Raw genomic sequence first — 57,671 nt, 5'->3', positions numbered from 1 at the left:
GCCATTAAGTTCTTCATCAAAGAAGACAGTGTAGTTAATGCCCGCACCTACGTAAGGGCGGAACTTGCTGTTTGCTTCGCCGAAGTAGTACTGAACCATCAACGTTGGTGGTAAGTGTTTTGTCTCGGCGATATCACCTAAACCACCATGGTTTGTAGAAATTGTATGGGAGAACGGTGTCGCTGCAAGAATCTCGAGACTGATGTTGTCTGTAAACATGTAACCAAATGTCAATCCAAGTTGGGTGTTTGAATCCACACCAAATTTTGACCCCGATGTCTCCAGAACATCTCCACTGCTATCGTTAGGAGATACCATTGCTGCACCTGCACGGATGATGAAATCACCTTCTTTATGAGCAAGAACGTTGGTTGACATAAGAGCCGCAATAACCGCAATACCACATACTGTTTTTTTCATTATAATTTCCTTTTGAGGGCTTAATTTTTATTGGTGAATGAGTAATCATTTCTTATTTTGCGTGCAAGGTAGCATATAATAACCCTACTTTATTGATGGAAATCAATTTGTGAAAAGTTGTGATTATTTATGTAAATTTATATCGACCTGATCACTTTATTCCTTCATTTTATTGACAGTTTTGTAATGCAGCTTTTCCGTGCGTCATTTTGTTAATCCAATCAATTCACTCTATTCGGATCTTTTTTGGATCAAAATAGAGCAAGCCAATATCTCACGTGCATCATTTTGGTGCAGAACAACAAGAATCAATCTCGCCTCGTATAATATTCAATGAGTTACATTTGGCTTAGTGCTTGCAAGTCTATGTTCATAATCATAAATACATTGAGGTTCTGATCATGCAAGACACTCTAACAATCGTTCTGGCCGGCGGTGTTGGCTCTCGGCTTTCCCCTCTCACCGATAACCGTGCAAAACCTGCGGTACCCTTTGGTGGCAAATATCGAATCATCGATTTCACACTCGCGAACTGCTTACACTCTGGGCTACGCCAAATTTTGGTGCTGACTCAGTACAAATCTCACTCTTTGCAAAAACATTTAAGAGATGGTTGGTCGGTGCTTAACCCTGAGCTCGGCGAATACATCACCAATGTTCCTCCACAAATGCGAACCGGTGATAGCTGGTACAGCGGTACTGCCGATGCGATTTATCAAAACTTGTATCTACTTTCACGCAGTGAAGCCAAGCATGTGGTGGTGTTATCCGGTGACCATATCTATCGCATGGATTACGCACCAATGCTCAAGCAGCACAAAAAGAACGAGGCCGACCTAACTGTGGCGTGCATGGAGGTTTCGATTGACGAAGCCAAAGAGTTTGGTGTGATGGAGATAGATGAATCTCTAGAGATCAATAACTTTACCGAAAAGCCACGTTACCCTGCATGTGTACCTGGTAGGCCAACTCGAAGCATGGCTTCAATGGGTATTTACGTCTTTGATAAAGAAGTACTAACACAAGCGCTACTGGCGGACGCCGAAGATCCGAACTCAAGCCACGATTTTGGTAAAGATATCATTCCTAAATTGGTGGGCAACAACAGTGTTTACGCATACAAGTTTGGGGATGAAGAAGGCCGAGTGACCCAAGATGCGTACTGGAGAGATGTTGGTACTATCGACTCTTATTACCAATCCAACATGGACCTGTTAAAGCCAGCTTCGCCTATCGATTTATATCAACCTGATTGGGCGATTCGTACTTACGAACCGCAGCTGCCACCCGCACGAACCATTGCTTCAGTTGAAGGTAATCAAGGAATATTCATCAACTCGATGATAGCGAATGGCGTTGTAATTGAAGGCGGCTCGGCGCAAAACTCAATCTTCTTCCCGAAAGTGAAAGTCAGCAATGCCGCGATTGTGATTGATAGTATTCTGTTTGAAGATGTTGAGATTGGAAAAAATTGCCACATACAAAACTGCATCATCGACAAGAACGTTAAGGTGCCTGACGGAACCCAGATCGGTCTTGATGGCCTTGCCGATGCGAAACGCTTCCACATATCAAAACAAGGCGTGATTGTGGTGCCCTCTTCTTACCAATTTGAAGAGTAACCTTTAACGTTGGAATAGCTTTTCTTTAAACGAAAAAAGGCAGCGAATTCGCTGCCTTCTTATTTACTCACACAGCTTCAGTTAAGCCTTAACTGTCCATGTATTCGATTAAACAGAAACCTTAGAAAGGCCCTAACTCAATCATTTGAGCAATCACAACAGAAACCAAAGCGCCTACCGACCAGAACAAGAACAGTGGTAAGAAGAAACGAACCCACTTGGTGTAAGGTACTTTTGCTATAGCCAATACCGCCAACAAGCCACCATTGGTTGGGTAAATATAGTTAGAAATACCATCACCCAATTGAGAAGCCAGTGCCGCCACTTGACGAGTCACTTCACCAATATCTGCCAACGGAATAATGATTGGCATGGTGATCACCGCTTGGCCACTGCCCGATGGAATGAACAGGTTGATCGCAGCCTGCGAGAAGTAGATCCCTGCTGCTGCCACAAGTTTAGAGCTACCAGAAATGATCTGTGCAAGATAGAAGATAATAGAATCAACAATCTTCGCGTCTTCCATAATGGTTAGCACTGAACGAGCAAAAAAGATGATCAGTACCGCGATCAATACGTCGCTAACACCTTTGGTCCAATACTCACAGATCTTGTTCGGAGATAAACCCGCCACCAAACCCGGAATAATAGCCATCGCCACGAATGCACCCGCACTCTCGGTGAAGCCGAACCCCATCGTCAACGTGCCGAAGATCATGTATGCGAACACGCCTAAGAATGCGATACCTGCAAGCTTTTCACGTGTGGTCAGTGTTTTCGCTTCAACATTTGATTCATAGTGGTAACCCGTGCCGTGTAACAAGCCTTTGGTCGGATCTTGCTTAACTTTGCGCGCGTAGTTAAGCACATACCATGCACCCGTTAACAACATGAACATACCAACAATAAAGCGGTACCACATGCCTGAATACATAGGCAGTTCAGCGATAGTGTGTGCAATACCCGTAAAGAATGGGTTAGCCAAAGCGGCCGCGAAACCGGCACAACTTGCCAGTAAAACAACGCCAAGTGCCGTAATCGCGTCATAGCCAAGCTTGATACAGATCGGGATCATCAAAGAGATGAAAATGACATCAAGTTCACGCATACCGGTGAAGGTAACGTTGAAGAAGATCGCCGTCATGATCACAGGCGCAATCACGTATAAGCCTTGCTTCTTTAGCTTAGTAGTTAGTGCAACAACGGATGCGTCTAACAGACCCATGTGTTTGATAATGCCAAAAGCACCACCCACAAATACCACAACGCCCATCACGCCAGAAGCGGATTTGAAGCCTTTAAAAAATGATTCGAAAAAAGAGGCTAATGTTGTTGGGTTGCTGGTCAATTGTGTGTAGCTGTCTGGGTCGATAACCGTGCGGCCATTCATGACCACTCGCTCGAATTCACCAGCAGGGATGAAGTAAGTTGCAATTGCAGCAACGATCACCATGATAACCAAAGAGAGAAACGGGTGGTTTACTTCTTTCTCTGTGGGCGCTGCGTTAGCAGCTTGAGATGTAGGTACGGATGTAGATACCGTAGTCGTCATATAGACTCCTTATTTGTCAGCAACTAAGGTTCACTTAGCCGCCGGAGGGATTTTTGGAAAAACGAAACCCTTCACGCAGAACATAGTTCACGCTAACTAGGCTGTTTCTAAAAGGCCTTTGATAGATGGTGCTCTCAAATGTACATAGTGAAGTAGTGAGAACTACTCTCTTTGCGTCCGAGCAAAATGCAGATGTTCGGCCAAGTCAGGCCAAACTGAATGAGGTCATTACAAGCAGATAAACAGAAAAAGACTGTTTGGGTAATGCGTTTTTTATCAATTACAAAGACAAGCGGCGCATACTAGCATAACGAGTCATTAATTGTCAGAAAAGTGTGATTTTCGTCATGTTTTGGTGAGCAACAAAAAAGCGCCCACTAATAAGTAAGGCGCTTTTCTGCAATCGAATCGAGTTACTTAGGTGCTAATTCGTAGTTTTCTTGCATCTCATGAGGGGCAATCCCGTACTCATAATCCGCTAAGTAGCCATCCTTATAGACCTTCATTCCCTTCTCATCCCAGCTCACTTTGATCATCGCCGTGTTGCCATCTTCACTGCCTAACAGCTCCAGCATTTCTGCATCAATCTTAATGGCTTTGATGGTTTTAATACGCTTAAACGGCTTAAATTCAGTGGCCGAGAATACGATGGCCGAGCGATAACGCTTAAGCTTGAGTCCAATCGCAAAGATTCTCGATTGTTGCTCAAACTGCAACATATTGATCTAGGCTCAATTGATGAGTCTCGCATTTCAGAACTTGTGCGATTCAAAGTCGAAACGCCGGTTCGCTATGAAGGTGACATTAATTATTGGCGTCAGGGCGTCGAATTTCCTGTCGATCAACTGGCATCCAATAAAGAAGTCGATATTCGAGCACGCATTACCATACCCGAGTCTCAACTCACAGCAGGAGAGTTTCACTTCAATATGGAGTGGGCAGTTGAGTGTCTATAAATTAGTAACTTAAGCTGAGTTTTTAATCAAAGAAGAAAAAGTGAGTGAGCTGGAAAGAAAATCAATGGAGTGACAAGTTCGGAATTATAAAACCGATAAAGAGAGATTCACTGGGAATTCGCTGTAGGTTAGCGCAAATTATCAAGGATGGAGTTTTTTTGAACATGTCTTTAAAACACGAAACATAATATGCGATCAGTTCATCGGACTTTCAAGGGAGTAACAAGAGAATATTTGATAACACTGAAGTCAATCACACATGTGCTAATTCTCAGTTGGTTAATCTATCCGATGTTTGCTACGTTTAAATGACACAGTCATTGGAAAGGTATGATTTATGAAAATAAATGTTCAAACACATCATGTATCAATTAACGACGAGTCACGCAAAGACATCGAAGGTAAATTCGAGAAGATATCTAACCATTTCCCATCACTGATCAGTTGCGACATCATCATTACTAAAGAACACGGTCAACATCAGGTTGAAGTATTCACCAACTACGAAGGTGTACGAGTAACAGCAAAATCGACAGACGATGTTATGTACCCAGCTATCGCTGCAGCACTCAAGAAACTTGAAGCTGGCCTAAGTAACCGTAAGGGACAATTGAAAGCCGACCTACACGAGAAACCAACAAGCACGAAGCCAGAGATTGCTTCGGACATCATCCAAGAGATGAAATTGGTATAAATCGATAAGTAGTTAAAGCGAAATAACGAATAGACACTTATTAAGAATTTCAAAGCCAGCACATGTTGCTGGCTTTTTCGATCTTAAAGCCAAGCAAACCTTCCCTTCTTTACCGTCTCTCGAATTCAGCTCAACCCCACATCATTATTAACGCCCTTAAGTTCTTAGCAGCTATAACAATCACTTGTGGTATTTGATACAGTTATAAGCAGAAATTTAGACCACAACGGAATGTTTATTATGAAGAAAATCGCGTTGATACTTTTCCTTGCTACTCAATTAATGGCTTGTACCGAGGTTGGCAGTGAAGCTTGGTGTGCGGATATGAAAGAAAAGCCTAAAGGTGACTGGACGGCTAATGAAGCGGGCGATTTTGCTAAACACTGTATTTTCTAATCACGTTAGCTTCTAATTCTACATTGGGCTGAATTAATACGCTCTGTGTAAAACAATCCATGGAATAAGTGAGTTTTAATGGAACACCAACTAGACAACAACTGGAAGCACATCGAATGGGTATTAACCGACGTCGATGACACGCTCACTTGGCAAGGTTCACTCCCTCCAGAAACCCTGATTGTGTTACAAAAGCTGAGAGACAATGGAATCAAAGTGGTCGCTGTAACGGGAGCCTGTGCTGGTTGGTGTGACCATATTGCGCAGCTCTGGCCTGTCGATGCCGTGCTTGGAGAAAACGGCGCCTTCTTACTAGAGAAGCAAGATGATGCATTACAACTCTCATCTGAAACACCGCTAGAACAAGTGCGTAAGAACCAAGCTAAGCTAAAACAAGAAGTTGAAGCGATCTTGTTGAGTTACCCCGACCTATCGCTAACTTTGGATCAATCTTACCGCTTGTGTGAGGTCGCGATTGATATCGGCCAAAACCGTAAGCCTGTTGATCCTGAAACTGTTCAAGCGGTACTCGAAAGAATACACACTTTAGGCGCACACGCGACGGCAAGTTCGATTCATATCAACGCTTGGTACGGCGAACACTCAAAGAAAAACGCCGTGCACCGTTTCCTGGCTAATAAAGGCTTATCGCTTGAGCAAATCCACAATCAAGCCTGCTATGTCGGCGATTCAATGAATGATCAGCAGATGTTCGAATCACTTCCACTTACCGTTGGCGTGGCAAACATTCAACATTATTGGGATAAGCTAGAGCATCATCCAAGCAGGGTCATGTCGCAGCCTGGTGGCTATGGGTTTGCAGAATTTGTGGATGCGCTGCTGAGGCTTAAAAGTGAAGTAATTTAGATAATCGCTCAGACTTTGAAGCAAAAATCGCACAAGTTTTCACTCATGCGATTTCATTTATGTCATGCCCATCGACTAACCCGAAGCTCAACGAACTTAGAGAATAATCATCCCATCGCGATAAGTCAGAGCAGGAGAAACATCTTGGCCAAGTAAGACTGGGCCATCAAGGTCGACAATTTCAGATTGAACGGCGATAGGCAAAGCTGCACGCATCGCCAAAGAAGTTCCGAGCATACAACCAGACATCAGCGTAAATCCTAGCCTTTGGGCTTCTTCTGCAAGAACCAATGCTTCAGTCAAACCGCCCGTTTTATCGAGTTTGATGTTGACCATTTCATACTTACCCAACAGCGATGAGAGCTGTGAAGTGGTATGACAGCTTTCATCAGCACACAGTGGGATCGGGTGATTGATGTGTGCCAGTGACGCATCGTGCTGCTGTGGAAGAGGTTGTTCGATCATCGCAATATCAAACTCTGTTAGTTGATTAAACAACTCTTCGAGATTCAGCCCCGTCCACGCTTCATTGGCATCCAGTACAATCTGAACATCTGCCGCAGCTTCTCGTACCGCGCGAACACGCTCTACCACTTGCTCTCCATCAAGCTTCACTTTTAAGAGTTTCGCTCCATTTGCGACATAGTCTCGAGCCTGAATCGCCATCGCTTCTGGCGTACCAATCGAGACGGTCATGGCTGTCACGATTTGATTCGGTAACTCAAACAGGCTATTTGGGAAGACCTGGTCATGTTGTTTGGCTTCAAGCTCCCAAAGCGCACAATCGACCGCATTTCGCGCTGCCCCTCCGGTCAATAAAGACTGAAGATGATCTCTTAGCTCTGCCGGATCGGTAACACCTCGCTCAAACATACCTTCAAGTGCGCTAGACGCTTGTTGGATTTGCGCTAACACAGACTCCGATGACTCGCCGTATCGTGGGTAAGGGGTGCACTCTCCCTGAGCTTGTTTGCCATCATGTTCAATGTAGACACGAACAACGTGACACTCGGTTCGGCTGCCACGAGAGATGCGAAAAGGCGTTTGCATCGCGATAGTAATGGGTTCTGCTGTAATCTTCATAATTTCACTCGGTTGATGTTCGCTTTAACAAATGGAAACGTAGAAATGATGAAGTCGTTAAAGTGAATGTCGCAAATGATCAGTAATGTGTTGTACACCAAAACGCACAGGGTCCGTCACGGGCACTTGATAGAGTGTGGTCCATTCTTGGCATAATGTCTCAGCGTCTTCAATGCTAATTGCCGAAGTGTTCAAGCAGATACCAACCAATTTCACATCTGGATTCGTCAGTCGTGCCGCTTGTAAGTTGGCTTCAATCGTCTGTTCTATGCTTGGCAATTGAGCATGAGGAAGGTTACGAATATGTGGTCGCCCGACTTCATGGCACAACACCAAAGCATCGGCTTGTGCGCCATGTAATAACCCCAAACTCACGCCTGCAAACGAAGGGTTGAACAAAGAACCCTGCCCTTCAATGATGTCCCACTCGTGGTCGGTAAAATCGGGGCTAATCGCTTCAACCGCGCCGGAAATAAAATCCGCAACCACCGCATCAATCGAAATTCCGCTGCCTTCAATCAAAATACCGGTCTGCCCTGTCGCTTTAAACTGAGCAGATGTTCCCGCTTGTTTAAGCGACTTTTCAATCGCTAATGCCGAGAACATTTTGCCTACTGAGCAATCAGTTCCGACAGTAAGCAGGCGCTTACCTTGACGAAGCTTACCGTTACCAACATTAAGAACACCGTCAAAATGGCGTACATCATGAAGCTTAGTCAATCCTTGTTGCTGCATGTCAGCAAGCGGTGAAAATTCACTCAATCGTTGGTGCATGCCAGATGCAATCTCATATCCCATTTCTGCAGCGGCCATAATGGTTGACTGCCAAGAATCAGGAATAACACCACCCGGATTTGCGGTACCAATCACTAGCGTCTTCGCGCCCTGCGCTTGCGCCTCTTGCAGGGTCATATCCGTTAAGCCCAGTGAAACGGTATCACCCGTTAAACGCAGTTGACCTAGGCAGATTTCTGGTCGCCATTGATGAATACCGCGAGCTGTTTTTGCAGCGAGTAGGTCAGTAACATCCCCAAGAAAAAGAAGGTAAGGTTGAGCGATCGACATGAGTATTCCTAATTAATAAGCCCTTGTATGGGTTTACTTTAATTAAGAACTTCGAAGCTGCCGAATGCCTATTTATGGCGAGCCTATAACCTTAAGTTATAGGGTGAGTATGGATTTTCAATGAAGCGATAAATTGCTTAACGGAAATCGACTGAGGGGTGTGCTCTGCGCAAAGCATCGATACCGAAAATTGGATGTCTGGTTGAAGCGGCAACACACAGACCGCATCGTCATTTTGATATTGCTCTGCCGTCCACGGATCAACAATCGCAAACCCCGCTTGGTGCTTGACCAGTTCCGCAGCGGCGCTATACCCACGTACAGATATCGGGTGGTGATAATGCTGCTCACGTGCAATAAGGCGTTGATGTAACAGGAGGCCTAATGGATCGCGGCTATCGAGCCCGATGATTGGCAGCGGATAATTGATCAGATCATCTAACGTTAATTCCGCGGGGAAATGATCAACCGTATTGGAAGGAACCAAAACCTTTAGTGATTCGGTTAATAGCGTTTCACTTAATATCGCAGGCGGTGCTTCATCGCCAAACGCGATAGCAATATCAAGCTCATGCTTTAATAACCCAGCACACAGCTCATCACGGTTTGCAGTCAGCAACTCAAAAGACAGCTCTTGTTCCCGAGACATTTGGGCTATTACCTGAGTTAGTAATTTAGTCGCCAGTATCGGCGGCGCACCAATGCGTAAATGCTGATGGCCTTGCTTCACTTTGTTGGTCAGAGATCGAAATTGCCCCAATTGCTGATACACCTTTTCCGCTTCTGGCAGTAAGGTTTTTGCCTCAACCGTTGGCACCAACCGCCCTTTAACTCGTTCGAATAAGCCAAACCCAAGTTGTTGCTCCGTGTGCGCCAAAATACGGGTCACGTTTGGTTGCGACACATGCAAGCTGCGCGCGGCTCCAGATACGGTTCCGGTCTGCATAATGGCGTAAAAGACTTCCAATTGTCTTAGGTTCACATTGATGTCCTTATGGTTCGCGAAACAAATCTAGGGTTTGGCTTTTCTTGTATTAGCTAAGCTGTTTATCGGTCTAGCTAGCGTTTTGCGTGAGTCTATTTTAGTAGCTCAGCTATCGTAGGTTGAAGTATCTCAGCCCAAGTTTGATAAGCCTTCGCATTCAAATGCAGATCATCACACGAGTACTCGTTCGACAACAGCTTATTAGGTGACAATACTGAATTCACATCTAAGAACGCAATGCCTTGCTGTGTACAGTACTCGCTTAGCTTGCTATTGAGCAGTTCAACCGACGGATTTAAACCTTGCAGTTTAGAGCCAACATAAAGCGTTGATTGCACCAATATGCGAATCTCATTTTCTTGCCACACCTTAAGCATATCAATGTAGTTCTGGTAGATATGGTCGACATCATAACCCTGAGCTAAATCGTTTATCCCTGCCATAAAACACACCAGCTTTGGCTTCACATTCAACGTGGTATCAATACGGCGCAACATGCCAGTTGTGGTGTCACCCGCTAAGCCACGGTTGACCATCGAAACATCGCGAAAGATATCCGCCCACGGGGCCCATTCGGTGATCGAATCACCAAACATGACTAGGTCTGCACTTGGGGAAAAATGGCGATGGTTATCTGATGTCATGATGTAACGGCTCATGCTGTGGCCTCGTTGTTGAATCTCAGACTGAAGAGCAACCGCTTTGAGAATGTCACTATCTGGCGTGGTACTATCAAATTGAGCCAACAACCCTTCGATATGCGGTTTAAAAGGACTAAGACGTGTGCTCAGTTGATGATGTTCTTTAAGGGAAGATAACCTCTCTAGTAATGCATACAGAGAGCAGTTTTGACCAACTTCTTGGAATAACTGATACAGATCGAGGACAGGGTGTTGTTGCAGCGCGGCAAGTAATTGCTTGTCTTCCATGGTGTTATCTAACCCTTCAATTATCTGGTGATGAACTCAAGATAATATCCGATTGCGTACGGGATAGATAACACTAGAAGCAGAGAATTACTTTTCTTTGATTAGCAGATGGTTACGGTTATCACGGCTTTTCTTAATCAGTTCGTTGCTCTCATCCATTTCATCAGATTTAGCAAGACGATCGTAAAGCAGCACATTCACTGTCGCTGCCAAGTTCATGCAGCCAACTGTTGGTACGTACACAACATGATCGGCTCTGTCGGCGACATCTTGAGAAATAGAGCCGTCTTCAGGGCCAAAGATATAAATGGCATTTTCTGGGTGTTTAAAACGCGGTAGTGGTGTTGCACCTTCTGCGAGTTCTACGCAAACGATCTTAGTTTCTGGATCAAGATTGTCTAAAAACGACTCAACACCAGTCAACGGGATAGTACGCGCAGCACTCTTAGTATCGGTGTGGAATTTTGCGGCTTTTTCGTAGCGTTGCCCTGTGTATTTAACTTCGTCGACTTGGTAACAACCAGCCGCACGCATAACAGCACCAACGTTTGTCGGGCTCTTTGGGTTAGTTAAACCAATAGTCACATGGCTTTTGTTCATGAATCTTTCTCACTTAACGAATAGACATAGCAGGGTGCTACAAAGCGTCGCATTCTAACAAAGCAGCGTCGAATTCAAAAGCATCGATACAAACTCACTTTTTCGCGCTTAAGCCTCTAGTTGCAAGGCTTCTCACCCCAAAAACCTAACCGTCATCATATTTATAAAACAAAAACACTCTAGGATAACAATTAAACAACAAGCCCATTTACATTTTGAAACCACATTAATAATGTGTTGAAAATTGCATGAGACAATCACACAGGAAGCGTGACATGACCCTAACCATCAAAAACCGCCTTTATATTCTCTCTTTTATTCCACTGCTACTGATGGCAATTGGGATGATGAGCGTGACGTATATGAAGAGCACCGAGCTAACCGCACAACAAGTAGAATCGACGCGTAGCAATATGATGGCGATGAAAGAAAAGGAACTTAAAGCGTATCTGCAAATGGCTCAATCTTCTATTAGCCCGTTCTTGGAAAGAGGTGCAACATTAGAAGAAGCCTTACCGACATTAAGAACTCTCGAATATGGCGAGTCTGGCTACATCTTTGGCTACGACTCTAAAGGCGTTCGAGTAGTTGTTGGGCAAAATAACGATGGCATTGGTAAAAACTACTACGACCTGCAAGACAAAAAAGGCAACTACCTGATTCGTGACTTGATCAAGAACTCAAAGCTTGGTGAGTTCACCACCTACTACTTTCCAAAACTTGGTCAATCAGAAGCTCTACCGAAACTGAGCTACTCGATATTCGTTCCCCAGTGGGACTTGATGCTAGGCACAGGTTTCTATACTGACGACATCGATGCTGTAATCGCAGAGATGAAAGAGAGCTCGAATGTCGCGTTACAAAGCTCATTGACGGCGATCGCTATATTCTGTGGTTTGATTGCCCTAGTAGTTGCTGCGTTTGCCGTTGCCGTCAACCGCACAATCATGCGACCACTCGAGCAGTTTGATCGTTCAATCAGCGCATTCGCGAGTGGCGAAGCCGATTTAACCGCTCGAATGGAAACATTTAAAGCGCCTGAGTTCACTAAGCTCAGCGAGAACTTCAACGCCTTCGTGGCAAGCCTTCAAACCATCATTCGCAGCGTAAGCGATGTCGGTCAGCAAGTCGTAGCCGAGACATCTAGCATGTCTTCTCGCGCTGCGCAGGTCGACGAGATTGCTACTGGGCAACGTGAAGAGACTGAACAAGTTGCAACGGCGATGACTGAAATGACCACAACGGCGCAAGAGATCTCGAGCAACGCTAGCCAAGCGGCGGATTCCGCTAAACTTGCAGAGGGCAATGCCAAAGAAGCGCAACAGATAGTAAACGCCGCTGCAGATTCGGTGGCAGGCCTAGCGAGCGAAGTATCAGAAGCCAACACTGTCGTGTCTCGTTTAGAAGGTGATGTGCAGAATATCTCCTCTTCGTTGGCGGTCATCCAAGACATTGCCGAGCAAACTAACCTACTCGCGTTGAATGCCGCGATTGAAGCTGCACGTGCAGGCGAACAAGGTCGTGGGTTTGCTGTGGTTGCCGATGAGGTTCGTAAACTGGCAAGCCGTACTCAAGAAAGCACTGGCGACATTCACAAGATGATTGAGCAACTTAAAGCTGCCTCAGATGCTGCTGTGAAAGCGATGGATTCAAGTCAAAACCGAAGTGCGCAAACCGTGGAAGAAGCGAATGCCGCAGCCAAAGCACTGGCGAAGATCCAAGCGTCGATTGATACCATCATGGACATGAACTCGCTTATTGCGACAGCCACTGAACAGCAAAATATTGTAGGACAAGAAATATCTCAACGCATCGTGGTGATTTCTGACCAAAGCTCACAATCGGCAGAACTCGCGAATCAAAACCGTACAGGTAGCCAAAACCTCAACAGTCGTGCAAATGAGCTGTATCACTTGGTGGATCGCTTCACCGTCTAATACATTTTCGGTCTAGTAAGCCGTAATCAAACGATAATTAATCCTAAAACACGCCGGGCTTCAGAATCTCTATTCTGAAGCCCGTTTTTATCGGTGGAGGTTTTAAGCCATACACTAATCCAATTGCTCAGAAAGGAAGTCCACCAGCAGGCGAACCTTTGAAGATAAGTTGCGGTTCTGAGGATAAAGCGCCCAGATCCCTTCTTTGTCATCTCGATAATCGGACAGCACCTCAACCAACTCACCAGAATCAAGGTCTTCACTCACATAGTATTCAGGCAACTGCACCAAGCCAATGCTCTGCTTAGCTGCGTCTAACAAGGCTAAACCACTGTTGCACTTAATGCGTCCGTTAACACGAACTGAGCGAGGGCGTCTATTTTCTTTGAAACGCCAATGTTCAAATCCACCGACTAAACATTGGTGATTATTTAATTCTGATAATGTATGCGGCTCGCCATAACGTTCAATATATTCAGGGCTTGCACATACATAAAGTTGGCGTTGAGACAGCCTCTTTGCCACAAGGCTTGAGTCTTCCAAGCGGCCAAGACGAATCGCAACATCAACACCCGAATCGATAAGATCGAGCTTTTGATTGGTCAGCATCAGCTCAAGCTCTACTTGCGGGTGAAGCTTTAAGAATTGATGCAGTATTGGGGCGAGTTGGCGCTCACCATAAGTCACAGGCGCGGTGACTTTCAGTAAGCCTTTGGGTGTGGATTGCATCTGCGTGACCGCAAGCTCAGCAATTTCTAAACCTTCGACCAACAACTTACATTGTTGGTAATAGAGTTGCCCAGCCTCTGTAAGAGACACCTTTCGAGTCGTTCGATTGAGCAGTTTCACTGCGAGTCGTTCTTCGAGGTTTGCTACTCTACGACTGATTTGAGCCACCGACGTAGCGAGCTTCTGCGCCGCACCAGTAAAGCTTTCACGCTCTGCCACTGCAACAAACTCACTTACCCCTTCCCAATTGGCCATGCCTTTACCTTATGCTGAACTTTGGTTACCCATACAGTGTATTGAAGTTAGATATCAGTGTCACCTTGCTTGATATGCGCTGTGCATTAATCTTCGGCACCTATAGTCATTCCCTTACAGAACCATATTTTTGTCCTAACATTAACCTCATCCCCTATTGCTAGGGTGAGAATCTCTAAAACACTGGTACAACAAAGTAAGGTATCCCTTTGAAGAAGTTAATCATACTTGCATCAACTCTTGTACTCAGCACCACTGCGTTTGCAGCAACTAAAACAACAATTCAAGAAACAACGCTAAAATCTGACACATATGCTAGTGAAGTCGAAGCATACGATGCAGGCACCAACCTTATGGATGAGTTACGCGCAAAAACACCTTTTGAGCTTTCAAGAGAACTGCCACAGTTCCAACAGACAACCAAATACGATTCGTTCAAGATTGATGACGCGAATATGGAAGTGAAGAAAATCACTAACATGAGCGGTGACATTCATTACCAAGCGAACGTCAAAGTTGACTACCGTTACACATACAAAGACGGTCGCAGCAGCTAACACCGAATGATTGATCAGGTCTAAAAACTGATCACGTAGTCAAAAAACTGATCGCCTAGTCAAAAAGAAAGCCCGCACTCATAGAATGCGGGCTTTTTTGTCGTTCAGCTATGATTAATGGAATTCAAAACGAGCAACCATTATCAGATCATGTTTATCTGCTTATCTGCTTATCTTTGAAGATTAAACCTCAAACTGAGACACAAGGCTATCAAGCGCTTCACACTGTTCGGCCAATGCCATGCAAGCATTCTCAGCGCTGTTCGCCATTTCAACCATTTGCAGGGTGCTTTCTGCGATGCGTTGAACATTCTTGTTCACTTCTTCAGACACTTGAGACTGCTGAGAAGCTGCCGTCGCGATTTGTGTGTTCATGTCATTCATCTTGCCGATTGAGTTACGAATCTCACTCAGTGAAGACGCCGCCGTTCCTGCCTGAACAATGGTTTTCTCGCCACTCACTTTGCTTTCAGTCATCACACCAACCGCGTGTTTAGCACCTACTTCTAAGCGTTCAATCATTGATTGGATTTCGCCAGTGCTGTCTTGGGTTTTACTCGCCAACGCTCTTACTTCATCTGCGACTACGGCAAAACCACGGCCTTGCTCACCGGCACGAGCTGCTTCAATCGCCGCATTCAATGCAAGCAGATTGGTTTGCTCTGCAATGCCTTTGATCACGCCAAGAATTGAAGCAATGTTCTTCACATCGGTATCCAGCTCTTGAACCACCCCACCCGCGTTCTCGATATCTTGCGCAAGGCGTTCAATCGAAGTCACGGTCAAGCCAAGCGTGGTGTCTGCCGATTCCACTTCATGATTGGCAACATTACTGGCGGTTGCCGCATCTAATGCATTACCACTCACCACTTCACTGGTTGCTTGCATCTCATGAACCGCCGCCGCGACTACTTCACTTTCACGCTGTTGGTTCGATGAAAATTCAGCAACACTTTGCGTTAACGATTTAATGTTTTCCATCTCAGCGCGTACCGCATTCGATGTAAAAATAACTTGTTCGACGGTGACATGGATCTTGCCAACAAACTGGTTGAAAGCAGAACTTAAACGAGCGATCTCATCATTACCTTCGACCTTCATACGTTGAGACAAGTTACCGTCACCCGATGCGATCTCATTCATCGCTTTCTCTACGTTCTGGATTGGCTGAACGATAAACCGATTGGATAACCACATAGCGAAAAGTGCAGCGAAAACAGCAACGGCCATACCCACTTCAATGATCAACTTACTCGATTCAATAGAGTCATCGGCTTGCTGGCGAAGCTCTTTCTGTTTCAATTCGATCAGAGTTCGGATATCGCGCAGTTGAGTACGAATGATCGCAAACTCTGCGTCAAGCGCTGGCGAGTAATCAATATTGTATTGGTCTGCGTTTGCCGGATCAGCGAACATTGGCTCGTGCAGTGCCACCCACTTGCTCATCGCGTTAACAAGCTTTGATAACTCGCCACGTGAAGATGGATCCAACACGCCCGCTTGATACAAGGTTTCGACACTTTCAAAACGAGGAACCGCTTTGTAAGCGTTGTCTTTAAATTCAAATTTTTGGTACTCAATCGCCGCTTGGTCTTTCGAGAGTAATAGACCTTGAGCAGAAGCGATAACTTGATAAATGTCACGATACCCATCTTCCAAATTGTCTAACACGGGCTGAACCACATTATTGAGCTCATTATTAATCGCAGCTTGAGCATTTGATCTGATAACGTTGAGCACAGTAACGGTAGAAAAAACAATCACAATCACCAACAGCGGGATCGCGATTTTACTCTTAATCGAAAGATTATTGATATTCATTGGGATTAATAACCACACTTCAAATAGGGATGCGCGCGCAATATACAGCACACATATAAAATCCCGCTAAGCTTTTGTGAGCTTCATCTCATAGAAAACGATACCGTAAATTCGTGTGATGTTTTTTCAATCAAAGGTTAACTTTCGGCGACTAAAATACTCTCTGATTTAGACTTATTTGCTGCTGATACGCGCAAATACTGGAGAAGTGTTAGAAATAACACCATAATGTAGGGCTCTAAAATAAGTAGGTAAGAACATGAAAATTTGTGGTGTTGAAATCAAAGGTAACGATGCAGTCATCTGTCTTCTTTCTCTGTCAGACGGCGTATTTAACATTCCTGATTGCCGAGTTTCTAAGGTTGCGATTAGCGACGCAAACGACACACAGAATATGAAAGACTTTCAATTCTCTTTTGCAAAGTTAATGGAAGATTACCAAGTAGAAAAAGTTGTAATTCGCCAACGTCAGACTAAAGGCAAATTTGCTGGCGGTGGCTTCGGCTTCAAACTAGAAGCAGCAATTCAGTTGATCGACGGCCTAGACGTAACCGTTGTATCACCTGCTGACATCAAGGAGAGCCTTAAGCGCAACCCTCTTATGATGAAGTTCAAAGAAACTGGCCTTAAGCAATACCAAGAAGCACCGTTTACAACGGCTTACGCTTGTTTGATGAAACGCTAATCAAAAGTCGCTAGCCAATATTTTATATAGAAAGAGCCTGAATATTCAGGCTCTTTTTTGTTTCTAGTCATCGACTTTTAGTAGGATGAGTTTGGTATACAAACTACCGCTCTAACACTGTTCGCCTACGAGCCTTAATTAACTCAGGCTTTTTCACCACCAAATAAACCGCCGCAGCAGACAAGGCAAAGCCCATCGCGCCATACATGTCGAACGACTCACCGAAAATAAGCCACGCTTGGATTGCTGTCGTCGGTGGCACCAAGTAAAAGACCGAAGCCACACTTGAAGATGCACCGTGCTCTACCATGTAAAGCAACAATAGGATGGCAACACAAGACAGAACGACCACCAGCCAAATTAGAGTCAACGTGAATTCTATCGTCCAGTTTACTTGCATCGTTTCGTAACGCATTGCGAACGGCAGAAACAACGCGGCAGAAGCCAAATATTGCACCATCGCACCGCCGACCATATCTGTCCCCTGACAGAAGCGCTTCTGATACAAAGTGCCGCAGGTAATACCCACCAAAGAAACCAAACACAATAACGTTGCCAAGCCTTTTTGGTCGTCTGACTGCCATTCAATATTGCCCATCAACACCAAACTGATACCCGCAAAACCAAGCGCTAATCCCAACCACTGTGCAAAATTAAAACGCTGCGAAGTACAGCTGATCATAATCAATGCGGTAAGAATCGGTTGCAAGCCAACAAGTAGAGAACTCAGCCCGGCGGGCATACCCATATCAATCGCCAGATAGGTGCCACCAAGGTAGAAACCATGAATCAAGATGCCGACCACACTAGCGTGGAAGAATGCTCGACCACGAGGGATACAACGCTTAAGGATTGCAATCAAAACCAAGAACAGCGCCACGTTGGCTACCATCCTCAGTGAAAGTAATGTTGCGGGTTCCGCGTATTCCACGCCAAGACGTGCGCCGACAAAACCTGACGACCACAATATTACAAACACAAACGGAATCATTTTAATCAGCATTACAAACCTCTGGTCAACTCTTCATCAATGCTGTTACCTTAGTTGGGTACAGATAACTAATAAAGACACAGATATAACACTTTAAATGGTTACAGATTAAAAGTGAGCAACGAGGGCGAATAACGTGGAAGTAGAACTCAGCGGCAATAAATATCTTGCTACCGAACAACATATTAAGGCTCAAATTGATAAAGGGCTCTTTCACCCAGATGATCGTCTTCCTTCGATCCGCCAGTTAAGCGAACAGCTTGGCGTAAGCAAAAATACCGTAATTCGAGCCTATCAAGAACTCGAAGCAACGGGTTGGGTTTACTCGGTACCTAAATCTGGCTATCGCGTAAAGACACCGAACACCACCAGCTGGGATACACCAAGCCAACCTCAAAAAGTGGACCTTTTGTCTGTCACCAAATCGGTACTCTCTCGCCCGAAAGGCCGCCTGAAACTGTTGGCAGGTTCTGCGCACCCGAACATAAACAACCCTGCGATTCGTAGCTTGTATGCCGAGATTGGTCGCCACAGTCGATTACAAACTCAATTGCCTGGGTATTACCAATTACCTCCCGGCGACGAGCAATTAGTAAAGCAATTGTTAAAGATCACCCATGATCTTGGTGTGCCTGCGGGATCGAAAGAGATTGCGATTACTCACGGAGCACAACAGGCGATCAGTTTGGCATTACGTGCGCTCACCAAGCCCGGTGACATCGTGGCGGTCGAGTCACCGTGCTATTTCGGCAACCTACTTTTGCTCGAATCTCTGGGGTTACAAGCCCTTGAAATACCAAGCAGTGTTAGCCATGGCATTGACATTCCATCACTACAGAGCGCGTTGGACAAATGGAAAGTGAAGACGCTGCTGCTAACACCAAACTTTACTAATCCAACGGGCTCAAGAATGCCATTGGCTAATCGAAAAGCCCTGTTGGAGATCACCGGTTCTTTACCGATTATCGAAGACGATGTGTTCGGTAGCTTAGCATTCGATACACCAATCGCTAGTCTCAAAGAACTTGATGATCAAGATAGAGTCATCTACGTCAACTCACTATCTAAAACCTTAGACTCACGCTTGCGAATCGGCTGGTTACTGTCGGGCCGCTATCAGCCCTTGGTCGAGAAGTATCTACTATGCGATAACATGGGCAGTTCCAATCTGATGCAATCGGCGGTCGGACAGTTTCTCACGACAGGTAAATACCGCAGTCATTTATCTAAGATGAAACGGCTCTATCAAACCAATCAAAAACAATTCCAAAGTCTATTAATACAAGCTCTGGATAGCTACCCGCACCTTGTTGGTCGCTACCATTTGTCAAAGCCGGAAGGCTCATTTCTCAACTGGATAACACTGCCAGAATCGGTCGACAGCTATGCCGTCTATCAAGATTGTTTGAAGCATAAGCTCGGGATCTTACCCGGCACCGTGTTTGGGACGAATGACCAATATAAACATTGCCTGCGCTTCACTGTCGCCAATATTGAAGAGAGCAAAGAGTGGAAAGAAGGGGTTGTAACACTAGCGAAGATAATCGCTAGGCACGTACGTTAGATTACCTTTCTAATTACCATTTAGACCAAAACAACAAAGCCCCATTCAACTGAGTGGGGCTTTCATCATTATCATATCTTGAGTTGCTTAAATACGATGGTTAGTTAAATACGATTACCCTTGCCAAGCGAACTGTTCAAAAACTTTGTCGACTGGCGTTTTAGCAACGTGGTTTACGTAATTACTGATCACTTTCTGAGACAGGCCAAGAATCACTTCTAGCACTTGTTGCTGACCGTAGCCCGCTTCGAAAAATGCTGCCATTTCACTTTCAGGCACATTGCCGCGGTTACGTACCATGCTCAGCGTAAAATCATGCAGGGCTTGCAGCTTTTCAGTGGATAAAGCTGTGCGATTACGCAGTGCTTCGGTGATTGCAGGATCAACCTTCATTGAATGTGCAATGCCAGTGTGTGCAGGAACGCAGTAGTGGCATTCGTGTTCAACGTTGATGGTTTGCCAAACAACCGTTAGCTCTTCAGCATCGAAAGATGAGTCACTAAACGCCTGATGAAGCTGAGTGTAAGCCTTAAGTGTGTTTGGAGATTCAGCCAACACACCAAACAAGCCCGGCACTCTGCCCATCTGCTTTTTAGCGCCCTCAAGAATAGGTTGGCTTTGCTCTGGCGCGGATTCTACTGAGTGAATTTTGAAGTAGCTCATTGCTCTATCCCTATCAATTTTCGGTTCTAAAGTTATTCAATCACGGAGCAATTAATGAATGTTCTCCGTTGGTGTAAAAACAATATAGATCAAACAAGAACGATCGTTCAAGTGTTATTTTGAACAGTTGTTCAATTTATACATTGAAGCCAGAAGAATGTCTTCGTTCATAACAAGAAAGCCCAACAGGCAACACCTGATGGGCTTTCTCTTTTTCTCAATTTTTTTGCAAGCGGCTACCAATATTCTGCGTGGGCCAAGCCTTTAACACAGCTCGACTTGCCACTTGTTACTTTAATTTCACCACCAGTCAACGATTGAGCCAACCAACCGTGAGAGAAACTCAATTCAAAGGGCGCAGGGACTTGCTCAACGGTAATTTGCTCAAAGCCCACTTTTGAATAGTAGTTAGGATCACCGTACGTCACTGCAAGCTCAATACCCTGCTCTTTTAGGAGCTGCAAACCGGAGTTAATCAGGCGCTGACCAATACCACGCTTTTGCACCTGAGTGCTCACCGCGACTGGCGAAAGCAAATATGCCTTGGTTTCATCGTCAAATGAAAGCGACGTAAAGATAATCGAGCCTACAATCGTACTATCCGCATCCGACTCACTAGAATCATCTTCAACAACAAAGCAAAATAGCTCTGTCGGAGCTGTGGTCGTTAAAAGATCGTTGGCAAGCTCACCCAAAGTTTTACCTTCGTTCTCACCTTCTGAATCCGTAAAGGTTTGAGTGAAAACTTGAGTGATCGTTTCGATTTCATTTGAATTATATTGCCTAAATTTCATGGTGTTACTCATTTACTTTAATTTCTTGAGCACAAAGAACTGATAATCAAAATCACGTTGTTCAGAACCTTTCGAAGGCTCTTGACCCAAACCGTTCTTTGATGTGCTGCTATCGAAAAATTGTTTAACTTCATTGTCGCAATCTACGAGCGCTTTTGAGTTCGGCATCGTTGCTTTAAGCGCTTCTATTCGCTTTTGAAAGGGCTGGTAATACGCAAGCCAACCAGCGTCACTCATTGCAAAGTGATCCAAAACTTCATAACCCGCTGCTTTTGCCTGTTTAATACGCTCGGAAACCGTCGTCATGTCCGGGTACTCTTTCTGCCAGAACGCTTTGCTCGATTCGTTAGGTTGTTCGGTATTCCACACCAAATCATTAACGACCAATATGCCGTCATCACTGAGTAAATTTCGCCACTGCTTTAGCGCCTTTTCAACACCCATGATGTAAGCGCTGCCTTCCGACCAAATTAGGTCAAACGACTTAGCTTCAAACGGCAGATCCATCATGCTCGCGCATACGGTTTTGACGTTGCTTTCTAAGCCAAGAACCTGTGCTTGCTGAGTCAGAACATCTAAACTCGGTTGATCATTATCTACCGCCGTTATTTGCACATCCACTTGATGTTCTACTAAGGCTTTCGCTAACACAGAGGTGGCAATACCTTTACCACAACCGATCTCAAGCACACGTTTAGGAGAAACCGAAACGTGTACCAACGCCGCTAAAGTATCTTCCGCTGTTCCTGGCCCTAAACGCTGTAAACCCTCAAAGATCACCTCAAAATCCGCCATGTACTGGTCATGATCGTTCATGTCTTTTGAAAGCCATTTCAGTCGCAGTGCTTGCTTCTCATCAAAGCCTTGCTTAATGAGCCAATCGAGATGCGCATCAGGCGCCACCTTGTCCATCGATTCATGCCAATCTTGCAAACCACTCTCGCCTAACAAGGCCGATAAAAGATCTCTCGAACGCTGTTTCTGAGCGATCTCTTCGTCCAATTGTTCGAGTCGGTTTTGTAACAAGGAGCGGTCAACCTTGGCATCCAAACACGCCTGACACTCTTTCAACGTCAGTCCACCCGCTTGTAACTGCTGCAACAATTTCACACGCTGCAAGTCGCGTTCGGAATAACTTCGATAACCATTATTGGTGCGTTGAGCTTCTATCAAACCCAACTTTCCATAGTACAAAAGCGTTGAACGGCTCAGGCCAACGAGCTCCGCTAATTCAGATATGCGATACATCCACTTCTCCCTCATTTCAGTAGTAAAGATAAACTATGAAGTTGTAGTCAGGTCAACAGAATTTTCGACACTTTTCTCGTTCTTTACCTATTTACCTTCAAATTGATAAAGCGATCTGAGCGTGTCTTTTACCCATAGAACGGTTAGTCATCGACATTGCCTGAACGGGATTCAGGAAAGGAGAAGTATTAAACTTGATGAATTGAAAACAATTAGCTCATAAACATACTTCTTTTTAACTGAATTTTGCCAATTTCTAAATCATTCAATAATGGACGAGCGTTAACTAAACGATAAATAAACTCACCGAGTGAATACTTAAATCAACCACACATATACACCAGAAATTCCTGCTTAAATTTTTTAGAAAAATTCAAAATTTATTAGAAAAATTCAAAATTTATTAGAAATTAACCCCTAACTTTACTGAGTATTTTGTTAGTCTTGGAAACAATTATTTACAATCCAAACAAAATTTAATTGGATCGCTTGAGGTTGTTTTTCTTGAATATGAAATTATTCGGCAGTTCTTTGATTCTGTCAGGAACTGCATTAGGGGCTGGCATGCTCGCTATTCCCATGGTGTTGGCCCAATTTGGCTTCATGATCAGCTCAGTGCTGATGCTACTTATCTTTATCGGCACCACATACTCTGCACTCCTCCTGGCAGAAGCATGCACTAAAACTAAAGACAACAGTGGCATGAGCAGTGTTGCTTACCTCACTCTGGGCAGCAAAGGTAAACACTTTATCAATGCACTCTTTTACCTGTTGCTAGTATGCATGTTGATCGCTTATATCTTGGGTGTCGGTGACATCATTCATAAGCTACTGCTCGACGTTGGTGTCGATGTATCAGCATCCGTTGCATATACCATTTTCAGCCTATTGATGGGTGCTATCGTCGTCTCGGGCAAGTCTTATATCGACAAACTGAATCGCGGGCTATTCATCTTGATGGTCGTGATGCTGTTTATCGTTATCGCGTCATTATTTAGCAACATTCGCCTTGATTACCTAACTCAAACCAGCCAATACACGGCCAACGACGTGGTGCAATACAGCGCAGTTATCTTTACTAGCTTTGCCTCTATGGTGGTGATCCCGTCACTGGTTATCTACAACCGTGAAGCAACTCAAAAGCAGATCCGCAATATGATTCTGCTAGGCTCAGTGATTCCATTAATTTGCTACCTAACTTGGTTATTCGCGATTATCGGCAACCTTGGCACAGACGCGATAAGCCAGTTCCACAATATCTCTGAGTTGATCTCTGCGTTCAGCGGCCAATCTGCTTGGTTGAAAGTGGTGATCGCTCTGTTCTCTGCTCTGGCCTTGGTGACTTCTTTCCTCGGCGTGTCGATGGCGCTTTACGACCAAAACAAAGATGCGGTGACCAACAACAAAGCGTTGGCTTATGCGCTAACCTTCATCTTACCTTTGGTATTAGCTGAGCTGTTCGCTAGCCAGTTTGTAAGCATGCTGGACTATGCAGGCATGGTCCTGGTGTTCCTAGCTATCTGGGGCCCACTCGCAATGGTAGTTAAGGTTCGCAGACCTGACTTCCCTCACCTACAAACCGAAGGCAGCTACACAGCAGCCGGTGGCGACACGGCATTAATGGCGACATTTGGTTTTGGTGCGTTGATTTTCGTGTCTTGGTTTATGGGGTAGATCCCCATTGAATGGACTATCTGTTGCCATTTAGAAGACAGCAGATACAAATAGCCCGTTAGTCCTGCTATTAAAAGTAGAGACTAACGGGCATTTTACTTCTTATTGGAGTGCTTGCTAGTTAGCTCTTAAACGTACTCGCAATATCTTTCAATGAAGCTGCTAACTGAGCTTGTTCTTTGGCTGTTGCAGCTATTTGCGTTGCACCTGTCGTAGATTCTGTCGACTTCTGCTCTACTGCCATGACGTTTTGAGCAATATCTTGAGTCACTACCGCTTGCTCTTCGGTAGCGGTTGCGATCTGCTCAGTCATGCTAAAGATCTCGCTCACCGATGCTGAGATACCTTGTAAGGTGTGTTCCACCTCTTTTGAATCCTCAACCGCTTTAGACGACATCTTCTGACTGTTATCAATCACATTAAACGCGGTTTGCACATCAGACTGTAACGAGCTGATGAAACCTTCAATTTCAGCTGTCGACTGCTGAGTACGCTGTGCTAACGTGCGAACTTCATCAGCCACTACCGCAAATCCACGACCTTGCTCACCCGCTCTTGCCGCTTCAATTGCCGCGTTCAATGCTAACAAGTTAGTCTGTTCAGCGACGGACTTAATCACATCAATCACACTGTTGATGTTATTACTGCTCTCGTGTAAGTGCGTGATCTTTTCCGCTAGATCATTAATTTCAGATGCCAGTTTTTCGATAGAGTGGTAAGAGTTTTGAACCGTACTCAAACCTTCTTGAGACTGCTCATCGACCAGTTTAGCGGAACTTGCTGTCTGCTGAGTTTTAGCCGCCACCTCATTTACCGTTGCTGATAACTCTTCTGTCGCCGTCGCAACCAAGCCAATTTGGTCTTGTTGTTGCACTAGCGTGTTCGAATTGTAGTGACAGGTTTGTGAGGTTTCTTCAGCGGCTGAAGCTAAGGTCAGACTCGACTGAGACAGGTTGTCGATAACGTTTGAAAACTTCTCTAGCGTTTCGTTGAGTGCCGAAGAGATCTGTCCAAGCTCGCTGTTGCCAACGAACTTAGCGCGAACTGTTAAGTCGTTGTCATTACGAACCTTAGACAACATCACTGTAAGATCTTTTACTCTCATCGTCAGGTCGCTGATCGCCTTATAGCTCACGAAGGTCGCGAACAAGGTTATCAAAGCAAACAGACCAATACTCATCATCATCGCAGACTGCGCCTCTGACATTTTTTTCTCTGTCAGTGCGATAAGCGACTCTGCTAGGCGGTTTTCTGTTTTCTTTAGCTGAACAATACGAGCGGTAGATTGCGAGAACCAGTACACAGGATCAACATCAAAACCGCTCATCTTAGATTCAGCCAAACCACGAAGCTTTTCTACTTCTGCCACCGAACGATCATTCAATTGCTGTTCAAAGAAACGAACGTTAGCTGGGTTACTCAATACCTCAAAGTTTGAGAAATAGGTATTTTGCTCAGTCACCAAAGAGATGAATTTAACCAACATGCCTGGGCCAAATTCATTTTTAGAGAAGGTATTATTTAGGACAGCACGCTCGATACCCGCTCGCTCTTTACCTTGTAAAAAGTTGTAGTAAGCGATGGTTTCAGTGGTGATGGCAGCATCAGAGCTAAGCTCAGCAATTAACGCCGATACGCTCAGCAGCTTTGCATTCAGTTTGGTGTAATAACCCAAAGCCTCAGACAGCGGAATCGATTGAGAATCGACCCGATTACGAATAGAAGTAATTTGATTTAGGCTTTGGCTTATTTCAGTGTTCAGCCGAGTGATCTGCGGTAAATCGATTTCAGCAGATTGCCAGTATTCGGTTTTCAGATTACGTCTATTATCTGCACTGGCTCTTTGTGCACGTAGTTCACTGACAAACTTAGTGCCCTGTGAGCCGATAAACCCAGCCGTCATTCCACGCTCTTTTTGTAACTCATGCACAAGTTCACTGTACACAACCGACAAACGGGTAAGTTGGTTTAATGAAGACAATTCACTGGTGGTTTCTACGCCTTTTGAAATCGCAGAAACGCTAAGCCATAGAAATCCCAAGATCGGTAAAATAAGCAAAGCGATGATTTTTTGCTTAAAAGACATATCGGTTAATTTCATTATCATTTCCCTAGCAGCTAACAAATCTTTTCAGTCATCTAACTCGCACACCCTTAATAAGATGCGCCTCAATTGTGACTATATAATTATTCAACTTGATCAATGTGCATCAATTACCTTGCTACACAGATCGCGATGCGATGAAGGTAACATTTAACCATACAAAATTCATTGATTTACCGATAAAACTGTTAGCTAAGCGACCTAACGATACCCAAAACACATGCGACAACATTTTATTGACGTAAGCGACTGAAATCTGACACACTTTAACTACCCAAAAGGGGTAGGCCTGCACCAATTATGTGCTCAGAGAAAACGATATATTCAGAACTAACTATAGATTCAACGCTCAGCAGCGATTGATTCACAACTAATCAACTCCCTATTCTGCGCTGATTAACTGTCTATTCCTCGTTAACTAAATATGTATAATGCCGAATTATCAAAGTAGAGATTCGCAATAAATATGCGACAATAACTGAGAGATATTTTATGGACTGTCCCGCTTGCGAAGAACATATCGGTTGGGAATGGGTAGAAGAAGCGGCTATTGAACCCAATGAGGAATTCGATTGTCCAGAGTGCGAAGCAACATTGATGTACACCATCGATGAAGGCACCTACTACGGCGCTCAGCACAAGACCGTAGAAGTTATTGATGATTAAGATTATTTCCTGATGATCTGGATGTTTTATTAACTCTTTGATGTTCTAATCCTGCGCAAAGCAGCTAAACACACCTTTACTAGAACGGGCGTTCAGCATAAAATATTGAACATATGTTCAGATTAATGAAGTAGATGTTATGGCCAAGACTGCGAAGTTCGATAGACAAGATGTAGTAGATAAAGCAACGAACCTGTATTGGGAAAAGGGCTTTCATGCGACTTCTATGCGTAACCTGCAAGACGTGATTGATATGCGTCCGGGCAGCATCTACGCGACTTTTGGCAGCAAAGAAGGCTTGTTTAAAGAGACATTGGCTCGCTATACCGAACTTGGCATCCTCAATCTAAACCGCTTTCGCAGTGAAACCGAATCGCCGATCAAAGCGCTCGAAAATTTCGTAAAACGTGCCGTTGTCGAATCAAAACAAAGTTCGCCAAATGGCATGTGTATGCTGGCTAAAACGGTCGCAGAGCTGACTGATGAACACGCAGAGCTATTAGCTGAAGCGAAGAAATCACTCAAGATCATGGAAGGTGAGTTCGCCAAGCTGATTGCAGAATCACAAGAACTGGGTGAGATCAGCAAAGAGCGCGAGCCGACTCAACTTGCTCGTCATGTTCAGGTTCAGATCGCAGGCCTGCGTACTTACGCCAAAACCTGTGACGATATCGATTTGCTCAACTCAATGGTTGAAGACGTATTTAAGTACCACCCTTTTTAGCGTCTGACCTTATAGATTGGGCACAATACAAAAAGACTCCACTTTCACCTTAACCGGCCTGAGCGGAGTCTTTTTAGTTTTGATCTAGTTAACTTTATAGATGATAAACTTTGCGGTTTAAGGATTACACCTTTCTCATGATCAACGCTTGCGCATTAAGCATCGCTTCCTTAGTACTGACATCTAAGGTTTTCACGTTCGCAAAGCGTTCAACTTCTTTAATCGCCACGTCGTGAGCAAAGATCACCAATCTCGCCCTTTCAATGTCTTTCTGGGTAATGCGATTGCCTATTCCGTTGGCACCCTGCGTTTCGACTTTAATCCGAACCCCAAGATGATGCGCCGCCTTTTCTAAGGATTTCGCTGCTAAGAAAGTGTGGGCAACTCCTGACGGACAAGAAGTAATCGCCAATACATCCGCTTGCCCCTCTTCCGTTACCGAGCCTCCCGTGAACTGATTAGAATTCGCTTCGCCTTCGACCACGTTCTTCTTCAGAAGAATCACGATAAGAGCCGTCGTTAGAGCACCTGCTAGTGTGCCGACGATATAGCCAATCTTGCCATCAACCACTGGCAATACAATCCAGCCGCCCCATGGTGCATGGTTCACTACATGGAACATAAAGCCGACCACGTTCCCGACAATACCACCAGCAACAACCGCAGGCAGAACGCGCGCAGGATCAGCGGCTGCAAATGGGATCGCACCTTCACTAATGCCGATCATTCCCATAATGCCCGCAGCTTTTCCGGCTTCGCGTTCGTCTCGTTTGAACTTCTTAGGTGATATAAAAGTGGCAAGAGCCATGCCTAATGGTGGCGTACAGATCGCAATACCGACGCCGCCCATCAACCATGGTTGAGTATTCACCTGAGTTTGGGCAAACAGCGTTGCGACCTTATTGATCGGGCCGCCCATATCAAAGGCCGTCATCGCACCCAAAATGCTACCCAACACCACTTTTCCTGAGCCTGCCATGCCAGTTAGCATTTGGTTCATCTCTAGCATCACTTGGGCAATAGGAGAACCAATCACCCACATCACAGCCCCACAGGTAACAAAGGTACCGACTAGTGGATAGATGAAGATTGAGCTCAGCGAGATCATGCTGTCTGGCAGCTTGATCTTCTTGAGTAGATTAACCACAAAGCCCGCGAAAAAGCCGACCACGATCGCACCAAGGAAGCCGGTGTTGTATTGATTGACCGCGACCCAAGAACCAATCATGCCCGGTGCTAAACCCGGTTTGTCGGCCATTGAATACGCAATGTAACCACCGAGCACGGCGGTAAACAGGGTTAACCCTGCGATGCCCATTTGTGCGATGTCAGCCAGAACGCCACTCTCAGGCACTGCGCCATGACCCGACATCATTACCGACAAAGACAAAAGCACACCACCCGCGACCACGAATGGAATCATGTGTGAGGTGCCGTATAACAAGTGTTCTTTAAGGCGATTAAGAGATTGTGCCCAAGGGCTGAGTGGCTCGACATACACTTCATGATGGCTAGAGGCGTAACTATCGAACGATTCTAAATTGGCTTCGAGAAATAGCTCTTGAGCTTCCTCGACCGACTCCACCGCCTTTAATTTTGTAACAAAGCCATCTTCGATAAGTCTGGTCGAAATCTGAGCTAGTACCTCGATATGGTGGTCGTCGTGGTTGTCTGGCGAAGCGAGCATGAAGAACACGTCCGACAGTTCGCCGCCGTCTGCACCATAATCGATACCAGACCTGCTGATACCTACAGCGACAGCAGGTTTAGCGACGGCAGTACTTTTCGCGTGTGGAATCGCAATACCATCGTCAAAACCTGTATTACCGATGGCTTCACGCTTCCAGATGTCGTCAAGAAATTCACGTTTATTAGAGAGCTTACCGGCACGGTCAAGCAGTTCAACAAGCTCTTCAAATACCGCCTGTTTTGAGTCTGCTTGTAAATCCAAACAGATAATCTCGGGCTCGATAATGTTGGTGATATCCATATGCTGCTCTGCCTCGCCTGATTTCAGACTGAAGTAATTACGTAAGTGATAAGGTTAATAAGATGAAAAGATTAACGGTGTGAAGGCACTCAATATATAGGACGAAAGGTGCATTAACTGGATTATTGTAACCAAGAACTCAGAGTGTGACTTTCACCTTGGAATAAAAAACGCCAATCCATAAAATCCCCAGAACCCATAAACATATCGTCCCTCCTCTATGCGAGCTTTCTATACTGAAGTTCCCATACAAGATAGCTTTTGCAAGGTAGCTTGTGAAAGGTAGCTTATGTAACGTAACAGGGACGAGATTAAGCCGAGAATAATAATGAGAATTGTAGCGGTAACTGCGTGCCCTACAGGCATTGCGCACACCTATATGGCAGCTGATGCTCTAAATAAAACAGCCCCTAAGTTCAACGTTTCAATCAAGGTTGAGACGCAAGGCGCTATGGGTATTGAAAACTTACTGACCGCCCAAGATATTACCCTCGCAGACAAAGTGTTGATCGTCTCTGATATCGACATCGAACAACCAAACCGATTTGACCCAGCTAAAACCTTATTCATTCCCATGGAAGAGGTATTGTTGAGTATCGATAAAGTCTTTATTAAGCATTGTCGAACTTAAACTTTTCATGAACGAATACCAGATCACCTTCTTCGTTAACGATCCTGCCGCGAACTCACATGTCGCGCAGCCGCTGACTCGCTTAGCGAAGAAATTCAAAAGCAACATCCGCATTATCAACATCACTCAAAATCGAACCGCTGATCTCTCCAAATCCGTTGCGATGCTGCAAGTAGGTTTACTTCGTGGTGATTTGTGCCAGATAACCGCGGTCGGTATTGATGCGGAGCTTGCCTGCTTCGTTCTCAAAGATGTAATTGCCGAGCATTACGATATGGTTGGGTCGCAAGTAAACCATGAATTCTCTAAAGATTTAATCCAACGAATGCCACAGATATGCCCACCTTGTGACATCAAATGGCACCACGCTAAGGCGCAAACTCAACTGACCAAATTTGAATGCTTGAAAGGCCTCGCTCACCTTGTTTATCCAGAAGACCCAGATGAACTAATTCTGGCATTCATTAAGCGAGAAGAACGCTCGTCTACGTGTGTGTCACCGGGTATCGCCTTGCCGCATGTGATGTTTGAATCGACTCAAGATCTCTCAATTGCCGTTATTGTCAGTGACGACCCGATTGACTGGGCATCACGTATTGGCGAAGTGCATGTTGCTATTGCTTTGGTATTGCCAACCAAGCCACAGCGAGAGCACATTGTGGCGGCGACCAACCTAACTCGAAACCTGCTTCACGATCAGGTCAATGAACGTCTGCAAAAGACTCGAAGCAGTGTCGACCTACAAGCCTTGTTGATGTACATCTCGTCACGCCTTATCTAATTCATCTCTTCTGGTCAAACTCAAAGCATCCATTAATCCCCTGTTGTGACACCTATCCAATCGTTATAAGCTCATTTTCTCATACAATAAAAAACGGCTGAGCATTAGAGCTCAGCCGTGTTATGTTTAATTACTTGTTTAACTGGTTAGCTAACTTAAGCTGTTTTTTTCGCTTGTTTCGCATCCTCAACCGAGTCGTCTACAGCTTTCACCAACAGCAAACCAACTACGAATACGATACCGCCACACAGTACGAACATCATTCTTCCCCAGAATGGGTTCGGTAGAGCAAACATCGCCATCACTGCCACACCAGACACTGCGATCAGTGAGCCCAGCATGTGACGTTGTTTGTTGTCCAGTTTCTTCTGTGCTGTTGATTCAGAAACCAATGGTGTCGCAAGGTTGTTGAAGAAGGTATCAACATCTTTCTGACGAGACGCTTCTAGTGGTTTGTAGAACAATGTCGAAAGAACAAAGAAGCCGCCAGTAAACACTAGGTGCGCAATCAGACCTACTGCAACTTTCAAGTCAGACCATTCGCGGCCTGTTAGAGGCTCTAGGTTGAACAAGTTTTGTAGCATTTCAGCGGTAATCACGAAACCAACGATGTAAGACACAATCGCACCGACCACTAGCGTACCCCAACCTGCCCAGTCCGGAGTCTTCTTAAGGAAGAAGCCACAGAATGCTGGAATGGTCATTGGGAAGCCAATAAGTGCACCCACGTACATCATGGTGTCGAACAAGCTCAAGCCTTTTAGCGAATTGATAAACAGCGCGATAAGGATGATAGCTAGACCGAAGAAGGTAGACATCAACTTAGACACAATCATCAGCTCTTTCTCTGTCGCGTTTGGACGAAGAATCGGTTGATAGAAGTTGATTACAAAGATACCAGAGTTACGGTTTAAGCCTGAGTCCATAGAAGACATAGTTGCCGCAAACATCGCTGCGATTAGAAGCCCCACCATACCCGCTGGCATGTATTGCTCTACGAAGTAAAGGTAAGCGAAGTCGCCTGCTTTAGAGCCTGCGTCTGGGTAATGTGCTGCAAGGTCAACGCCTTGTCCTGCTACAAACCAAGGTGGCATGAACCAAATGATTGGACCAATTGTCATCAGAATACACGCCAACAGCGCCGCTTTCTTCGCGTTCTTAGAGTCTTTTGCCGCTAGGTAACGGTAAGAGTTCAACATATTGTTGGTGATACTGAACTGCTTGAAGAAGATGAAGAATGCCCAGATACCGAAGATGCTTACGTAGTTCAGGTTGTTACCAGAAACAAACGATGCGCCTTCTGCTACAGGGAAATCGTTGATGATTTCAGTAACGCCGCCACCTTGCACGATAGCCACAGCAGCACATGTTACGGTTACTGCCATGATGATAACCATCTGCATGAAGTCAGACGCGATAACCGCCCATGAACCGCCCGTTACCGACATCACTAGTACAACAAGGCCGGTTAGAACGATGGTGGTTGTCATATCGAAGCCAAATATGCCCGATGCGATAATCGCCAAACCGTTCAGCCAGATACCCGCAGAAACAATACTGTTCGGCATGCCAGACCAAGTAAACACTTGCTCGTTGAAGCTACCAAAACGCATACGAATCGCGTCAATTGGCGTTACCACGCGTAGTTGACGGAATTTCGGAGCGAAGTACAGGTAGTTCATCAGGTAACCAAATGCGTTCGCTAGGAAGATAACCGCGACAGCCATACCATCGGCATACGCTTTACCCGCTGCGCCAGTGAAGGTCCAAGCACTGAACTGAGTCATAAACGCAGTTGCGCCAACCATCCACCAAAGCATGTTACCGCCCCCGCGGAAATAGTCACTGGTTGTACTGGTGAACGTTCTAAACATCCAACCTATTGCGATAAGGAAAAGGAAATAAATTCCTACGATCAGAGTATTGAGTTCCATGTATAAGTCTTCTTTATGATGAATATCTGAAGAGCATATTATCTATTGAATTTTTAATTTGTAGTATTATAAGTCAAGGTTGTGATGGGGCGTATAAACCTGAATATTTGATTTCGAGGCATGAATTACACGTTAGTAAACAAAGAACAAGCTGACGAAAAGTAAACATTTAAAATCAATAACTTAAAAACATTTCAATCAGTAATCTGGATAACAATAACAAGATTTTATCGTCTCGATAAGTGGTTTTTAATTTACTTAGCATTCATTAAATGCATCGTATTAATACATCAACTCTCACACGTTTAATTCAATAAATAGGCAACGAAAAATAATAAGCAACTCGCAAAGCGAACCCGTAATGTTATTAATTGGGGTTATTTAGTGAAACGGGATAAATAGAAATCGTGCCTAAAGATAAGGTTGGGAAATAAGGTGTAGAAATAAACGGTAGAGGAGAACACAAAGCAAATTGATCACCACACCACAGAGTCCACTGTGGTGATCTAGTCATACAAATTTCGGTCGTATAAGCTCTGGTCAGAAAAGGTCATTTGAAGGGATATTAGATTGAACCACGATATTCAGTCGGGGTTCTTCCGGTGCGGTTTTTGAATACTCGGCAGAAGTAATTCACATCCTTAAAGCCACAACGTACCGACACTTCATTGAGTTTGAAGTTGTACTTCTTAAGCATGAACTTAGCGCGGTCGACACGAACACGGGTAATGTACTCAGCCAGCGTCATGTGGCCTTGTTGGCGGAACATTCGCGACAAGTGGTTCGATGAAATGCTAAAGCGCAAAGCGATGCTGTCTCGCGTGATCTGGCGGTGGAAGTTCTCTTGGATATAGATACAGATCCCTTGATACACATCCTGTACGCGGCTGTGAGACTTCTCGACAGGCGCATCCAGCATCGTCTTGCTGTATTGAAGCAACGCTTGCAGCAATAATTCATCCATCGGCTGCTTGTTGCTCTCGCGCGCTAACGAGCTGAGCGCCTCCAAAATATTATCAATCGCAAAGCCAGAGCGAGTCTGAATACTATGCTTTTGGATATCGTAGAAGCTCTCTTCCCCTTTGCGCTTGCTCACCAAGCTTAAACCAAGCTGACGACGCCCAAACAACATACTCAGTACCGAACAATCAGTATCCCAGTTCGGCTTGTTCCAACAGTTAGGCGGGATGAAAATCGCATCCCCTGCTTTCGCAACAACATTGGTGATCTTGCGATCATGACTCTCCATTTCATTAATATACTCACCGTCGAGCACCAGCTCTAAACGCGGAAAGTTCACCTGATAACTGAATGCTGAAGGCGTGTGAAAATCTCCCGCAAACCAGATGTTATGAAACGGTTCTCGCTCGTTTAATACCGACGAGATTAGGTCATGAAATATCATTGTTTCGAACTCTTATAAGCAGCAATAAGGCTACGGGAATAGATATACTCCTTAGTGAAACATAGCGCTATTGAGCAAAATCACTATTTGAGATCTAGGTTACAAAAATCCAGTAGTGGAAATAAATCTCCAGTCTAAGGCCAGATTTAGAACACTGTTATCATGATAGAAAAATCAATCTAAGCCCTTATCAATAAAAGCGTTATAACCTCATAAAAGCTGTCAACACTCCCCCAAACAGGCACTCCTAACCGATCAAAATCACACTCCATTTATAAGGCAACAATCATCCAGTAAATGCATTTTTTCTTCACTACAGAAGGCAAGCCGTAGATTCCAGAATACCCCTAACAAAATAAAAACAGAGTAGGGGTTCATTATGATCACGACATTGATCAACCAAAATTTGATTAAGCTTTCGCTTAGCGCTAATTCAAAAGAAGACGTATTTAAAGAGCTGATAGACGTGCTTTACGCACAAGGCAGAATCTCAGACAAAGTACAGTTTCTTGCCGACATTAAGGCTCGTGAAGAACAAGGTAATACCGGGTTTGAAGAAGGTATTGCTCTGCCACACGCGAAAAGCAGCGCGGTGGTCAAACCCGCGGTTGTTATCGGTGTCCATCAACAGGGTATCGAGTACGGCGCAGATGACGGCCAGCCATCAAAACTGTTCTTCATGATTGCCTCTCCTGATGGCGGCGATAATCACCACATCGAAGTACTGGCAGAGCTTTCTTCAAAATTGATTGAAGAAGGTTTCATTGAAAACTTCATGAATGCTCAATCTGAACAAGCGGCATTAGAGCTACTACTTACCAAACCTGAACCTGCTGAGACAGAAACCAATGTTGAGAAGCAAGGCTTCATCATTGGTGTGACAGGCTGCCCAGCTGGCGTCGCACACACATATTTAGCAGCCGAAGCACTAGAAAAAGGCGCGGCGGCTCTTGGCTACGACATCAAGGTCGAAACCAACGGTTCTATTGGCGTTAAGAACAGCCCAACTCGAGAAGAGATCGAACGCGCAGATGCGATTGTGGTGGCTTGTGACAAACAGGTCGACATGGCTCGCTTTGCCGGAAAATGCGTTATCAAAACCAACGTAAAAGCGCCAATCAAAGACGCGCAAGGCTTGATTAAGCAAGCACTCAACGCGCCAAGCTACCAAGCAGAACAAGCACCGACCAACCAATCTGTTGCAGAGAAAGCCTCGCAAGCACGTTCAGACGTTTACCGTTACTTGATGAATGGCGTATCTCACATGATCCCATTCGTGGTGACGGGCGGTCTTTTGATTGCCCTAGCACTAGCCATTGGCGGTGAGCCGAGTGAATCTGGCATGGCAATTCCTGCTGGCAGCATGTGGAACCAAATCCTAGAGGTGGGTGTGGTGGCCTTCACCCTGATGATCCCAATCTTGGCTGGCTACATTGCTTACGCGATTGCTGACCGCCCTGCCCTAACCCCTGGCTTAATTGGCGGCTGGATTGCCAACAACGGTTCTTTCTATGGCGCTGACGCAGGTACTGGCTTCATTGGCGCAATCATCGCGGGTTTATTAGTGGGTTACTTCGTTAAATGGATTACTTCGTTTAACTACCACAAATTCGTTCAACCGCTTGTGCCTATCATGATCGCTCCGATCACTGGCTCTTTGTTCATCGCAGGTTTGTTCATTTTTGTTATTGGCGCACCTATCGCTGGGCTGATGGATGCTCTTACTGCACTGCTAACTAGCATGAGTACAGGCAACGTGGTTCTGCTTGGTATTGTCCTTGGTGGCATGGCCGGCTTTGATATGGGCGGCCCGTTCAACAAGGTGGCGTTCCTATTCTCAGTCGGCATGATTGCCAGCGGTCAAACTCAGTTCATGGGTGCAATGGCATGTGCAATTCCTGTCGCTCCACTGGGTATGGCTATCGCAACCAGAATCGGCCGTAAGTTCGACTTATTTGAATCTTCTGAAATTGAAGCAGGCAAAGCAGCAGGCGCGATGGGCTTAGTGGGTATCTCTGAAGGTGCCATTCCTTTCGCGGCTCAAGATCCAATGTCGGTTATCCCTGCCAACGTGCTTGGCTCAATGACTGCTGCGGTAATGGCGTTCTCATTTGGCATCACCAACAGCGTTGCTCACGGTGGTCCAGTGGTCGCTCTACTTGGCGCAATGAACTACCCACTGCTAGCACTCGTGTGCATGGCATCTGGTGCGGGCGTAACTGCGGTTACTTGTATCGCGCTTAAAAATCTACGCAAAGCCAAGCTAGCAACAGCAGCGGCTTAAGCCATTTCAACTCCAATGGCTTGAGTCCCTCTACTCTCGTATTTTAGTAAATCGAGTAGAGCTCAAGCCATGTTTCCCTTCATGGTGATTTCGATGTCTGATTTTTCTTTAGCGAACGACTCGTTCGTACAACGCTTTTTCTACCCTATGACCAACGTAATTCAAAACTACGCATGGGGTAGCCCTTCTTCGTTTAGCCAACTGTTTGGTATTGATAACCAATCAGGTGAGCCACAAGCGGAGATCTGGATGGGCGCTCACCCTAATGGTTGTTCGATAGTCACTGACAATGGTCATCAAACCACGTTGTCGAACTTGATTTCTAAGAACCTAAACCTGTTTCTGAGCGAGAAAGTCGCGAGCCGTTTTGGTGAACTTCCGTATCTGTTTAAGGTGTTAGCGGCGGAGAAAGCGCTCTCTGTTCAAGTTCACCCGAACAAGCAGCAAGCCGAATCTGGCTATGCTCTAGAAGAGCAGCAAGGCATTCCGATGACAGCGGGCAACCGTAACTACAAGGATCCCAACCACAAGCCAGAACTGGTGTATGCCCTAACCGACTACACCGCGATGAATGGTTTCAGATCGATCAACGAGATCCTTGAGCATTTCCATTACCTCGATGTTCCAGAGCTAAACTCTATGGTCAATGACCTAGCGGGCGATCAAACGCCTAATGGGTTAGCCAGCTTCTTCGCGAGCTTATTGTCTTTACAAGGAGAACAAAAAGGCATGGCGCTGACCATGTTGTTGATGAAGGCGAAACTTTCAGATGCCCCTGTGTTCCAGTTGATTTCAGAGTTGGAACAACAGTATCCGGGGGATGTCGGCCTGTTTGCTCCGCTGCTATTGAACGTTATCACGCTAAAGCCGGGGCAAGCCATGTATCTGGATGCCGAGACGCCCCACGCTTACATCAAAGGCACGGGCTTAGAGATCATGGCGAACTCAGACAATGTATTGCGCGCTGGGTTAACGCCTAAATACATGGACGTGAATGAACTGGTTTCTTGTACTCGATTTAAGGAAAAGCCTGCGGATAGGTTACTGCTCAGCCCGATAGAGCAAGGTGATGTGATGGAATACCAAATTCCAGTCGAGGATTTTAAGTTCTCTATCGTGCAAAACTCACATCAGCGACGGATCACTACCGAAGGTGCCGAGATCCTACTACCTCTCGACGAATCTATGGTGCTTACTCACCAGTGCGGCGAAACCTGCGTGATAGAGAAAGGCCAATCGGTATTCATTCCTGCTTATGCTGAGAGCTACAAACTGGACTGCGTTGGCCGAGTAGCGCGTGCTTACAGCTAGCTCCCTTAGAACTCAGTACAAAGTCTTACTGCCCTGCTCATGCGGGGCATTTTTGTTGCTGATGAGGCCGCTCGGCGTGTCAAAAACATAATCAAAAACACCATCAAATATGACCCATCTCACACTGGATGAATGATGCAAATCACACTTAATTTTGCTTGGTACAAATGTACAGTGAAGGGCTTTTATTTGCTATTTCGCGAATGCCGTTAATCCATTAATTTTAATTCAAGAACTTCAATAGTGAATGAGTTAATAAATGGTCACACAGCTAACTAACGTCAACTTAATTAATAACAACCTTCAAGCGAATAATAAAAAAGAACTGTTTGAAGAATTGGCAAGCATGTTATTTGAAAACAACCGAATCAGTAATAAAGAAGCCTTCTTGGCAGACATTGAAATTCGTGAATCTCAAAGCATTACCTCAATGGACGGCATCGCTTACCCACACTCAAAAAGCAAGGCGGTAACTGAGCCAGCAATCGCTGTCGGTGTTAAGCGTAAAGGTATTGATTATGGCGATGAAGACGACATCAATCCAACCGTATTTTTTATGATTGCCTCACCCGACAACGGTGCTGACCATCATATTTATGTACTACAAGAACTATTTGGAAAATTCAGTGATGAATTTATTCAAGATATCCATAACGCAAAAGATGAACAACAGATCCTTAATATTTTAATTAATTCATAAGGCGTAGAAAATTATGAGCACCCTAACAACTCAAGCTACGAATACCAGTAGTAATTCAAATAAACAAAATAAAAACAGTAGTAGCGACTTTAAAAAAATCCTTAGTACCATGAAAGGCCACCTGCTTTTCGGAACCTCACACATGCTACCTTTCATCGTAGCCGGTGGTGTTCTGTTGGCGTTAGCGGTAATGGCATCAGGCAAAGGTGCTGTACCAGCAGACGGCTTGCTAGCAGACATCTCTAATATCGGTATCAAAGGCCTTGTTCTTTTCCCAATCATTCTTGGCGGCTTTATTGGTTACTCCATTGCAGACAAACCAGCACTTGCTCCTGCGATGATCTCTTCTGGCATCATGGCTGACATGGGTGGTGGCTTCCTTGGTTGTATCGTGGCAGGCTTTATCGCCGGTGGCGTGGTGTTCCAACTTAAGAAGATCCCGCTTTCTGCAAACATGACGGCGCTAGGTGCTTACTTCATCTACCCGCTTTTAGGTACGTTAATCTCTGCAGGTATCGTACTGTGGGGCATCGGCGAGCCAATCAAACTGTTCATGTCTTCAATGAACGAGTTCCTAGCTTCAATGGCTGGCGCATCTAAGATGGTTCTAGGCACAATCCTTGGCGGTATGACGGCGTTTGATATGGGCGGCCCTATCAACAAAGTAGCGACCCTATTTGCTCAAACTCAAGTAGACACCCAACCTTGGCTAATGGGCGGCGTAGGCATCGCGATTTGTACACCACCTCTAGGCATGGCTCTGGCGACTTTCCTTTTCAAAAACAAGTTCTCTAAACAAGAGCAAGAAGCAGGTAAAGCAGCAGCAATCATGGGTTCTATCGGTATCTCTGAAGGTGCTATCCCATTCGCAGCGAATGACCCAATGCGCGTGCTTCCTTCAATCGTAGCCGGTGGTATCGTTGGTTGTGTGTTTGGCTTCATGACAGACGTTCTACTGCACGCACCGTGGGGCGGTCTAATCACTGCGCCAGTATCAAGTAACATTCCAATGTACGTCGTCGGTATTGCACTTGGCTCGCTAACCACAGCCGTTATCGTAGGCTTCTGGAAACCTGTAGCGGTAGAAACAGAAGAAGACATGGTTGAAGCGCCAGTACAAGCTCAAGCAGCGCCTGTAGCAGGCGAAGGCGAGTACGACATCGTAGCAGTTACATGTTGCCCTTCTGGTGTTGCACACACCTTCATGGCAGCGAAAGCACTAGAGAAAGCAGGCTTAGCCGCAGGCCTTAACATTAAGGTAGAAACTCAAGGTCAAAACGGTATTCAAAACCGCATCACCGACCTAGATGTAGCGAACGCAAGACTGGTTATCTTGGCTCACGATATTCAAGTGAAAGACGCTCACCGCTTTGCTAACGCGAACGTGATTGAGTGTTCAACCAAGGAAGCAATGAAGAAAGCCGCGACTATGGTGGCTATTTAAAACCTGAAACAAGTTAAAAGATAAAATTACTACCCCCTAGTAACTAAAATCCCCATTCGTCTAGTCAACGAATGGGGATTTCTTTTTACAAAACAACTCGTAGGATCAACAGAATCAGCTCTTAGGATCGAGCGTCTCTTCGGTTTCTAAATCGAACAGGTGACATTGGCTGGTGTTGAAATGCAGCACCGTTTCTTCACCACTGTTTGCCGTGCGATCCGCATCAAAAGGCACGCGAGCCACCAGCTTATCTGCACCGAGTTTAAAGTAGAGATACAGCTCATTACCCATCGACTCAACCACATCAAGCCTGTGCGTTTGAGTATTCACTTCCGCCAGCGGCGCATCGTGATTAGCCAGTTGAATGTGCTCTGGACGAACACCAAACCATACCCACTCACCCATCTTTTCACGAGCGATAATCTGCTTGTCTTGTGGCAGTGTCCAACGAGTCCCACTTTCAGAGACCACGTTCATCACGCCATCAATCTCATCCAATCTCACCTTGAGAAGATTCATCGCTGGCGAACCAATAAAGCCTGCGACAAACTTGTTTGCTGGGTACTGATAAAGGTTCATTGGCGTATCGACTTGCATAATCTCACCTTGATTCAACACACAGATGCGATCGCCAAGGGTCATGGCTTCCACCTGATCGTGTGTCACATAGATCATGGTGGCGTTCTGCCCTTCTTGCTTCAGGTTATTGTGCAGCTGTGCAATGCTGACACGAGTCGAAACACGCAGCTTGGCATCCAAGTTAGACAAGGGCTCGTCAAACAAAAACACATCTGGCTTACGCACCATCGCACGGCCAAGCGCCACACGCTGCCTTTGACCACCCGACATTTCACCCGGCTTATTATTTAGCAGGTGTTCGATATCGAGAGTCTTGGCTGCATCTTCAATTCGCTCATTGATTTCATGCTTTGACAGCTTCTGTTGCTTCAGGCCAAAAGCCATGTTTTCGTACACCGACATGTGCGGATAAAGCGCGTAGTTCTGAAACACCATCGAGATACCACGATCTTTAGGTGGCAATTCGTTTACACGCTTATCGCCAATGTAGACATCGCCTTCTGAGATATCTTCAAGGCCTGCGATCATGCGAAGTGTCGTAGATTTTGCGCAGCCAGACGGCCCAACAAACACCATGAACTCACCTTCGCGAATATTCAGATCGACACCGTGCACAGCCTTAAAACCATTTGGGTAGGTTTTTTCTACCCCTCTCAGTGTGACTTCAGCCATAACCTGTCCTTAAATCAATTCGTTAAATACTATCTTTGCAATCTGTCGTGGACGTTTTAGCCACGTTCTTGCAGTTGGTTGAGCTCAAAATGGGCGACTGATGCGATAACCAGATCCGCCACTGGCTCTAACTCGCTGTGTTGTGCAGTCCCCGTCAGAACACCGACATTGCTTGCGCCTGCATTGCGGCCAAATTCCATATCCGAAACCGTGTCACCAAACATGATCACCTCATGAGGCTCAATACCGCATTGTTCACAGAAGGCATTGAGCAGTGCTGGCGCTGGTTTAGGTTCGATATCACCATCTGAGTAACCGACATAATCAAACATCTCGCTCAAACCCGATTGCTCTAGTGTGTAGATGGTTGAGTCTTTGGTGTCTGCGGTCGCGATGCCTAAAATCATGCCTTGCTGCTTAAACAGGCCAAGCTTTTCAGCCACACCTGGTAGTGCTTCAATCCAGCTTGGGTTCTCTTCCACTTCGTCATTGAAAGCGGCTTTGGTCACCTTAGTGAACTCAGCGAGCGAGACATTAGGTTGCAGCATGTTGAACCACGCTGTTGCGGTATCTTCCACTGGGTTTGAGGCTAATAGTCCATAGTTATCAACCACATCACCTTCCACGCCGATAGCCAAGAGTAACTCAGCAGGTGTGACAGTTTGATTACCCTGATGCTGGTCACTGTAAGATTTCACACGCTCACAAGCACCACGAGAAACGTTGAGCCACATCTTGTGGAACTCTATCAATGTGCCGTCTTTATCAAATAACATCGCCTTAAACTTCATCACGGCTCATTCGCTCCATTAGTTCTCCCCAAGTACGCACTAGGGGTTGGTTAAATTCTGGTTGTTTGCCGTCGAATACGGCATTGATGCAGCCTTCAAACTCACGTTCGTCACATGCAGATTGAGTGCTGTTGATTAATGCAGAAGAAAGTTCTCCACGACGGATATCCACTCGGCACCAACGGTAGCCTTCATCAATATGGATACTTTGCAGCTCATCATTCAGAGCGATTCGTTCAACAATCTCGCCATCCACCACGCACTCAGCGTAGTAAAGGTTTTCTGAATCAGTGACAGCGATACGATAAGTGAGAGCCTGCCCTTGAGAGTCGTTGCCCGGCAGCAAATCACCTAAGTTGATGTCAAACTTCAGGCCACAGCGGCGCTCTAGGTAAACCTGCCCATTACGCAAACCAGACAAGATGCCTTCGCCGCTCAAACCATGGCTGTAAACGAAAGTTGATGGGTCACCGTAGATAGAAGGTTCATCCGATTTTGGATTGCGTTCATGGGGTTCAAGGTGTGAATCACTGCCGCCAATCGCCGTAATGCGTTGGCCACAATTCCACATTTCATTGAGAACCAATAACGCCTCTTCGGTCGCTTTTGGCGAGGTCGACCACGTTGGGTCACAACACACTTCAAACGTAGACACTTGGCTAAGATCCACTTGATCGTAATGCCAATGCCACGGCTTCATCATCGGGTGATTAATGCCAAGGGAACTGTGTCCACTTTTAGCTAAGTTCAATCCTGCTTCCATCGTCGCTTGGCTGCTGTGCTCAACGTCTCTAAGGTCTAAAGACTTAACCGGGCCATGCACATTAAAATGCCCGAGATCGGTCGTGACTTCTAACGCTGGTAAAAACAAACATTGGTTTGATACAGGCAGCTTAGGCTGGCAGATGTTGTGCTCGGTGAAGAAGAAGAAATCGAGCACTTGTGATTCAACAATATCTTTGGCCGCGGCCAAGGTATTGTGACCATCAGAAAGCTGAGTGTGAGCGTGTAAATCGCCGCGATACCAACGAGAATCAGAACTCAGCATATGGCTGTAATCAAACTCGATATCGTGATCACTTGTCACCGTTGGAGTCAGTTCTAACTCAGCATCGCTATTAACTGACTCATCAGAGCAAAGTACATCGACTTGATACTGCATCGCACGCTCGGTGCGAAACTCACCTTCAAGATTGTAAAGTTCTAAGAACCACTCACCTGATGGAATCGCACCATCAATCGCACCTAAACCAGAGTTTTTCGGTTGGATAGAGAGTGACTTGTGCGCCTTTTCAAATAGCACTTTGCCACGAAATGCTTGGTTGGCATCATACGCCGATGCGTACAAGAATCCTTTTTTCACCGTTGTGCCGGTAATAATTACGCTGTGAGAACCTGTTGGCACATCAAAGGGGATACGTACTCTGCCAAACGGCAGCTCACCTTGAAATTGGGTCATTGTCTTCACCAAATTCGTCCTAATTGAAGGACTGGGTCAAAAAGAGGCCCACCCGAGTAGATGGGCCTTTATGCATGCAAAGATAGTGTTAATCCACTTTGCAGATTAAGAACGATTCGCTCGGTCTAGTGCACGTTGCGCTTTCTTAGCCGCTTGTTTTAGCGCTTTGTCAGCAGGCACGTTTTGGATTTGAATCTGGTCTGCAGCCACCTTCAGCGCATCCATAATCTTACCGTTGGTAGGGTCAAGGAAATCTTTGGTCGCCGTGTTTGCTTGCTTCAACGGAATCAGAGCTTGTGGGTTGTCTTTAGTGAACGCTTGGTACTCTGGTACTTCAGAAACGCTGTTGCGCACAGGGATGTAACCTGTGAACATTGACCAAGCTGCGGTGTTTTTCGCGTTGGTGTAGAACTCAACAAACTCAAATGCACCTTTCGCCGCTGCGTCATCTGTGCCTTTTGGCATAACGTAAACCAGCGCACCCGCTTGTGGTGCTGAAGGGTTTGAGCCCCAACCTGGTTGTGTGGTTGCCGAAAGTTTAGTGAAGTCCAAGTCACCTTGGTCACCCGATGAACCGGTATAACCAAGTGCGTTATCTTTCATCACGTCATCAATGGTTTTGTACCAGTATTCCCAACCTTGACCGCCGTAATGAATACGCATGATTTGATCATCGTGGATCCACTTACGGAAGCTGTCCCACACCTCAACCCATTCAGCCGAGTCGATTAACACGGTTTTGCCATCATCACTGATGATCTTCGCGCCGTTAGAGAAAGCCGCGTCAATCATGTTGTCTTGGCCCCACATCGGCTCCCAGCCGTAAAAGGTCACGTTGCCTTTGTCGTCACGTTGGGTAACTTTCTCAGCCACCTTAGCCACGCCTTGCCATGTGTTTAGGTCTTGCTCAGTAAAACCGTTGTCTGCCAACACCTGCTTGTTGTAGTAAAACACTTGAGTTGTGCCGTAAGCAGGTAGGCCGATGATGGTGCCATCGTCTGCCGTCACTTGATCTTTAAACGCGCCAATGAAATCAGAGAAGTTGAACTCTTCATCCATAAACGGCGTTAGGTCACGGCTCAGACCACGCCCGTGCATCGCTTCCGCACGACCTGAATCTAATAGCACAAGTTCAGGTGCCGTTTTCGACGCTAAACCAGCTTGCAGCTTCTGGTAGGTTTCCGTGTAGTTACCTTGCAATGCAGGCTTCACCACATACTCATCTTGGCTCGCGTTGAACTCTTCGATGAGCTTAGTCATCATTTGCTGTGGCTTAGTACCACCGGAATACCAAAAGTTAACTTCGGTTGCCGCAAGAACACTGCTAGAGAACATAGACGCGCTTGCTGCGCCAGCACACACTAGTGCGAGAGTTTTTAGTTTCATTTCCGTTTACTCTTTTACGCCGTTATCGGCGATACCTGAAAGAATCGTCTTTTGACAAATGACGAATAGAATTAACAAAGGCAATACTGCAATGGTGCTCGCCGCCATAATTTGCGACCAGTTCAACCCATAGTTACCTTCGGCAATAAAGTAGTGACGAATACCAGTAGCGATCAGATTTAAATCCTGAGTCGTAATCACCAGGCTTGGCCACATGTAGCTGTTGTAATTGGTAATAAAAGTGATGAGGAACAGTGTTGCGACTGCTGCTCGGCATTGCGGTAAGATGATTGCCCATAAGATCTTGAGCTCACCTGCACCATCAATTCGTGCCGCTTCAATCAGCGACGGGTGCACCTTGATAAACACTTGGCGTAGATAGAACACACCGAAAACCGACGCCGCGTTCGACGCCACTAGCCCCATGTGCGAATCCAACAAACCCAGTTTTGCTAAGGTGATATAAGACGGAATGTAAGTCACCGCGCCCGGCAGCATGTAACAACCCATCACGATGAAATAGAGCAGCGTCTTCGAGCGAAACCTCAGCTGAGTCAACGCGTATGCAAACATCGCCGAATTCACAATCACCAATAGGGTCGTGAACAAAGCCACACTAAAGCTGTTGAAGATGTACAAGCCAAACGGCGCGCTGTGAAAGGTTTCGACAAAGGTCTCCCAGCGAAACTGCTCTGGAATCAAGTCCAGTGGGTTAGCAAAGATCTCATCGTTGCTTTTCAGCGAACCAGACAACATCCATAGAAACGGGAATACCATAATGGTTCCGCAGGTTGCTAAGAACAGGTGCTTAGCCAGTGCGAGGAACGAACTACGATCCACTGAGGCTTTCTTTGACACAACCTCTGATTTGGTCGCTATGGTTTGGGGGCTAACTTTGGTTTTCGCTGCGTTCTGATTCAATACTTGATTGGCATCCAATACTTGCGTGGTCATAATTCTGTCCTTTCAAAAATCGACTAGTAGTACACCCAGCGCTTGCCGATGTAGGTATTAATAAGTGCCAGCAATCCAGTAATCAGGAATATCACTAACGATGTCGTGGCCGCGGGCCCCATTTCGTAACGCTCAAACGCTTGTTGGTAGAACAAGTACAACAAGGTACGTGTCTCACCACCCGGCCCGCCCTGCGTTAAGATCTGGAACTGATCGAACGCCTGCATTGCCGTGATAATGTTGACCACCACTAAGAAGAATGTGGTTGGTGAAATCAGTGGCAGCGTTATCTTCAAAAAGCGCGTTAAGCTGCTGCAACCATCAATCAAAGAGGCTTCATACAGCGACTCTGGAATCTTGTTAAGCGCACTGATGTAGAACAGCATCGTCCAACCAATCGCCTGCCACACCGTCACGATAATTACCGCAATTAAGGCTGTGTTACCGTTTTCTAACCATGGAATCGCACTAAACCCTGCCGACTCCAGTAAGTGGTTTGCCAAGCCTGATTTGGTCTCAAATACCCAAGACCACACAATCGACACCGCGACTGTGGGTGTAATCCAAGGCGAGAAGATCACCGCACGATAAAACTGGCTGCCCTTGAAATTTTTGTGCAGCAGCATCGCAAACACAAGGCCAAGAATAATGGTGGGAATCACCACACCCACAGAGAACCAAAACGTATTGAGCATCGCTTGGATGAACTCGTAATCCTCAACCATGTACTCGTAATTTTCTAAACCGATGAACGAATAATCTGGCGAGATGTAATCCCAGTCGGTGAAGCTGATGTAAATCGAATAACCAAATGGTACGAGCCAAAAAGTAAACAGTGGCACCAATAACGGTGCAGTAAATAGCAGTACCTTTAAGCGGTTTTTCATTGGTTCTGAGAAAGCACTCATGGTGACCTCGTCCTTATTTGTATGCGGTTAAATTAAGGGGTTTGTGTGACAGGTTAGTAAGAGCGCCCTTCATTTTTTTTATGGCTACTCATTAGAAAACCTTTCTTCCAGTTCACCGTCTTCCATTTGGTGATAAAGCCAATCACAAAAGAAATTCACCTTGGCACTGCGTCTGTGTTTGCTAATCAAATAGTGGGCAGATTCGGCAGGCATTGAGGATTCAGTCGCCAGAACCAGATCGTTTTTCTCTAACAGCTCAGACACCGCTAGCGAACGCACCAACAACACGCCAATGCCATGTTTGACCGCCTCTAATGCATGCAGAGAGTTACTCACTTCAAGTAGCACCTTCGGTAAGGTCATCTCGAATTGGTTGTGACTCAACCATTGCAGCCAGTTCTCTCGGTAGCCTTTTACTTGCACTGTCGGCAGAGCAGAAAAATCATGCTTAGCCAAGGCATCTTGATATTGGTTTTTAAAGTCTGGGCTACACACCAACTGCCAATGTTCTTGAAACAGTCGCTCACTATGAGTGTCTTCGCTTTCGACCTTGCCGTTGGTCAGCTCGATATCGACATTCTGACAAGGGTTGGTTGATGGCCAGTCCACCAGCTGAATATCGAGCCTGATAAAAGGGTATTTCTTATAGAAGGCTGGCAGTCGAGGTAACAGCCAGTTATGACAAAAGGTGTGATTTACGCGCAAGCTCAACACGTCGGTTTCTTTTTCCCCGAAGAGGATTTGAGTCTGTAATTTCAGGTGTGCTAATGAACCCGCAACAATCGGTTGATAGTGCTGGGCAGCTGACGTCAGCTTTACGCCTTTGGAGCTTCGCTCAAACAATGTGGTATCGAGAAAGGTTTCTAAACTTTTAAGCTGCTGACTCACCGCAGCTTGGGTAACACAAAGCTCGCGCGCAGCAGCGCCAATAGAACCGAGGCGGGCAACAGCTTCGAACGCAACAAGGGCACGTAGAGGGGGTAACATGGCTTCACCTGATTGAAATAAAAGTGAAAAATACTTCAATCAGGTTTCAGTTTTTTGCGCTTACCGTTACAGATTAATGACGAAGGGACGTTGATCAGATATTTATGATCAACGTCCCTTTTCTTTATTTCATGTTCTTAGCGGTGTGTCGCCGCGTGAATCAAACGCAATTACTCTTTGATGTAGAGATCCTTAGAATAGATACGCCCTTCTACATTGTTCTTCGCAAAACCACCAACACTTGGTCGTACTAGACGAGCCTGCATGTAGTAGTAAATTGGTGCGATCGGCATATCTTCTGCCAACAACTGTTCTGCTTGATCATAGAAACCTTGGCGATCTTGTTCACTGGTTGCAGCTAAGGCGCTGTCCATTGCTGCGTCGTACTTGTCGTTATTGTAACGAGCAAAGTTACCCGAAGAACCAGAGCGCAATAGGCTCAAGAAGGTTGATGCTTCGTTATAGTCACCACACCAAGAGGCGCGCATTACATCGAAATCACCTTGGCGACGTGACACCAAGTAAGACTTCCACTCTTGGTTTTCAAGCTCAACTTGTGCACCTAAGTTGCCTTTCAGCATTGATGCAATCGCCACTGCTATGGACTTGTTCGATTCACTGGTGTTGTAAAGCAGTTTGAAGTCCAACGGATTAGACGCATCGTAGCCCGCTTCTTTCAGTAGCTCTTTTGCTTTTTGATCACGCTCCTTCTGAGTCCAAGTACTGTATTCAGGTTGTGTCGCATCAAAACCAGCCGTGTACTCATGAGCAAAGGTATAAGCCGGTAAGTTGCCGACCTGAGTAACACCATTGGTGATAACGTCACGCATCATGGAATAAGAGACGGCTTTACGTACCCGCACATCATCAAAAGGTGGTCTCGTAGTATTGAATGCGTAGTAATAAGTACACAGCAGAGGCACTGTGGTAAACGCATCTTGGTATTTGGTTTTAAGCTGCTGCGCCATGTGTGTCGGCACGTCCGAAGTAATATCGACCTCGCCCACAGCATAACGGTTAATCGAGGCATTCTGGTTCTCAAACGGAATGTAAGTCACTTCGGTTAAATGCGTATCTGAACTGTCCCAATATTTCGGGTTCTTCTTCAGCTCAATGCGCTCGTTCACCACCCACTCGTCTAGCACAAATGCTCCATTACCAACAAATTGCTTAGGATCGCTCCACGGCTTGTCGCTACTCTCTAGGGCTGCTTTGTGCACTGGCATCATGGATGTGTGGCCCGTCATCGCCACAAAGTAAGGCACTTTACTATCGAGTTCGAACTTCACCGTGTGTTTATCGACTGCAGAGATACCTAACTCTTCAACTGGCTTTTTGCCTTCGGCTACGTCAGCGATATTGTTGATTTGAGTAAGCTTTAGGTACCACACATTTGGCGATGCCGTTTTAGGGTCTACCGCGCGTCTTATCGCATACACGAAATCATCGGCCGTCACCGGATCGCCATTCGACCACTGCGCGTCTTTACGTAGGTGGAATACAAACGTCTGGTTGTCTTCGGTTTCCCAAGACTGTGCAACACCTGGGGTGATATTGCCATCGCGATCTTGAATCACTAAACCTTCAAATAGGTCACGTAGAATGTGCATTTCTGGCAGGCCTTCTGCTTTCGCAGGGTCAAGCGTCGCCGCTTCTGCATCGTTAGCACGAACTAAATGTTGTTCTTTCGCCAGAGAAGTTCCCGCAGGCAATGTGTCAGCAACGGCAGTTACTGAGATAAAAGGGGTCAATAGAGATGAAATGAGTAAAGCCGTTGAATGTTTCTTAAAATCCATATGTTTTTGCTCTCCTAGCCTATCTTTGAAGCAAGTAATAAAATTAACAATGCGACTGTTGACGAGTTTTAACGCTTTAGTTTATTTAAGTAAGTTTGTGTAATCGTTAATACTTGATAGTACTTGATCAATCAGGAGATAAAGGTGAGTTTAATTCCAAGAACGGAAAGAGCTGCATTTTCAATAAAGCCGCTGTCATATGGAAAATCAGTGTTGGGTGCGCCTTTGCTCTATTTCCCCGCGCAAATAGAAAGCGAGTCTCGCGGGCTGATCTTAGCAGGCACACACGGTGATGAAACCGCTTCTATTGCAGGATTATCTTGTGCGCTGAGAAGCTTGCCAGCCGCCAACTTGAGACACGATGTGATCCTGTCGATGAACCCAGATGGCAATCAATTAGGCACTCGCGCCAACGCCAACCAAGTCGATCTGAACCGCGCCTTTCCGACTCAGAACTGGACAGAAAACGGGACCGTCTATCGCTGGAGCTCCCACACACCAGTCAGAGATGTAAAAGTGAAAACCGGCCAAGCCAACCAGCTCGAACCTGAAGTGCAGTCCCTCATCACACTCATTGAACAGCGTAAGCCAAAATTCGTCATCTCTTTCCACGAACCACTCGCTATGGTCGACGACCCAACTCAATCGGAACTCGCCACTTGGCTAGGCAAGCAATTCAACCTACCGCTCGTCGAAGACGTGGATTACGAAACCCCAGGCTCATTCGGCACTTGGTGCCAAGAAAGAAGCCTACCGTGCATTACCGTAGAACTACCGCCCGTTTCAGCGGATTTAACTATAGAAAAGTATTTGGATGCGTTTGTGGCAGTGTTGGGGTGTGAGGGAAGTTAGCGCAACTCATTTTTGGACAATACTTTGTTAGATTAATTGCTTTAACAAGAGTGCAATATATAAGAATAAGTAACTTGAAATCTGATTTGTGCAGACTACCCCAAGATTCTAATACTCACTATTTTTCATTTATTTTTTGACTACTGTAGACTTTCTTCAAACCACCTACTTCCTATACTCACAGATATTGTGGGACATTAAAGGATCAATATATGAACCGAGTTTACTCACTTGCATTAATAGCGAGCTTAACCATGAGTCCAATTTCTCTTGCTGCTGAACAAGCGGATGTGATTATCACTAACGCCAAGATTTACGGTTACGACGATGCAGATGCTATCGCGATTTACGATGGTAATATTGTGTATGTTGGTAATACACCCGAAGTCAATGCCTATCGGACCTCGACAACTAACATTATCAATGTTGAACAAGCTTTTGTGATGCCGGGTTTTATCGATAACCACAACCATGTGTTTGAAGCGGCTTCGGAGGCAGGGGGCAATTGTGAGCTGAATATGGATGCTTCACTGGAAGAGCAGATCCCCTATCTAAAAGCGTGTCGTAAGCAAGCTAAGTCGAACGAATGGCTAATGGGTTATGGCTTTTCTCTTGATGCAATCCTAAGTGAAGACAACCGTTATACACCTTTAGAAGTGATTGACCGTATTTTCCCGGATCAACCAGTGGTGATTATGGAGCAGACTTCCCACTCCATGTGGGTGAATTCAGCAGCCCTTAAGCAAGCAGGCATCTCCAAACACTCCCAAGAACCGCAAGGCGGCAAGATTCTTAAAGACGATGAAACTGGAGAACTCAATGGCATTTTGCTTGATAATGCGGGCGATATTGTTATGGAGATGGCATGGAACAGCTTAGAGAGCCAATTTGATCAAAGTTACGAAGGCTTAATGGCAGGCCTTGAAGAAGCGGCCGCTCATGGTATAACCACAATTGGTGACGGTCGATTATATTGGAAACGTGGCTGGTATGAAGTGTGGAAACAAGCTGAAGAAAAAGGAAACTTAACGGCTCGTGTATCGCTTCGCCCGTGGATTTACCCGGCCGACTCCATGGAACCCCAGCTTACATTTTTAAAGAAAATTCAATCCAGCGACAAATCTCGTTTGCTACTGGTGGATCAGGTGAAAATGTATAGCGATGGTATTTTCATTAACGGAACTGCAAAAACACTGGCTCCGTATCTAGACACCTATATTCCTGACGAGCCATACGGCATCAACTATATTCCACCGCAGCAAATGAAAATCTGGCTTGATGAGTTAAATCAAATTGGTTATAGCGCTCATATTCATGCTATAGGTGATGGAGGTATTCGTGAGTCACTGAATGCTATCGAATATGTTCGCAGTCAAGGCGCAGATAAACCTTATACACTAACTCATGTGGAGCTGGTGAACTCAAAAGATGTCCCACGTTTTGCCAAGCTGAATGTAACGGCAGATTTTCAGGTTGGCTCTGATTATGTGGCTTACCATGATCACAAATGGGCAGAAGTTTTTCTTGGTGCTAAACGCACCAGAGCCATGATGAACCTGAAAGCCATCTTTGATACAGGGGCTAACGTCTCTTTGAGTAGTGACTGGAATGTGCATGATATCAATCCGTTAGTTGGTATCGCCAATAGCCTTAAAATGGGTAAAACGGGATTGCCGGATATTCATTCAGCGATTGATGCTTACACAACCAACGCCGCAGAAAGTTTGGGAATCAGTGATATTACAGGTTCGATAGAAGTCGGAAAATCAGCAGACTTTGCCATTTTGGAACATGATATTACCCGCTTGCGGGTAGGTGAGATTGCCGACACTAAGATCTTAATGACAATGTTACAGGGTGATATAGTTTTCGACTCAGAAGAGTAACTAAAAAGGTGCAGGATGTTTCCGGCACCTTATTTTTTCCACGGAGGTAAGAGTGCTACGTAAACGTTTCTATATTGAAGTGAGCCTGAAACAACTAATACTGCTGGTGATCCTTGTCCCGGTACTGTTTAGCTGCACCTTCGATAGCATGCGCGATATGGAACATGGTAATCAGTCGGCGATTTTAGCCGTTATTGGGCTCATGATGGCTGCTGGTATTATTGGCGTGTTTGAAGCGACATACCAGAAAACTCAGCTTGCTAATCAGATTCAGCGAATTCTGGTTCACTTCACTAAGCTACTTCTCTTTACTGGTATTTCTGAGCTTATGATCTTGGCGATAGCGGCTATTGGCACCACATCAACGGTATGGGACGATCCATTGCTATGGGCGCTATTACCTATTTACGCCTCCCTGTATATCTATGATTGGTGGGATGCGCTTATCGCAGCGTCTGACTAATTCGCTACTTGTATTGGTGTTTCTGGGGCAGAAGATGGTAGTGTTTAAAGGCTTTAATTACCATACTCCCACTTTCAGAAAGGGTTAGTCCGTTGCGCCAACACAGCTCAACTTTTCGGTCAATGCCAGAGAGTTCGAAGTCGCATTTGAGAGCAACCAGTAGGCCGTTTTCGATTTGCGTGCTAACACACTCCTCTGGTAAAAACGCAAATCCCTTATTGTGTTTGAGCATAGCTATGAGGGGATCGATATCTGAGAACACACAGTAACACGGGCTAAAACCATCGTTGTCTTCGCTACTTACTTCACCCCATACTAACTCGCGGTATTCACTCAAGTCCTTACTGGTAACGTGAGATAACTGAGCCAGTGGATGGTCAGGACTACAGACTAGAATTTCTCTATAGTACCCTAGACGGCAATAATCGAAATGTTTGTGATGAATAGTTTCCGACTCATGGGTAATTATGACATCTACATGACCATCGCCTAAGTCTTGCTCCAGTTGGGTTCTTTCATCGCGATAGACCTCAACACTCAAATGGGGTAAATCTAAAACAGAGGCTAGAGGTTGCGTAAACACAATGTCAGGGATGTAGTTTTCAATCCCTATGGTCAGTACAGTCGGCTCATTTTGCATAAGTATTTCAGCACCTTGGACAAACTTATCAAGGTGGCTCAGTGTATGAGTAAGATGGGGAAGTAAACGTTCCCCGTCTTTACTCAAAGTGGTTTTATTTCCTGTTCGGTCAAAGAAGTTAACCCCCAGATCGATTTCCAGATCAGAAATCCATTGACTAACCTGAGATTGCTTTTTACCCAGTTTACGTGCCGCGGCAGAAATCGATCCAGTTTCTACGGCTAATAACAGTGCTTTTAGATGAAGTGTGTTCATAGACCAATACTTAGAGTTGATGGTGCTTTGACTAATTCCAGTATGTATTAAATGCGTGACTCATTTCTTGAGATCTCAGCTCAGCCAAATTACACAATAAGTCCTTGTTCTTTATCAATTAAGACATATGTAGAATTAATAATTCTACTCGAAGATAAAAAAATATTAATAGAAAATTCTCCGCGCCCACCTATCTTGAATTACTATGCTCAGCGCGTAGCACCCGAAAAACAAGCCCTATTCGAAGAAAGCATACCGTTCTAACCCAAAAAAGAATGTATTAAAGACATATATGAAAAAAGATAAAGTAAATCACCAAAAACATTTTTAAACTAAGCAAACACTCTAAATTGTTTTGGGGCAGAAGTGCTTCATAGTGAATTTTGCAACAGGCTGTTGCAAAATTGGGGTTGGAGTTTGTCCAGCAGCCTGTTGGACATTCGATGAAGCAGGCAATTTACTAATTGTGCAGCAGCTTGTTGCACAAATAAATCTCATGTTGGTTTCATGCGCACTAAACACGTCTTGGGGCAAAGGTGTGTTTGCCATGATCGGCGCTAGCACACCTCTGATAACAACATACTATCAACTTAACCACGGCGCTTTTTGGCATTGATCTTTTAATAGAGATAAAAAGCCAGTGACTCGCGCTGACCTCTCATGCGCAGCAGAACTCACGAGGGCAACAATATCGGCATTTGGAAGCTCATAATTTGGCAATAATCGCACTAATTTACCACTATCAATCTGTGATTGAATATCCCATTCAGATCGCATGATAATCCCTAAGTCTCTTAAGGCCCAGTCTTTAATCACTCTGCCCTCATTACTTGCAAGTGAAGGACGAATTCGAACATTTTCTATGGATCCTGAGACTGTATGAGTAAAGCTCCACAACGTGACATCTTCATTATTTTCTCTCAACGCAATACATTGATGCTTCTTAAGATCTTGCGGAGTTTCAGGCTGTCCATAACGTGATAAATACTCGGGCGAAGCGCAAACAAAGCGCTTGTTTGGGGCTAAACTCACCATCTTAAGGCTGGAATCCGTCAGGTGACCAATGTAGATGATAATGTCCCATTTATGATGGTTGGCCCAGTTTGGCTTATCTGATAACTCTAGCTCCACCTCTAGGCGAGGATGAGCTTTTTTATACTCACCTAATAAAGGGGCTATCACATCGTTGCCAAAGCCAAGGGGCGCCAATACTCTTAGACAACCACTGACATCCCCTCTGCTTTCATTGAGTTTATCGGTGAGCTCGTCCAAATCTTCAAGGATCGAAATACCAGTATCAACTAAAACGCGCCCTTCTTCTGTTAAGCTAACCACGCGCGAAGGCCGTTGAAGTAACTTAAGGGATAGCTTCTTTTCGATATGTTGAATACGCTGAGTGACTGATGGTGGCGTTATATTGAGCGTACGAGCCGCATCTGCCAATGTTCTATGGTTAGAAACTACCACAAGAAATCGAATATCTTCTGTCGTCAACATTAACTTCCAACCTAATGTATAAGTAGATTTTTGTTAATATAATTCAACTTCTTCCTACTTCATAATCATTTCATCAATAGTTAACTTCACTTTGCAAGTTTAGGTAAATGAAATGATTAAGCATACGGAACACCCTGATTTAGAAAAAAAATACAATGCCATCGGCACACCATTTCTCTATTTGGATAAACAAAAATTTTTGAGCAACCTTGCTCAAATGCGCAGCCATATGTCGAAACTAGGCACACCACTAAGGCCCCACTTTAAGACCGTAAAATCGTTAGATGCGCTTCCGTACTTAATTGACTCTATAGAGGATCCAATCACTGTATCCACCCTTGAAGAAGCAGAACAGCTTGCCAGTTATGGTTGTAAAGACATTCTCTATGCTGTTGGCATATCAAAAGAAAAGCTATTGCGAGTCGAACTGCTACTGAAACGTGGTATGAGTATTGTGGTTTTACTTGATAGCATGGAACAAGTCGATTTCGTTAACGCCTACTGTCAAGAACGTGGGTGTGTTATTAGCTGCCTGATAGAGATTGATTGCGACGGACACCGAGGTGGAGTAAGTGCAGATTCCGAAGCCCTGATTGCAATGGCTAAGAGCTTAGGTAAGGGTTTGGGCAATTTTAAAGGGGTGATGCTCCACGCAGGTGAGTCTTACCACTGTAAGTCTCGAGAAGCGTTAAACCAATCCGCCAGTAATGAAGTAGCGACTGCACAACTTGCGGCGAAACGCCTCGAGTCGGTTGGGATTTACTGCGAAATAGTCAGCGTGGGTTCTACCCCGACGGCATGCTCATACACAAACACAAGTGGAATCACAGAAGTCAGAGCTGGCGTCTATTCATTGTTTGACTTAGTGATGCATCGGCTTGGAGTATGTACTTTAAACGATATCGCAATCTCAGTAGTAAGTAGTGTTATTGGACACAACAAATCGAGGGGGCAAATATTTGTTGATGCTGGATGGATGGCTCTTTCTTTAGATAAAGGTCATGACGAACAATGTTATGGCGTGGTTCTCCAACCGAATGGCCAAGAGAGTCAAATACTGAAAGTAGTGCAGGTAAATCAAGAGCACGGCATACTCGAAGCGGCTTCTGGAAGCGAGATCGACTTCGAATGTTTTCCCATTGGTTCTAGAGTACACATCGTCCCAAATCATGCATGCTCTACAAGCGCGATGCACAGTAAATACTATGTCTTTGACTTGGTCGAGGGTCAAATTGAGCAATGGCAACGTGTTTCAGGGTGGTAAACATGATTTATCTAGATGAAAAAACGACAGCAGCGTTAATTTCTCACGAGCTGGCATACAAAGCGGTCAAAGCGGCATTTTCTTCAGTACAAGATCAGCACTCATCAATATTTCCGGTCGTTAACGCATCAGGCCCGATCGAAGGCTCAATGTTTTCACTCAAATCAGCATGCACAAATCAATTACTTGGTTGGAAAATGGGAAGCTATTGGCCTTGCAATAATCAGTTTGGGCGACCGAACCATGGTACTCATATCTTTCTTCTTTCACCGGATACGGGGGAAATGAAAGCCATTTTGTCAGCAAGTTTGGTCAATGCCTACCGAACTGCAGCAGCTGATGCCATCGCTGTTGATCTACTGGCGAGACAAGATTCATCTGTACTCGCGTTATTTGGCACAGGTCATCAAGCTAAATACGAAGCGCTTGCCATTTCAAAAGTTAGGAATCTATCTAAAGTCCTGATTGTTGGTAGAAATCAGACTAACGCCAACCAACTAGCGAAAGAGCTAAGCAAAGAAGGGTTAACAACAGACATCAAATCCGCTCAAGAAGCCTGTGAAAGCGCAGATATTATTGTTACCGTTACAGCGTCTACCGCTCCTTTGTTTGAATCTTCATGGGTAAAACCTGGAACTCATATTTCTGCAATGGGAGCAGATAAAATAGGAAAACAGGAACTTCCACCATCGCTATTTGAGAACGCCACCCTCTATTGTGATTATTTATCTCAGTCCAAAACGATTGGTGAGTTCCAGCATGCGCCAGATAAAGAGATCTATCAGATCGGTGACAAGCTTCAATTAAAAGAAAGGAACAAAAACGACATTACTATTTTTGATAGCTCAGGAATTGCCTATCAAGATCTTTATATTGCGCAAATAGTTTTAGATAAATACCTATCCAAGGGAGATGACCATGAATAACGTTAGCTTTTTAAAAATAAACGGTAACACCATCGATGACATTATCGACCTCTCTGTGGAAGAGTCCCAAAAACATCTCATTGCTAATAACGCAGAATGGCTTGCAGAGGCGAGTTTCAACGACGATAGCGTCAGTTACGGCATTTATTTAGACGACAAGCCAGCAGGGCTCATCTCTCTTATCGATCCAAGACTACTCGACAAGTTCGATGATCACTTTCAAAAGGATCATTTGTACGTGTGGCGCGTCATGATTGACCATCGTTTCCAAGGAAAAGGATTGGGGAGTCAAGCG

General features: G+C 45.3%; 51 protein-coding genes and 1 pseudogene (1 of these 52 running past the window's edge). 24 read left to right on the top strand and 28 right to left on the bottom strand.

Annotated features, from left to right (window positions below):
- Positions 1–420 carry the 5' portion of an outer membrane protein OmpW gene (gene ompW, locus A6D97_RS07055; RefSeq protein ID WP_065584094.1) on the bottom strand. 228 nt of this gene lie to the left of the window's left edge, so only the first 420 of its 648 coding nucleotides appear in the window; its start codon is at positions 418–420; its stop codon lies off the left edge, out of view.
- Positions 421–821: 401 nt separating this feature from the next.
- Between ompW and glgC the strand changes: the two genes are divergently transcribed.
- A complete protein-coding gene (gene glgC, locus A6D97_RS07050) occupies positions 822–2,042 on the top strand; it encodes a glucose-1-phosphate adenylyltransferase (protein WP_017064925.1) in 1,221 nt (406 codons plus the stop codon).
- Between the two features lie 121 nt (positions 2,043–2,163).
- Here the strand turns inward: glgC and A6D97_RS07045 are convergent, their stop codons facing one another.
- Together A6D97_RS07045 and A6D97_RS07040 are read right to left on the bottom strand one after the other, a co-directional pair.
- Entirely contained in the window at positions 2,164–3,594 is a 1,431-nt protein-coding gene (locus A6D97_RS07045; protein WP_065584093.1) for a Na+/H+ antiporter NhaC family protein, read from the bottom strand.
- 413 nt (positions 3,595–4,007) lie between these two features.
- A pseudogene (locus tag A6D97_RS07040) lies at positions 4,008–4,229 on the bottom strand (hypothetical protein); the annotation flags it as partial.
- Positions 4,230–4,292: 63 nt separating this feature from the next.
- Between A6D97_RS07040 and A6D97_RS07035 the strand changes: the two are divergent.
- The 4 genes from A6D97_RS07035 (at position 4,293) to A6D97_RS07025 (ending at position 6,507) form a co-directional block, all read left to right on the top strand.
- Complete coding sequence (locus A6D97_RS07035; RefSeq protein ID WP_229648214.1) at positions 4,293–4,550, top strand: hypothetical protein; 258 nt, start codon at positions 4,293–4,295, stop codon at positions 4,548–4,550.
- A gap of 337 nt (positions 4,551–4,887) precedes the next feature.
- Positions 4,888–5,244, top strand: a complete 357-nt coding sequence (raiA, locus tag A6D97_RS07030) for a ribosome-associated translation inhibitor RaiA (protein ID WP_017061680.1) — start codon at positions 4,888–4,890, stop codon at positions 5,242–5,244.
- Positions 5,245–5,484: 240 nt separating this feature from the next.
- Positions 5,485–5,640, top strand: a complete 156-nt coding sequence (locus A6D97_RS21455; RefSeq protein WP_017061679.1) for a DUF3012 domain-containing protein — start codon at positions 5,485–5,487, stop codon at positions 5,638–5,640.
- A 78-nt stretch (positions 5,641–5,718) separates the two neighbouring features.
- Positions 5,719–6,507: an HAD-IIB family hydrolase gene (locus A6D97_RS07025; protein WP_065584092.1), complete on the top strand. Its 789-nt coding sequence runs from the start codon at positions 5,719–5,721 to the stop codon at positions 6,505–6,507.
- 96 nt (positions 6,508–6,603) lie between these two features.
- Here the strand turns inward: A6D97_RS07025 and dgcA are convergent, their stop codons facing one another.
- The 5 genes from dgcA to A6D97_RS07000 all read right to left on the bottom strand — a co-directional run bounded on the left by dgcA (position 6,604) and on the right by A6D97_RS07000 (position 11,169).
- Complete coding sequence (dgcA, locus tag A6D97_RS07020) at positions 6,604–7,590, bottom strand: N-acetyl-D-Glu racemase DgcA (protein WP_065584091.1); 987 nt, start codon at positions 7,588–7,590, stop codon at positions 6,604–6,606.
- A 57-nt stretch (positions 7,591–7,647) separates the two neighbouring features.
- Entirely contained in the window at positions 7,648–8,655 is a 1,008-nt protein-coding gene (gene dgcN / locus A6D97_RS07015) for an N-acetyltransferase DgcN (RefSeq protein WP_065584090.1), read from the bottom strand.
- A 91-nt stretch (positions 8,656–8,746) separates the two neighbouring features.
- Positions 8,747–9,637 (bottom strand): LysR family transcriptional regulator, encoded by an 891-nt coding sequence (locus tag A6D97_RS07010; protein WP_017066887.1) that lies wholly within the window; start codon positions 9,635–9,637, stop codon positions 8,747–8,749.
- A 95-nt stretch (positions 9,638–9,732) separates the two neighbouring features.
- Positions 9,733–10,569, bottom strand: a complete 837-nt coding sequence (locus A6D97_RS07005; protein WP_065584089.1) for an SGNH/GDSL hydrolase family protein — start codon at positions 10,567–10,569, stop codon at positions 9,733–9,735.
- Between the two features lie 87 nt (positions 10,570–10,656).
- Entirely contained in the window at positions 10,657–11,169 is a 513-nt protein-coding gene (locus tag A6D97_RS07000) for an RNA methyltransferase (protein ID WP_017061674.1), read from the bottom strand.
- Between the two features lie 275 nt (positions 11,170–11,444).
- Here A6D97_RS07000 and A6D97_RS06995 point away from each other — a divergent pair, with 275 nt between their 5' ends.
- Positions 11,445–13,106, top strand: a complete 1,662-nt coding sequence (locus A6D97_RS06995) for a methyl-accepting chemotaxis protein (protein WP_017064932.1) — start codon at positions 11,445–11,447, stop codon at positions 13,104–13,106.
- 114 nt (positions 13,107–13,220) lie between these two features.
- Here A6D97_RS06995 and A6D97_RS06990 read toward each other — a convergent pair whose 3' ends face one another.
- Positions 13,221–14,090 (bottom strand): LysR family transcriptional regulator, encoded by an 870-nt coding sequence (locus tag A6D97_RS06990; protein WP_017064933.1) that lies wholly within the window; start codon positions 14,088–14,090, stop codon positions 13,221–13,223.
- A gap of 209 nt (positions 14,091–14,299) precedes the next feature.
- On the opposite strand from A6D97_RS06990, the gene A6D97_RS06985 reads away from it, so the two are divergent.
- On the top strand, positions 14,300–14,647 hold the full coding sequence (locus tag A6D97_RS06985) for a DUF3316 domain-containing protein (protein WP_065584088.1): 348 nt from the start codon (positions 14,300–14,302) through the stop codon (positions 14,645–14,647).
- A gap of 183 nt (positions 14,648–14,830) precedes the next feature.
- Here the strand turns inward: A6D97_RS06985 and A6D97_RS06980 are convergent, their stop codons facing one another.
- Entirely contained in the window at positions 14,831–16,468 is a 1,638-nt protein-coding gene (locus tag A6D97_RS06980; RefSeq protein ID WP_065584103.1) for a methyl-accepting chemotaxis protein, read from the bottom strand.
- Between the two features lie 259 nt (positions 16,469–16,727).
- Here A6D97_RS06980 and A6D97_RS06975 point away from each other — a divergent pair, with 259 nt between their 5' ends.
- The gene (locus A6D97_RS06975; RefSeq protein WP_017071370.1) at positions 16,728–17,153 is read left to right on the top strand and encodes a DUF3010 family protein; all 426 of its coding nucleotides are present in this window, start codon (positions 16,728–16,730) and stop codon (positions 17,151–17,153) included.
- Between the two features lie 103 nt (positions 17,154–17,256).
- Here the strand turns inward: A6D97_RS06975 and A6D97_RS06970 are convergent, their stop codons facing one another.
- Entirely contained in the window at positions 17,257–18,156 is a 900-nt protein-coding gene (locus A6D97_RS06970) for a DMT family transporter (protein ID WP_065584087.1), read from the bottom strand.
- Between the two features lie 124 nt (positions 18,157–18,280).
- Between A6D97_RS06970 and A6D97_RS06965 the strand changes: the two genes are divergently transcribed.
- Positions 18,281–19,708, top strand: a complete 1,428-nt coding sequence (locus A6D97_RS06965; protein ID WP_065584086.1) for a PLP-dependent aminotransferase family protein — start codon at positions 18,281–18,283, stop codon at positions 19,706–19,708.
- A gap of 114 nt (positions 19,709–19,822) precedes the next feature.
- On the opposite strand, the gene A6D97_RS06960 is transcribed toward A6D97_RS06965, so the two are convergent.
- From A6D97_RS06960 to A6D97_RS06950, 3 genes are all read right to left on the bottom strand, one after another.
- Positions 19,823–20,371 (bottom strand): carboxymuconolactone decarboxylase family protein, encoded by a 549-nt coding sequence (locus A6D97_RS06960; RefSeq protein WP_065584085.1) that lies wholly within the window; start codon positions 20,369–20,371, stop codon positions 19,823–19,825.
- A gap of 236 nt (positions 20,372–20,607) precedes the next feature.
- A complete protein-coding gene (locus A6D97_RS06955; RefSeq protein ID WP_017064937.1) occupies positions 20,608–21,177 on the bottom strand; it encodes an N-acetyltransferase in 570 nt (189 codons plus the stop codon).
- Positions 21,178–22,413 (bottom strand): MerR family transcriptional regulator, encoded by a 1,236-nt coding sequence (locus A6D97_RS06950; protein WP_017069793.1) that lies wholly within the window; start codon positions 22,411–22,413, stop codon positions 21,178–21,180.
- Positions 22,414–22,923: 510 nt separating this feature from the next.
- Between A6D97_RS06950 and A6D97_RS06945 the strand changes: the two genes are divergently transcribed.
- A complete protein-coding gene (locus A6D97_RS06945) occupies positions 22,924–24,087 on the top strand; it encodes an aromatic amino acid transport family protein (protein WP_017061663.1) in 1,164 nt (387 codons plus the stop codon).
- A 121-nt stretch (positions 24,088–24,208) separates the two neighbouring features.
- Here the strand turns inward: A6D97_RS06945 and A6D97_RS06940 are convergent, their stop codons facing one another.
- Complete coding sequence (locus tag A6D97_RS06940; RefSeq protein ID WP_017064939.1) at positions 24,209–26,188, bottom strand: methyl-accepting chemotaxis protein; 1,980 nt, start codon at positions 26,186–26,188, stop codon at positions 24,209–24,211.
- Between the two features lie 495 nt (positions 26,189–26,683).
- Here A6D97_RS06940 and A6D97_RS21985 point away from each other — a divergent pair, with 495 nt between their 5' ends.
- Positions 26,684–26,857 carry a hypothetical protein gene (locus A6D97_RS21985; RefSeq protein ID WP_017061661.1) on the top strand — a complete coding sequence of 58 codons (174 nt, stop codon included), beginning with the start codon at positions 26,684–26,686 and terminating at the stop codon, positions 26,855–26,857.
- A 139-nt stretch (positions 26,858–26,996) separates the two neighbouring features.
- Entirely contained in the window at positions 26,997–27,581 is a 585-nt protein-coding gene (locus tag A6D97_RS06935; RefSeq protein WP_017076914.1) for a TetR/AcrR family transcriptional regulator, read from the top strand.
- A 124-nt stretch (positions 27,582–27,705) separates the two neighbouring features.
- Here the strand turns inward: A6D97_RS06935 and A6D97_RS06930 are convergent, their stop codons facing one another.
- Complete coding sequence (locus tag A6D97_RS06930; protein WP_017090437.1) at positions 27,706–29,571, bottom strand: fructose-specific PTS transporter subunit EIIC; 1,866 nt, start codon at positions 29,569–29,571, stop codon at positions 27,706–27,708.
- Positions 29,572–29,899: 328 nt separating this feature from the next.
- Between A6D97_RS06930 and A6D97_RS06925 the strand changes: the two genes are divergently transcribed.
- The gene (locus tag A6D97_RS06925) at positions 29,900–30,202 is read left to right on the top strand and encodes a fructose PTS transporter subunit IIB (RefSeq protein ID WP_017064942.1); all 303 of its coding nucleotides are present in this window, start codon (positions 29,900–29,902) and stop codon (positions 30,200–30,202) included.
- 7 nt (positions 30,203–30,209) lie between these two features.
- The gene (locus tag A6D97_RS06920; protein WP_017070486.1) at positions 30,210–30,983 is read left to right on the top strand and encodes a PTS sugar transporter subunit IIA; all 774 of its coding nucleotides are present in this window, start codon (positions 30,210–30,212) and stop codon (positions 30,981–30,983) included.
- A gap of 155 nt (positions 30,984–31,138) precedes the next feature.
- Here A6D97_RS06920 and A6D97_RS06915 read toward each other — a convergent pair whose 3' ends face one another.
- Together A6D97_RS06915 and A6D97_RS06910 are read right to left on the bottom strand one after the other, a co-directional pair.
- Entirely contained in the window at positions 31,139–32,917 is a 1,779-nt protein-coding gene (locus A6D97_RS06915) for a transporter (protein WP_029236500.1), read from the bottom strand.
- A gap of 565 nt (positions 32,918–33,482) precedes the next feature.
- Positions 33,483–34,322: an AraC family transcriptional regulator gene (locus A6D97_RS06910; RefSeq protein ID WP_065584084.1), complete on the bottom strand. Its 840-nt coding sequence runs from the start codon at positions 34,320–34,322 to the stop codon at positions 33,483–33,485.
- A 379-nt stretch (positions 34,323–34,701) separates the two neighbouring features.
- On the opposite strand from A6D97_RS06910, the gene A6D97_RS06905 reads away from it, so the two are divergent.
- The 4 genes from A6D97_RS06905 (at position 34,702) to A6D97_RS06890 (ending at position 40,061) form a co-directional block, all read left to right on the top strand.
- A complete protein-coding gene (locus A6D97_RS06905; RefSeq protein ID WP_065584083.1) occupies positions 34,702–36,606 on the top strand; it encodes a fructose-specific PTS transporter subunit EIIC in 1,905 nt (634 codons plus the stop codon).
- Positions 36,607–36,699: 93 nt separating this feature from the next.
- On the top strand, positions 36,700–37,917 hold the full coding sequence (gene manA, locus A6D97_RS06900) for a mannose-6-phosphate isomerase, class I (protein WP_065584082.1): 1,218 nt from the start codon (positions 36,700–36,702) through the stop codon (positions 37,915–37,917).
- 259 nt (positions 37,918–38,176) lie between these two features.
- Positions 38,177–38,617 (top strand): PTS sugar transporter subunit IIA, encoded by a 441-nt coding sequence (locus A6D97_RS06895; protein WP_065584081.1) that lies wholly within the window; start codon positions 38,177–38,179, stop codon positions 38,615–38,617.
- Between the two features lie 13 nt (positions 38,618–38,630).
- Positions 38,631–40,061, top strand: a complete 1,431-nt coding sequence (locus A6D97_RS06890) for a fructose-specific PTS transporter subunit EIIC (protein ID WP_065584080.1) — start codon at positions 38,631–38,633, stop codon at positions 40,059–40,061.
- A 114-nt stretch (positions 40,062–40,175) separates the two neighbouring features.
- Here A6D97_RS06890 and ugpC read toward each other — a convergent pair whose 3' ends face one another.
- The 8 genes from ugpC to A6D97_RS06850 form a co-directional block, all read right to left on the bottom strand.
- Entirely contained in the window at positions 40,176–41,312 is a 1,137-nt protein-coding gene (ugpC, locus tag A6D97_RS06885; protein WP_065584079.1) for a sn-glycerol-3-phosphate ABC transporter ATP-binding protein UgpC, read from the bottom strand.
- Positions 41,313–41,368: 56 nt separating this feature from the next.
- On the bottom strand, positions 41,369–42,103 hold the full coding sequence (locus A6D97_RS06880) for an HAD family hydrolase (RefSeq protein WP_017064949.1): 735 nt from the start codon (positions 42,101–42,103) through the stop codon (positions 41,369–41,371).
- Positions 42,093–43,562 (bottom strand): CehA/McbA family metallohydrolase, encoded by a 1,470-nt coding sequence (locus tag A6D97_RS06875; protein ID WP_065584078.1) that lies wholly within the window; start codon positions 43,560–43,562, stop codon positions 42,093–42,095. Before A6D97_RS06875 ends, A6D97_RS06880 begins: the two co-directional genes overlap by 11 nt.
- A 105-nt stretch (positions 43,563–43,667) precedes the next feature.
- Positions 43,668–44,948 (bottom strand): extracellular solute-binding protein, encoded by a 1,281-nt coding sequence (locus A6D97_RS06870; protein WP_065584077.1) that lies wholly within the window; start codon positions 44,946–44,948, stop codon positions 43,668–43,670.
- Positions 44,949–44,954: 6 nt separating this feature from the next.
- Positions 44,955–45,902: a carbohydrate ABC transporter permease gene (locus A6D97_RS06865; RefSeq protein WP_065584076.1), complete on the bottom strand. Its 948-nt coding sequence runs from the start codon at positions 45,900–45,902 to the stop codon at positions 44,955–44,957.
- Positions 45,903–45,925: 23 nt separating this feature from the next.
- Positions 45,926–46,810 (bottom strand): sugar ABC transporter permease, encoded by an 885-nt coding sequence (locus A6D97_RS06860; protein ID WP_065584075.1) that lies wholly within the window; start codon positions 46,808–46,810, stop codon positions 45,926–45,928.
- 84 nt (positions 46,811–46,894) lie between these two features.
- Positions 46,895–47,797, bottom strand: coding sequence for a LysR substrate-binding domain-containing protein (locus A6D97_RS06855; RefSeq protein ID WP_065584074.1), 903 nt, complete (start codon positions 47,795–47,797; stop codon positions 46,895–46,897).
- A gap of 170 nt (positions 47,798–47,967) precedes the next feature.
- On the bottom strand, positions 47,968–49,593 hold the full coding sequence (locus A6D97_RS06850; protein ID WP_065584073.1) for an ABC transporter substrate-binding protein: 1,626 nt from the start codon (positions 49,591–49,593) through the stop codon (positions 47,968–47,970).
- Between the two features lie 144 nt (positions 49,594–49,737).
- Here A6D97_RS06850 and mpaA point away from each other — a divergent pair, with 144 nt between their 5' ends.
- The 3 genes from mpaA (at position 49,738) to A6D97_RS06835 (ending at position 52,794) form a co-directional block, all read left to right on the top strand.
- Entirely contained in the window at positions 49,738–50,445 is a 708-nt protein-coding gene (gene mpaA, locus A6D97_RS06845) for a murein tripeptide amidase MpaA (RefSeq protein WP_083190213.1), read from the top strand.
- Between the two features lie 212 nt (positions 50,446–50,657).
- Complete coding sequence (locus A6D97_RS06840; RefSeq protein WP_017099396.1) at positions 50,658–52,331, top strand: amidohydrolase family protein; 1,674 nt, start codon at positions 50,658–50,660, stop codon at positions 52,329–52,331.
- 52 nt (positions 52,332–52,383) lie between these two features.
- Positions 52,384–52,794: a hypothetical protein gene (locus A6D97_RS06835; protein ID WP_017065034.1), complete on the top strand. Its 411-nt coding sequence runs from the start codon at positions 52,384–52,386 to the stop codon at positions 52,792–52,794.
- A gap of 4 nt (positions 52,795–52,798) precedes the next feature.
- On the opposite strand, the gene A6D97_RS06830 is transcribed toward A6D97_RS06835, so the two are convergent.
- Positions 52,799–53,689 carry a LysR family transcriptional regulator gene (locus A6D97_RS06830; RefSeq protein ID WP_065584071.1) on the bottom strand — a complete coding sequence of 297 codons (891 nt, stop codon included), beginning with the start codon at positions 53,687–53,689 and terminating at the stop codon, positions 52,799–52,801.
- A gap of 585 nt (positions 53,690–54,274) precedes the next feature.
- On the bottom strand, positions 54,275–55,186 hold the full coding sequence (locus A6D97_RS06825; protein WP_017066873.1) for a LysR family transcriptional regulator: 912 nt from the start codon (positions 55,184–55,186) through the stop codon (positions 54,275–54,277).
- Between the two features lie 112 nt (positions 55,187–55,298).
- On the opposite strand from A6D97_RS06825, the gene A6D97_RS06820 reads away from it, so the two are divergent.
- The 3 genes from A6D97_RS06820 to A6D97_RS06810 all read left to right on the top strand — a co-directional run.
- The gene (locus tag A6D97_RS06820) at positions 55,299–56,450 is read left to right on the top strand and encodes an alanine racemase (RefSeq protein WP_017066872.1); all 1,152 of its coding nucleotides are present in this window, start codon (positions 55,299–55,301) and stop codon (positions 56,448–56,450) included.
- A 2-nt stretch (positions 56,451–56,452) separates the two neighbouring features.
- Positions 56,453–57,376, top strand: a complete 924-nt coding sequence (locus tag A6D97_RS06815) for an ornithine cyclodeaminase family protein (protein WP_017066871.1) — start codon at positions 56,453–56,455, stop codon at positions 57,374–57,376.
- Positions 57,369–57,671: GNAT family N-acetyltransferase (locus A6D97_RS06810; protein WP_139074303.1), on the top strand; the 303-nt coding region annotated here is incomplete at its 3' end. The genes A6D97_RS06815 and A6D97_RS06810, both read left to right, overlap by 8 nt.

Origin of the sequence: Vibrio sp. ZF57 (genome assembly GCF_001691235.1) — a bacterium.
In the GTDB taxonomy this organism is placed as follows: Bacteria; Pseudomonadota; Gammaproteobacteria; order Enterobacterales; family Vibrionaceae; genus Vibrio; species Vibrio crassostreae_C.
This window is presented reverse-complemented; position numbering and strand designations above follow the sequence as displayed.

Coding starts and splice junctions, on each gene's coding strand:
- A6D97_RS06870 (WP_065584077.1), bottom strand. CDS start 44,948: ATGAAACTAAAAACTCTCGCACTAGTGTGTGCTGGCGCAGCAAGCGCG.
- A6D97_RS06875 (WP_065584078.1), bottom strand. CDS start 43,562: ATGACCCAATTTCAAGGTGAGCTGCCGTTTGGCAGAGTACGTATCCCC.
- A6D97_RS06840 (WP_017099396.1), top strand. CDS start 50,658: ATGAACCGAGTTTACTCACTTGCATTAATAGCGAGCTTAACCATGAGT.
- A6D97_RS06910 (WP_065584084.1), bottom strand. CDS start 34,322: ATGATATTTCATGACCTAATCTCGTCGGTATTAAACGAGCGAGAACCG.
- A6D97_RS06865 (WP_065584076.1), bottom strand. CDS start 45,902: ATGACCACGCAAGTATTGGATGCCAATCAAGTATTGAATCAGAACGCA.
- A6D97_RS06850 (WP_065584073.1), bottom strand. CDS start 49,593: ATGGATTTTAAGAAACATTCAACGGCTTTACTCATTTCATCTCTATTG.
- A6D97_RS06860 (WP_065584075.1), bottom strand. CDS start 46,810: ATGAGTGCTTTCTCAGAACCAATGAAAAACCGCTTAAAGGTACTGCTA.
- A6D97_RS06830 (WP_065584071.1), bottom strand. CDS start 53,689: ATGAACACACTTCATCTAAAAGCACTGTTATTAGCCGTAGAAACTGGA.
- A6D97_RS06825 (WP_017066873.1), bottom strand. CDS start 55,186: ATGTTGACGACAGAAGATATTCGATTTCTTGTGGTAGTTTCTAACCAT.
- A6D97_RS06890 (WP_065584080.1), top strand. CDS start 38,631: ATGAGCACCCTAACAACTCAAGCTACGAATACCAGTAGTAATTCAAAT.
- A6D97_RS07025 (WP_065584092.1), top strand. CDS start 5,719: ATGGAACACCAACTAGACAACAACTGGAAGCACATCGAATGGGTATTA.
- glgC (WP_017064925.1), top strand. CDS start 822: ATGCAAGACACTCTAACAATCGTTCTGGCCGGCGGTGTTGGCTCTCGG.
- A6D97_RS06945 (WP_017061663.1), top strand. CDS start 22,924: ATGAAATTATTCGGCAGTTCTTTGATTCTGTCAGGAACTGCATTAGGG.
- A6D97_RS06915 (WP_029236500.1), bottom strand. CDS start 32,917: ATGGAACTCAATACTCTGATCGTAGGAATTTATTTCCTTTTCCTTATC.
- dgcA (WP_065584091.1), bottom strand. CDS start 7,590: ATGAAGATTACAGCAGAACCCATTACTATCGCGATGCAAACGCCTTTT.
- dgcN (WP_065584090.1), bottom strand. CDS start 8,655: ATGTCGATCGCTCAACCTTACCTTCTTTTTCTTGGGGATGTTACTGAC.
- A6D97_RS06935 (WP_017076914.1), top strand. CDS start 26,997: ATGGCCAAGACTGCGAAGTTCGATAGACAAGATGTAGTAGATAAAGCA.
- A6D97_RS06855 (WP_065584074.1), bottom strand. CDS start 47,797: ATGTTACCCCCTCTACGTGCCCTTGTTGCGTTCGAAGCTGTTGCCCGC.
- manA (WP_065584082.1), top strand. CDS start 36,700: ATGTCTGATTTTTCTTTAGCGAACGACTCGTTCGTACAACGCTTTTTC.
- A6D97_RS06970 (WP_065584087.1), bottom strand. CDS start 18,156: ATGCTGATTAAAATGATTCCGTTTGTGTTTGTAATATTGTGGTCGTCA.
- A6D97_RS06930 (WP_017090437.1), bottom strand. CDS start 29,571: ATGGATATCACCAACATTATCGAGCCCGAGATTATCTGTTTGGATTTA.
- A6D97_RS07045 (WP_065584093.1), bottom strand. CDS start 3,594: ATGACGACTACGGTATCTACATCCGTACCTACATCTCAAGCTGCTAAC.
- A6D97_RS06940 (WP_017064939.1), bottom strand. CDS start 26,188: ATGAAATTAACCGATATGTCTTTTAAGCAAAAAATCATCGCTTTGCTT.
- ugpC (WP_065584079.1), bottom strand. CDS start 41,312: ATGGCTGAAGTCACACTGAGAGGGGTAGAAAAAACCTACCCAAATGGT.
- A6D97_RS07000 (WP_017061674.1), bottom strand. CDS start 11,169: ATGAACAAAAGCCATGTGACTATTGGTTTAACTAACCCAAAGAGCCCG.
- A6D97_RS06880 (WP_017064949.1), bottom strand. CDS start 42,103: ATGAAGTTTAAGGCGATGTTATTTGATAAAGACGGCACATTGATAGAG.
- A6D97_RS06905 (WP_065584083.1), top strand. CDS start 34,702: ATGATCACGACATTGATCAACCAAAATTTGATTAAGCTTTCGCTTAGC.
- A6D97_RS06920 (WP_017070486.1), top strand. CDS start 30,210: ATGAACGAATACCAGATCACCTTCTTCGTTAACGATCCTGCCGCGAAC.
- A6D97_RS06960 (WP_065584085.1), bottom strand. CDS start 20,371: ATGAGCTACTTCAAAATTCACTCAGTAGAATCCGCGCCAGAGCAAAGC.
- A6D97_RS06950 (WP_017069793.1), bottom strand. CDS start 22,413: ATGTATCGCATATCTGAATTAGCGGAGCTCGTTGGCCTGAGCCGTTCA.
- A6D97_RS06990 (WP_017064933.1), bottom strand. CDS start 14,090: ATGGCCAATTGGGAAGGGGTAAGTGAGTTTGTTGCAGTGGCAGAGCGT.
- A6D97_RS07005 (WP_065584089.1), bottom strand. CDS start 10,569: ATGGAAGACAAGCAATTACTTGCCGCGCTGCAACAACACCCTGTCCTC.
- A6D97_RS06820 (WP_017066872.1), top strand. CDS start 55,299: ATGATTAAGCATACGGAACACCCTGATTTAGAAAAAAAATACAATGCC.
- A6D97_RS06815 (WP_017066871.1), top strand. CDS start 56,453: ATGATTTATCTAGATGAAAAAACGACAGCAGCGTTAATTTCTCACGAG.
- A6D97_RS06895 (WP_065584081.1), top strand. CDS start 38,177: ATGGTCACACAGCTAACTAACGTCAACTTAATTAATAACAACCTTCAA.
- A6D97_RS21455 (WP_017061679.1), top strand. CDS start 5,485: ATGAAGAAAATCGCGTTGATACTTTTCCTTGCTACTCAATTAATGGCT.
- A6D97_RS06980 (WP_065584103.1), bottom strand. CDS start 16,468: ATGAATATCAATAATCTTTCGATTAAGAGTAAAATCGCGATCCCGCTG.
- A6D97_RS21985 (WP_017061661.1), top strand. CDS start 26,684: ATGGACTGTCCCGCTTGCGAAGAACATATCGGTTGGGAATGGGTAGAA.
- A6D97_RS06925 (WP_017064942.1), top strand. CDS start 29,900: ATGAGAATTGTAGCGGTAACTGCGTGCCCTACAGGCATTGCGCACACC.
- raiA (WP_017061680.1), top strand. CDS start 4,888: ATGAAAATAAATGTTCAAACACATCATGTATCAATTAACGACGAGTCA.
- A6D97_RS06975 (WP_017071370.1), top strand. CDS start 16,728: ATGAAAATTTGTGGTGTTGAAATCAAAGGTAACGATGCAGTCATCTGT.
- A6D97_RS06955 (WP_017064937.1), bottom strand. CDS start 21,177: ATGAGTAACACCATGAAATTTAGGCAATATAATTCAAATGAAATCGAA.
- A6D97_RS06995 (WP_017064932.1), top strand. CDS start 11,445: ATGACCCTAACCATCAAAAACCGCCTTTATATTCTCTCTTTTATTCCA.